This is a genomic window from Kitasatospora cheerisanensis KCTC 2395 (assembly GCF_000696185.1).
Classification (GTDB): Bacteria; Actinomycetota; Actinomycetes; order Streptomycetales; family Streptomycetaceae; genus Kitasatospora; species Kitasatospora cheerisanensis.
Window position 1 is genome coordinate 6,207,515 of record NZ_KK853997.1, and the last position, 56,904, is coordinate 6,264,418.

At 75.2% G+C, this 56,904-nt stretch carries 48 protein-coding genes and 5 pseudogenes; 32 read left to right on the forward strand and 21 right to left on the reverse strand.

Annotated elements, in window-relative coordinates:
* The 3 genes from KCH_RS27920 to KCH_RS27930 form a co-directional block, all read right to left on the reverse strand.
* On the reverse strand, positions 1-2,489 hold a 2,489-nt coding region (locus KCH_RS27920), incomplete at its 3' end, for an alkaline phosphatase family protein (RefSeq protein ID WP_035874127.1).
* Positions 2,490-2,494: 5 nt separating this feature from the next.
* Entirely contained in the window at positions 2,495-3,853 is a 1,359-nt protein-coding gene (locus KCH_RS27925) for an ABC transporter permease (RefSeq protein ID WP_035867527.1), read from the reverse strand.
* A complete protein-coding gene (locus KCH_RS27930; RefSeq protein ID WP_035867530.1) occupies positions 3,850-4,779 on the reverse strand; it encodes an ABC transporter ATP-binding protein in 930 nt (309 codons plus the stop codon). The genes KCH_RS27925 and KCH_RS27930 overlap by 4 nt, the downstream gene beginning before the upstream one ends.
* 299 nt (positions 4,780-5,078) lie before the next feature.
* Here KCH_RS27930 and KCH_RS45055 point away from each other — a divergent pair.
* A pseudogene (locus tag KCH_RS45055) lies at positions 5,079-5,369 on the forward strand (alcohol dehydrogenase catalytic domain-containing protein); the annotation flags it as partial.
* Positions 5,370-5,573: 204 nt separating this feature from the next.
* On the opposite strand, the gene KCH_RS45060 reads toward KCH_RS45055, so the two are convergent.
* The 7 genes and pseudogenes from KCH_RS45060 to KCH_RS27970 all read right to left on the reverse strand — a co-directional run bounded on the left by KCH_RS45060 (position 5,574) and on the right by KCH_RS27970 (position 14,023).
* Positions 5,574-6,704: an alpha,alpha-trehalose-phosphate synthase (UDP-forming) gene (locus KCH_RS45060; protein ID WP_051653517.1), complete on the reverse strand. Its 1,131-nt coding sequence runs from the start codon at positions 6,702-6,704 to the stop codon at positions 5,574-5,576.
* Positions 6,705-6,823: 119 nt separating this feature from the next.
* Positions 6,824-7,641: pseudogene (locus KCH_RS45065) on the reverse strand (HAD-IIB family hydrolase).
* Between the two features lie 40 nt (positions 7,642-7,681).
* Complete coding sequence (locus KCH_RS27940; RefSeq protein ID WP_035867533.1) at positions 7,682-8,629, reverse strand: carbohydrate kinase family protein; 948 nt, start codon at positions 8,627-8,629, stop codon at positions 7,682-7,684.
* A 33-nt stretch (positions 8,630-8,662) separates the two neighbouring features.
* The gene (gene thpR, locus KCH_RS27945) at positions 8,663-9,244 is read right to left on the reverse strand and encodes an RNA 2',3'-cyclic phosphodiesterase (protein WP_035867535.1); all 582 of its coding nucleotides are present in this window, start codon (positions 9,242-9,244) and stop codon (positions 8,663-8,665) included.
* 360 nt (positions 9,245-9,604) lie between these two features.
* Positions 9,605-11,131: a hypothetical protein gene (locus KCH_RS27950; RefSeq protein WP_035867537.1), complete on the reverse strand. Its 1,527-nt coding sequence runs from the start codon at positions 11,129-11,131 to the stop codon at positions 9,605-9,607.
* 253 nt (positions 11,132-11,384) lie between these two features.
* The gene (locus KCH_RS27960) at positions 11,385-12,026 is read right to left on the reverse strand and encodes a hypothetical protein (RefSeq protein WP_157032210.1); all 642 of its coding nucleotides are present in this window, start codon (positions 12,024-12,026) and stop codon (positions 11,385-11,387) included.
* Between the two features lie 1,280 nt (positions 12,027-13,306).
* Positions 13,307-14,023 (reverse strand): Crp/Fnr family transcriptional regulator, encoded by a 717-nt coding sequence (locus tag KCH_RS27970; protein ID WP_244305463.1) that lies wholly within the window; start codon positions 14,021-14,023, stop codon positions 13,307-13,309.
* Positions 14,024-14,226: 203 nt separating this feature from the next.
* Here KCH_RS27970 and KCH_RS27975 point away from each other — a divergent pair, with 203 nt between their 5' ends.
* From KCH_RS27975 to KCH_RS28005, 7 genes are all read left to right on the forward strand, one after another.
* The gene (locus KCH_RS27975; protein WP_035867548.1) at positions 14,227-14,973 is read left to right on the forward strand and encodes a hypothetical protein; all 747 of its coding nucleotides are present in this window, start codon (positions 14,227-14,229) and stop codon (positions 14,971-14,973) included.
* Between the two features lie 15 nt (positions 14,974-14,988).
* Positions 14,989-15,408 carry a hypothetical protein gene (locus KCH_RS27980; protein ID WP_051653520.1) on the forward strand — a complete coding sequence of 140 codons (420 nt, stop codon included), beginning with the start codon at positions 14,989-14,991 and terminating at the stop codon, positions 15,406-15,408.
* A 512-nt stretch (positions 15,409-15,920) separates the two neighbouring features.
* A complete protein-coding gene (locus KCH_RS27985) occupies positions 15,921-16,652 on the forward strand; it encodes an SDR family NAD(P)-dependent oxidoreductase (protein WP_035867550.1) in 732 nt (243 codons plus the stop codon).
* A 262-nt stretch (positions 16,653-16,914) separates the two neighbouring features.
* Positions 16,915-18,054 carry a UDP-N-acetylglucosamine 2-epimerase gene (locus KCH_RS27990; protein WP_051653522.1) on the forward strand — a complete coding sequence of 380 codons (1,140 nt, stop codon included), beginning with the start codon at positions 16,915-16,917 and terminating at the stop codon, positions 18,052-18,054.
* A 58-nt stretch (positions 18,055-18,112) separates the two neighbouring features.
* Positions 18,113-19,234, forward strand: coding sequence for a DegT/DnrJ/EryC1/StrS family aminotransferase (locus KCH_RS27995; protein WP_051653523.1), 1,122 nt, complete (start codon positions 18,113-18,115; stop codon positions 19,232-19,234).
* Positions 19,231-20,352: a Gfo/Idh/MocA family protein gene (locus KCH_RS28000; RefSeq protein ID WP_208865988.1), complete on the forward strand. Its 1,122-nt coding sequence runs from the start codon at positions 19,231-19,233 to the stop codon at positions 20,350-20,352. Before KCH_RS27995 ends, KCH_RS28000 begins: the two co-directional genes overlap by 4 nt.
* 139 nt (positions 20,353-20,491) lie before the next feature.
* Positions 20,492-22,207: a sialidase family protein gene (locus tag KCH_RS28005; RefSeq protein WP_157032211.1), complete on the forward strand. Its 1,716-nt coding sequence runs from the start codon at positions 20,492-20,494 to the stop codon at positions 22,205-22,207.
* A 273-nt stretch (positions 22,208-22,480) separates the two neighbouring features.
* Here the strand turns inward: KCH_RS28005 and KCH_RS28010 are convergent, their stop codons facing one another.
* Positions 22,481-23,215 (reverse strand): FadR/GntR family transcriptional regulator, encoded by a 735-nt coding sequence (locus KCH_RS28010; RefSeq protein ID WP_084223961.1) that lies wholly within the window; start codon positions 23,213-23,215, stop codon positions 22,481-22,483.
* 54 nt (positions 23,216-23,269) lie between these two features.
* Here KCH_RS28010 and KCH_RS28015 point away from each other — a divergent pair, with 54 nt between their 5' ends.
* The 4 genes from KCH_RS28015 to KCH_RS28030 all read left to right on the forward strand — a co-directional run bounded on the left by KCH_RS28015 (position 23,270) and on the right by KCH_RS28030 (position 28,570).
* Positions 23,270-24,046 carry a gamma-glutamyl-gamma-aminobutyrate hydrolase family protein gene (locus KCH_RS28015; RefSeq protein ID WP_035867557.1) on the forward strand — a complete coding sequence of 259 codons (777 nt, stop codon included), beginning with the start codon at positions 23,270-23,272 and terminating at the stop codon, positions 24,044-24,046.
* Positions 24,043-25,476, forward strand: a complete 1,434-nt coding sequence (locus KCH_RS28020; RefSeq protein WP_084223962.1) for an amino acid permease — start codon at positions 24,043-24,045, stop codon at positions 25,474-25,476. The genes KCH_RS28015 and KCH_RS28020 overlap by 4 nt, the downstream gene beginning before the upstream one ends.
* Before the next feature lie 227 nt (positions 25,477-25,703).
* On the forward strand, positions 25,704-27,236 hold the full coding sequence (locus KCH_RS28025; RefSeq protein WP_051653525.1) for a flavin monoamine oxidase family protein: 1,533 nt from the start codon (positions 25,704-25,706) through the stop codon (positions 27,234-27,236).
* A complete protein-coding gene (locus KCH_RS28030) occupies positions 27,236-28,570 on the forward strand; it encodes a glutamate-cysteine ligase family protein (protein WP_051653526.1) in 1,335 nt (444 codons plus the stop codon). Before KCH_RS28025 ends, KCH_RS28030 begins: the two co-directional genes overlap by 1 nt.
* 12 nt (positions 28,571-28,582) lie before the next feature.
* On the opposite strand, the gene KCH_RS28035 is transcribed toward KCH_RS28030, so the two are convergent.
* Positions 28,583-29,488 carry a RimK family alpha-L-glutamate ligase gene (locus KCH_RS28035; protein ID WP_051653527.1) on the reverse strand — a complete coding sequence of 302 codons (906 nt, stop codon included), beginning with the start codon at positions 29,486-29,488 and terminating at the stop codon, positions 28,583-28,585.
* Positions 29,489-29,727: 239 nt separating this feature from the next.
* On the opposite strand from KCH_RS28035, the gene KCH_RS47380 reads away from it, so the two are divergent.
* The 4 genes from KCH_RS47380 to KCH_RS28050 all read left to right on the forward strand — a co-directional run bounded on the left by KCH_RS47380 (position 29,728) and on the right by KCH_RS28050 (position 32,761).
* Positions 29,728-29,985, forward strand: a complete 258-nt coding sequence (locus KCH_RS47380; RefSeq protein ID WP_425268835.1) for an alpha/beta hydrolase family protein — start codon at positions 29,728-29,730, stop codon at positions 29,983-29,985.
* Entirely contained in the window at positions 29,982-30,299 is a 318-nt protein-coding gene (locus KCH_RS47385) for a lipase family protein (protein WP_425268836.1), read from the forward strand. Before KCH_RS47380 ends, KCH_RS47385 begins: the two co-directional genes overlap by 4 nt.
* 224 nt (positions 30,300-30,523) lie before the next feature.
* Positions 30,524-31,660: a DUF3103 family protein gene (locus KCH_RS28045; RefSeq protein WP_035867559.1), complete on the forward strand. Its 1,137-nt coding sequence runs from the start codon at positions 30,524-30,526 to the stop codon at positions 31,658-31,660.
* A 144-nt stretch (positions 31,661-31,804) separates the two neighbouring features.
* A complete protein-coding gene (locus KCH_RS28050) occupies positions 31,805-32,761 on the forward strand; it encodes an AraC-like ligand-binding domain-containing protein (protein WP_035867560.1) in 957 nt (318 codons plus the stop codon).
* 10 nt (positions 32,762-32,771) lie between these two features.
* Here the strand turns inward: KCH_RS28050 and KCH_RS28055 are convergent, their stop codons facing one another.
* A complete protein-coding gene (locus KCH_RS28055) occupies positions 32,772-33,215 on the reverse strand; it encodes an SsgA family sporulation/cell division regulator (RefSeq protein ID WP_051653528.1) in 444 nt (147 codons plus the stop codon).
* Positions 33,216-33,624: 409 nt separating this feature from the next.
* Here KCH_RS28055 and KCH_RS28060 point away from each other — a divergent pair, with 409 nt between their 5' ends.
* The 4 genes from KCH_RS28060 (at position 33,625) to KCH_RS28075 (ending at position 37,573) form a co-directional block, all read left to right on the forward strand.
* The gene (locus KCH_RS28060) at positions 33,625-34,884 is read left to right on the forward strand and encodes a PucR family transcriptional regulator (protein WP_035867561.1); all 1,260 of its coding nucleotides are present in this window, start codon (positions 33,625-33,627) and stop codon (positions 34,882-34,884) included.
* 178 nt (positions 34,885-35,062) lie between these two features.
* Complete coding sequence (locus KCH_RS28065; RefSeq protein ID WP_035867562.1) at positions 35,063-35,893, forward strand: alpha/beta fold hydrolase; 831 nt, start codon at positions 35,063-35,065, stop codon at positions 35,891-35,893.
* An 89-nt stretch (positions 35,894-35,982) separates the two neighbouring features.
* Positions 35,983-36,825, forward strand: a complete 843-nt coding sequence (locus KCH_RS28070) for a helix-turn-helix domain-containing protein (RefSeq protein WP_051653529.1) — start codon at positions 35,983-35,985, stop codon at positions 36,823-36,825.
* A 31-nt stretch (positions 36,826-36,856) separates the two neighbouring features.
* Positions 36,857-37,573, forward strand: a complete 717-nt coding sequence (locus KCH_RS28075) for an alpha/beta fold hydrolase (RefSeq protein WP_035867564.1) — start codon at positions 36,857-36,859, stop codon at positions 37,571-37,573.
* A gap of 78 nt (positions 37,574-37,651) precedes the next feature.
* Here KCH_RS28075 and KCH_RS28080 read toward each other — a convergent pair whose 3' ends face one another.
* Positions 37,652-38,488: an alpha/beta fold hydrolase gene (locus KCH_RS28080; RefSeq protein ID WP_035867565.1), complete on the reverse strand. Its 837-nt coding sequence runs from the start codon at positions 38,486-38,488 to the stop codon at positions 37,652-37,654.
* 226 nt (positions 38,489-38,714) lie between these two features.
* Here KCH_RS28080 and KCH_RS28085 point away from each other — a divergent pair, with 226 nt between their 5' ends.
* Positions 38,715-39,263: a Dps family protein gene (locus KCH_RS28085; RefSeq protein WP_035867566.1), complete on the forward strand. Its 549-nt coding sequence runs from the start codon at positions 38,715-38,717 to the stop codon at positions 39,261-39,263.
* A gap of 59 nt (positions 39,264-39,322) precedes the next feature.
* Here KCH_RS28085 and KCH_RS28090 read toward each other — a convergent pair whose 3' ends face one another.
* From KCH_RS28090 to KCH_RS28100, 3 genes are all read right to left on the reverse strand, one after another.
* Positions 39,323-40,033, reverse strand: a complete 711-nt coding sequence (locus KCH_RS28090) for a GPR1/FUN34/YaaH family transporter (RefSeq protein WP_035867569.1) — start codon at positions 40,031-40,033, stop codon at positions 39,323-39,325.
* 128 nt (positions 40,034-40,161) lie between these two features.
* Positions 40,162-40,644, reverse strand: a complete 483-nt coding sequence (locus KCH_RS28095) for a DoxX family protein (protein ID WP_035867571.1) — start codon at positions 40,642-40,644, stop codon at positions 40,162-40,164.
* Positions 40,645-40,649: 5 nt separating this feature from the next.
* Positions 40,650-41,312, reverse strand: a complete 663-nt coding sequence (locus KCH_RS28100; RefSeq protein ID WP_035867574.1) for a hydrolase — start codon at positions 41,310-41,312, stop codon at positions 40,650-40,652.
* Between the two features lie 289 nt (positions 41,313-41,601).
* Between KCH_RS28100 and KCH_RS28105 the strand changes: the two genes are divergently transcribed.
* The 9 genes and pseudogenes from KCH_RS28105 to KCH_RS28135 all read left to right on the forward strand — a co-directional run bounded on the left by KCH_RS28105 (position 41,602) and on the right by KCH_RS28135 (position 50,948).
* Positions 41,602-42,678: an LLM class flavin-dependent oxidoreductase gene (locus KCH_RS28105; RefSeq protein ID WP_035867576.1), complete on the forward strand. Its 1,077-nt coding sequence runs from the start codon at positions 41,602-41,604 to the stop codon at positions 42,676-42,678.
* Positions 42,675-43,286 carry a CE1759 family FMN reductase gene (locus KCH_RS28110; RefSeq protein WP_051653530.1) on the forward strand — a complete coding sequence of 204 codons (612 nt, stop codon included), beginning with the start codon at positions 42,675-42,677 and terminating at the stop codon, positions 43,284-43,286. The genes KCH_RS28105 and KCH_RS28110 overlap by 4 nt, the downstream gene beginning before the upstream one ends.
* A 41-nt stretch (positions 43,287-43,327) precedes the next feature.
* The gene (locus tag KCH_RS28115) at positions 43,328-45,205 is read left to right on the forward strand and encodes an amidohydrolase (RefSeq protein ID WP_208866079.1); all 1,878 of its coding nucleotides are present in this window, start codon (positions 43,328-43,330) and stop codon (positions 45,203-45,205) included.
* A 98-nt stretch (positions 45,206-45,303) separates the two neighbouring features.
* Positions 45,304-45,977, forward strand: a pseudogene (locus KCH_RS28120) (YoaK family protein).
* A 109-nt stretch (positions 45,978-46,086) separates the two neighbouring features.
* Positions 46,087-46,506: pseudogene (locus KCH_RS45075) on the forward strand (BREX system ATP-binding domain-containing protein); the annotation flags it as partial.
* A 31-nt stretch (positions 46,507-46,537) separates the two neighbouring features.
* Positions 46,538-47,209 carry a hypothetical protein gene (locus tag KCH_RS45080; RefSeq protein ID WP_244305746.1) on the forward strand — a complete coding sequence of 224 codons (672 nt, stop codon included), beginning with the start codon at positions 46,538-46,540 and terminating at the stop codon, positions 47,207-47,209.
* On the forward strand, positions 47,209-48,804 hold the full coding sequence (locus KCH_RS45085; RefSeq protein WP_244305707.1) for a helix-turn-helix domain-containing protein: 1,596 nt from the start codon (positions 47,209-47,211) through the stop codon (positions 48,802-48,804). The genes KCH_RS45080 and KCH_RS45085 overlap by 1 nt, the downstream gene beginning before the upstream one ends.
* A gap of 127 nt (positions 48,805-48,931) precedes the next feature.
* Entirely contained in the window at positions 48,932-49,858 is a 927-nt protein-coding gene (locus KCH_RS28130; protein ID WP_051653531.1) for a helix-turn-helix domain-containing protein, read from the forward strand.
* A gap of 124 nt (positions 49,859-49,982) precedes the next feature.
* Entirely contained in the window at positions 49,983-50,948 is a 966-nt protein-coding gene (locus KCH_RS28135) for an AraC-like ligand-binding domain-containing protein (RefSeq protein ID WP_035867580.1), read from the forward strand.
* 48 nt (positions 50,949-50,996) lie between these two features.
* Here KCH_RS28135 and KCH_RS42735 read toward each other — a convergent pair whose 3' ends face one another.
* From KCH_RS42735 to KCH_RS47390, 3 genes and pseudogenes are all read right to left on the reverse strand, one after another.
* Positions 50,997-51,884, reverse strand: a complete 888-nt coding sequence (locus KCH_RS42735; RefSeq protein WP_167573921.1) for a hypothetical protein — start codon at positions 51,882-51,884, stop codon at positions 50,997-50,999.
* Entirely contained in the window at positions 51,872-53,002 is a 1,131-nt protein-coding gene (locus KCH_RS37925) for an AAA family ATPase (protein ID WP_051653533.1), read from the reverse strand. Before KCH_RS37925 ends, KCH_RS42735 begins: the two co-directional genes overlap by 13 nt.
* Before the next feature lie 82 nt (positions 53,003-53,084).
* Positions 53,085-53,519, reverse strand: a pseudogene (locus KCH_RS47390) (helix-turn-helix domain-containing protein); the annotation flags it as partial.
* Here KCH_RS47390 and KCH_RS28145 point away from each other — a divergent pair.
* Together KCH_RS28145 and KCH_RS28150 are read left to right on the forward strand one after the other, a co-directional pair.
* Positions 53,518-54,489 (forward strand): alpha/beta hydrolase, encoded by a 972-nt coding sequence (locus KCH_RS28145; protein ID WP_035867583.1) that lies wholly within the window; start codon positions 53,518-53,520, stop codon positions 54,487-54,489. The pseudogene KCH_RS47390 and the gene KCH_RS28145 sit on opposite strands and share 2 nt — an antisense overlap.
* 28 nt (positions 54,490-54,517) lie before the next feature.
* The gene (locus KCH_RS28150; RefSeq protein WP_035867586.1) at positions 54,518-55,234 is read left to right on the forward strand and encodes an alpha/beta fold hydrolase; all 717 of its coding nucleotides are present in this window, start codon (positions 54,518-54,520) and stop codon (positions 55,232-55,234) included.
* 28 nt (positions 55,235-55,262) lie between these two features.
* On the opposite strand, the gene KCH_RS28155 is transcribed toward KCH_RS28150, so the two are convergent.
* Entirely contained in the window at positions 55,263-56,849 is a 1,587-nt protein-coding gene (locus KCH_RS28155) for an MFS transporter (protein WP_035867587.1), read from the reverse strand.
* Positions 56,850-56,904 lie beyond the last annotated feature (55 nt).

Sequence of the window (56,904 nt, forward strand, 5' to 3'; positions counted from 1 at the left end):
AGGCCGCAGGACGGGGCGGTGGCCAGGCCGTTGGTCAGCGAGGTGCGGTTCGGCAGGGCGGTGAACGGCGTGAAGTCGGGGGTGGCGGTGAACGCCGAGGCCATCGGGGTGGCCGCGGTGTCCTTCTGGTTCATCGGCTTGATCCCGAGGATCTGCTCGATGGTGCGGATCATGTTGATCTGCGAGTAGTACCGGCTGTCGACGGCGCCGCGCTGCGCGTACGGGCTGATGATCTGGATCGGGGCGCGGTGGCCGTCCACGTGGTCCAGGCCGGCCTGCGAGTCGTCCTCGACCACGAAGATCGCGGAGTCCTGCCAGTACGGGCTGTGGCTGATCTCGTCGACGATCTGCCCGACCGCCAGGTCGTTGTCGGCGACCTGGGCGGCCGCGTTGGCGGGGCCGCCGGTGTGGTCGCTGGACAGCCACAGCATGTTGAGGTTGGCGGGGCCGTTCCGCTCGAAGTCCTGCTTCCAGATCTGCGCCCGGTAGACGTCCGGCACGCTGGTGTCGAACTTCGGGAAGGCCGGCACCGACACGCTGTTCAGCGAGGGGATCGGCGAGGAGGAGACCAGTTGGTACGCGGAGCCGCTGCCGGTGGCCTGCATGGTCTTGGTGTCGCAGTACAGGTTCTGCCAGGTCGCGCCGGCCGGCTTGGTGAGGAACTGGTGGAACTCGCCGAAGTCCCGCACGGTCTGCCCGGACGCCTGGGCGCCGCTCCACAGGGTGCCGCTGGCCTGGTGGCCGAGCGCGTCGTCCTCGGTGTCGTAGCTGCGGACGTACTCGCCGGCCGAGGACTCGGTGTACTCCGGATTGTCGGCCTGCATCAGCCAGTTGTGGCCCTCGGCGGAGTTGGTGCCGATGTCGTACGTGTTGTCGTACAGGCCGAACTGCCGGGCCAGCGCGTGCTGGTTGGGCGTCACGTTCTCGCCGAACTGGGCCAGCGCCGGGTTGCCGTTGCCCTGCGGCAGGTCGCCGAAGACCTGGTCGTAGGTGCGGTTCTCCTTGACGATCAGGAAGACGTGCTTGATCGTCGACGGGTCGCCGATCCTGTTCGGGACGGGCACGGCCTTGTTCTTCTTGCCGGTGGCGGCCTTGGCGGCGTTGTTGGTCCAGTTGTTCTGCGCGAACACCTTGCCGGTCTGCTGCCGGATCACCTTGTCGCCGGGCAGGGTGAAGCGCACCACGCTGGAGGTGGTGTCGTGGGTGGCGTGGCCGGCCGCGGAGGTCGGGCGGAGCGCGTCGATGCCGCGGGTGTTGGAGACCAGGACCTGGTCGCCGGAGGAGGAGATCTCCGCCGGGAAGTAGTCGGTGGGCAGCAGGCCGACGTAGCTCGCCGGCTCCTGCGGGCCCGCGTACCGGTAGACGGCGATCGCGTTGGCCCGGCCGAGGGTGACCAGCAGGCGGCCGTCGTCGGTGAGGGTCACCGCGTTGGGCTCGTAGCCGATCGACGCCTCGGACCACGGCTGGGTGGCGATGGTCTGGACGACCCGGTCCTTGGCGGTGTCGATCACCGAGACGCTGTTGGTGGCGGTGTTGGTGACGAACACCGCGCCGTTCTTGGCGTACACGGCGGTCGGGTGCAGGCCGACGTCGATGGTGGCGGGCGCGGCGGCCGGGTTCGCCGGGTCGATCACGCTGACCGTGCCGGTGGTGGTGGCGCCGGTCTCCGGGTCGGCCGGCACCTGGGTGCCGTACGAGTTGATGGTGCTCTCGCCGGGCTTCGCCGGGCGGCCGCCCTCGTTGCTGACGTACAGCTTGCCGCCGGCCTGGGCCAGGCCGCGCGGGGCGTTGCCGACCGCCCAGCTCTGCCGGACCGTCCCGGCGGCGGTGTCGATCGCCACCACGCGGTTCTGGCCGTTGACCGCCGCGTAGGCGGTCGCGCCGTCGGCGGAGAAGACCAGGCCGGCCACCAGCGCCTGCTGCGAGCCGATCTTGGCGATCTTGACGGTCTTCGGGTTGGCGACGCTGCCGTCCGGGTTCACGTCGAACCGGGTCCAGCCGTCGGGCTGGCCGAGCCACAGCTGCCGGCCGTCGGGGGAGTACGTCGGGCCTTCCTGGCCCACGCTGTTGCTGCCGATCTTCGGGACGGAGGCGGCGGCGGTGCCGACGACCTGCTGCACCTTCCAGTTCTTCACGTCCACGATCGCCAGCGCCGCGCCGCCGTCGGTGATCGAGGCCGCCAGGTGGGTGCCGTCCGGGCTGACCACGGAGGACATGATCTTGCCCTTGTCGATCACCAGCCGCTCGCCGTACGGGGCGATGTACTGGTTGCTGGAGACCAGTTCGCCCCGGTCGTAGACCTGGCCGACCAGGTTGGTGCCGAACGGGTCGGTCTGCGCGAAGCCGACGCCCGCGCCGGCCGCCAGGACGACCGCGGTGGCGGCGGCGGTGACCAGGGTCCGGCGTCGGCTCCGGCGGCGTGCCGTGCCCGCGCCGGGAAGTCCGGCGACACCCTGCCCGTCACCGACACGACGACGTGTGACCTGCATGCTGCTCATCCCTTCGATGGGTCCGGAAGCAGCCCGACGTTGCCGTCGAACTGCCAGAGCGGGTTCGGCGCGTCGCCGGTGGGGGTGCGCACCAGGAAGTAGCCGTTGACCTCCTTCGGCCCGTCGCCGTCGGCGACGAACCGCCCGTCGGGGGCGACGTCGAGCTGGTACACGGCCGTCCCGGTGGCGTCGACGCCGGGCAGGTGCCAGGTCACGACGCAGCGCCAGTCGTTGCCCGGACCCTCCGGCTCGACGCTGCTGCTGCCCTTGTCGCAGGCGGCGGTGGCCCGCAGCTGCTCCTCGGTGACGTCCGGACGGTTCAGCTCGGCGGTCTGGAGCCGGTACAGGTGGGCGAAGGCCGTGGCGACCGAGCGCTGCACCTTGTCCTGCCCGATGCCGGAGCCCGCGCCCCCGGCCGCCGGGGCGAGCACCCCGACCGTGACGGCGAGCAGCGCGGCGAGCGGCAGCACCCCGAGGGCGACCGCGCGGCGGCCCGAGCCGTCGTGCGCCGGGTTGGTGAAGTCGCGCCGCAGGAACAGCAGTCGGGCCAGCAGCGTGGTGGCCGCCGCCCACGCCAGCGCGACCGCGACGCCGATCAGCAGCGGGCCGAGCTGCGCCGGGCCGGTGAACAGGCCGTTCCAGGAGAGGAACGCGTAGCCGGGCAGGGCGAGCCGGACGCCGACCGGCAGCGGCATCATCTGCGCCAGCTGCATGACCAGCGCGACCAGCGCGGGCAGCAGCAGCCCCATCGGGTTGCGGCCCAGCGCGACCGACCCGAGCAGGCCGATCCCGGCCAGCGCCAGGGTCGGCGCGAGCGCGCACAGCCAGGCCAGCAGCACCCGCAGCGCGGCGTCGCCCGGGGCGAGCAGCCGGCCGTCCAGGCCCACCAGCGGGTGGTTGCCGACCGCCAGCAGCCCGCCGACCGCGCCGGACACCGCCAGCCCCGCCACCAGCAGCAGCAGGACGGTCAGTCCGGCCAGCGCCTTCGCGGCGAAGATCCGCCGGGGCGAGCGGGCCGCGACCAGCAGGTGCCGCCAGGTGCCGAGCCGGTCCTCGGCGGCGAACACGTCGCCGGCGACCACCGAGGTCAGCAGCGGCAGCGCCCAGCTGCCCGCGAAGCCGAGCGTCACCAGCGGACCGGCCCACCCGGTGGCGTGCATCCAGCGGCCGAACAGGGTGTCGGTGGGCAGCGTGCTCTGCCGGCCCACCGCGGCCACGAACAGCGCCGGGCCCAGCCAGCAGGCGAGCAGCAGCAGCCGGATCCGCCACTGCGAGACCAGCTTGACCAGCTCGAAGCGGTAGACCCGGCGCACCGACACCGGGCGGGCGGCCGGGGCGGCGGCGACGGCGGTCGCGGTGGTCATCGGACGTCCTCCTGCGGCTGGTCGGTGAGCGCGAGGAAGGCGGCTTCGAGCGGCGACACCACGGGCGCGAGCTCGCGCACCGCGACGCCCGCCCCGACCAGGCGCACCACCAGCTCGTCCAGCGCGGGCACCGGCGCGCGGACCACCAGCCGTTCGGCGCCGTCGTCGGCGATCCGCACCCCGGGGGTGCCGGCGGCGACCCGGCGGGCCGCGGCCGGGTCGGAGGTGACGATCCGGTAGTCGAGTTCGCGGTTCTCGGCGGCCAGCTTGCCCAGCGGGCCGGAGAAGACGACCCGCCCGGTGGCGAGGATGGTGACCTCGGAGCAGAGCGCCTCCAGGTCGTCCATCCGGTGGCTGGACAGGACGACGGCGGTGCCCTCGGCCGCGAGGCGGTTCAGCACGCCGTGCACGTGCCGCTTGCCGGCCGGGTCCAGCCCGTTGGACGGCTCGTCGAGGACGAGCAGCCGGGGCCGGGTGAGCAGCGCGGCGGCCAGGCCGAGGCGCTGGCGCATGCCGAGAGAGAAGCCGTTCGCCCGGTCGTCGGCGACGTCGGTCAGCCCGACCTGGTCGAGCACCTCGTCGATCCCGGCGGTGCCGGCGCCCGGGCCGCGGAGCGCGGCCAGCGCGGCCAGGTTCTGCCGGGCCGTCAGCGACGGGTACAGGCCGGGGCCGTCCACGAAGCCGGCCACCCCGTCCGGGGCGGCGAGCGCCCGGCCGACCGGGGTGCGCAGGATCTCCAGGCTGCCGCGGTCGGCGACGGCCAGACCCAGCAGCAGCCCGAGCAGGGTCGTCTTGCCCGCGCCGTTCGGTCCCACCAGGCCGTGGATCCCGCCCTGCGCCACCTCCAGGTCGACGCCGTCGAGTGCGACGACGTCACCGAAGCACTTGGTGATCCCGCTGGCCCGGACCGCGAGGAGTGTGTCCATGAGTACCTTCCGCCGAAACCGAGGGAGACCCTAGGCAGTTGACACGACGCGGTCAGGGACCGTGCCCTGAACGTTCGTGGAACGGAAGGCAATGATCGGATGCGAAGTTGACGGCCCGTCACCGAAAGCACTCGATGGGGTCGGAGATCCGCCGACCCGCCCCCGGCGGCCCCGAACGGTGCAAGCTGCGCCCGGACACGGCACGCCGCCCCGGCCGCCGGGCCGGGCGGACGCATACTGGCGGGCGAGCGGCCCGCGGGCCGCCGTCGGACCGTCACCTTCCCCAGGAGCGCCGAGCATTGGGCAGCCACCGCCTCGCGCAGGCCACTGCCCCGGACAGCCCGCTGGAGCTCGTCGAGCGGCCGGTGCCCGCGCCGGGGCCGGGGCAGGTGAGGATCGCCGTCGAGGCGTGCGGGGTGTGCCACAGCGACGCGATGTTCGTCGGCGGCGCGCTCCCCGGCGTCTCGTTCCCGGTCGTCCCCGGGTACGAGATCGCCGGCCGGATCGCGGAAACCGGCGAGGGCGCGGAGGCCTTCGGGTGGCAGGTCGGCGACCGGGTCACGGTCGGCTGGTTCGGCGGCAGTTGTGGCACCCCGGTCGCCGACAGCCCGGGCCGCCCTCCCGCTGACGCGCCAGGCCAGGGTGCGCAGCGCGACGACGGGGGAGAGCGGGCCGCCCGCGGGGGACCGCCGTCCTGCGCCGCACGGCGCTCGCCACGCTCTACGGCGGAGCCGTTCCCGGCTGACCGGCGGCCCGTGCGGAGCGGGCCGCTCGGCGTACGGCCGGTGGACCGCTCAACTGCCGTGCGGGGCGCGGCGGATGGCCTCCACGATGCGGGTGGCCCAGTCGACCGGGCGGTCGTGGCCGAGGAGGGTGGAGAGGCGGTCCAGCCGGGCGCGGCGTTCGGCGGGCGTGGTGGCGAGGGCCTCGGCGAGGCGGGCGGTGAGGTCGGCGGGGGAGTGCGGGTCGGTGAGCAGGGCCGCAGGGCCGAACTGCTCGGCGGCGCCGGTGTGGCGGGAGAGGACGAGGACGCCGGGCGGGCGGGTGCCGGCGGCGCGGGCGGCGACGAACTCCTTGGCGGTCAGGTTCATCCCGTCCTGGAGCGAGGTCACCCAGAACACGTCGGCCGCCAGGTACTGCTCCACCACCTCGGGGAGGGCGAGGCTGACCGGCCGGTACTCGACGGGCTGCCAACTGCCGGCGCTCCAACGGGCGTTCACCTCGGCGATGCGCCGTTCGAGCAGGGCGCGGGTGGCGTCGTGGGCGGTGATGCCCGGCTCGGGCGGCGGGCAGACCAGCCGGAAGACGAGCTGCCCGCGCAGCTCGGGGCGGGTGGTGAGCAGCCGGTCCAGGGCGTCGACCTTCTGGACCGGCGCCTTGGCCCAGTCGAGGCGTTCGACGGATAGCACCAGCTGCCCGACTGCCGGGCGGGGCGCGGGAGTTCGGGTGCGGGCCAGGGCCTCGACCGCCGGCCGGTCGATGCCGAGCGGGTGGACGCCGACGCGCGGCCGGGCGGGCAGGCCGGCCAGCGCCCGCCGGAAGCGGTCGGCGAAGGCGGCGGTGTGGAAGCCCGCCCAGTCGAGGCGGGCCAGCGAGGCGCGCAGCTCGGCGGCGACCGGCAGGGTGGCGAAGACCTCCGGGGCGGGGAACGGCGTGTGGTGGAACAGTCCGATGCGCAGGTCGGGACGGCCGGCGCGGAGCAGCCCGGGGACGAGCCACAGGTTGTAGTCGTGCAGCCAGACCGTTCCGCCGGGCGCGGCCCGTTCGGCGAGGTGCTCGGCGAAGCGCGCGTTCACGGAACGGTAGGCGGCCCAGGCGGCCGGGTCGAAGGCCGCGCGGTCCGGCTCGGACATCAGGACCGGCCACAGGGTCTCCTTGCAGGCCCGGTGGAAGTAGCCGCTCCACTCGGCGGCGCCGAGCGGCACGTCGTGCCGGTGCGCCCCGGCGGCGGAGCGGTCGTCGCCCGGCCGGTCGTCGCCAGGCCGGTCGTCGCCGGGGCGGGCGGCGACCCAGAGGCCCGGCAGGCCGTCGTGGAAGGCGCTGGTCAGGGTCGGCAGGATGCCGTTCGGGCTGGCCGGCGGCCGGGCCGGGGCGGGCGGTGGTAGGCCACCACGAGGGCGTGCCGCCGCCGCGGGGTGCGGCCGCCGCGGCCCACCCAGCCCAGGGAGCGGAGCGCCGCCAGGATGCCCGCCGCGCCCGGCCGGTCCGGCCGGTGCACCAGCGGGTCGTCCCCGACCGCCGCGCCGAGTGCGGGTTCGGCGCCGCCGACGATCACGCCGTGGGCGCCGAGCCGGAACAGCGACAGGTCGTTGAGCGAGTCGCCGGCCACCAGCACCGTGTCCATCGGCCAGTTGAGCTTCTCGGCCAGTGCCCGCACCGCCGCGCCTTTGGAGGCGCCGGCCGGCAGGACGTCGAAGTAGCGGTCCCCCGAGTACACCCAGGCCAGGCCCGCCCCGGCCACGGCCGCGGTGAGTTCGCCGGTGAGACCGGCCGGCTCCAGGTAGTACGAGCAGCGGCCGTCCTGTGGCACGCCGCGCTGGTACTCCAGGGCCGGGAAGCGGTCGAGTGCGGCCCGCACCCGCTCCGATCCGGGCCAGCCGGCGCGCAGTTGGCCCTGCAGCGGCTCCACGGCGGAGAAGTCGGAGCCGTCGAGCAGGGTGGCGCCGACGTCGGCGACGATCCAGCGCGGGCGGGGACGAGGGGGTCGCGCAGCACCTCCCGGACCGAGGCCGGTCCGCGGCCGGTGGCGAAGACCACCGTCACCTCGGGGTGCCGGTCCAGTGCCTCCCGCAGCCGGAGCCGGCCGCCGGAGTCGCCGCCGAGCAAGGTGCCGTCCAGATCCGTGACCAGAACCCTCGACATCCGACGGACGCTAACACGCTCCCTCGGCGTGGTGAAGAGTTCACCCCGAGTCCGGCCGTGCGCAAGGGAGTTGTTCCAGCCAGCCGGCGAGCTCCGCGGCGCGCGGGGCCGCGCTGGAGCCGGGGCCGGTGACCGCGGCGGAGCCGCAGGCGGCGGCGAGGGCCAGGCAGCCGGGCAGGTCGCGGCCGGCCAGCAGGCCGTGGACCAGGCCCGCGTTGAAGCAGTCGCCCGCCGCCGTGGTGTCCACGACCGGCACCGGCACGGCCGGGACGTCGTACCGCTCGCCGCCTCGGACCGCGAGGGCGCCCCGCGCGCCGCGCGTCACCACCAAGGTCGGTACCAACGCGGCGAGTTCGGCGACCGCCCGGTCCAGGTCGGCGGCGCCCGTCAGCCGCAGCGCCTCGGCGGCGTTCGGCGTGAAGACGTCCAATTCGGCGAGGAGTCGACGCACCGCCGGGTCCGCGACCGAGGCCGGGACGTCGTGGCCGTCCATCAGCACCAGCGTGCCGAGCCGGCGGGCCAGCCGGACGTCCGCCAAGGTCTGCTCGTCCCAACGCAGTTGAGGGAGCATCAGGACGCGCGGGCGGTGGCGGCGCAGCAGCGGGGCGAGCGGCCGGGCCGGCGCCTCGTCCTGGTAGCTGACCATGGCGCGGTCCTCGTCCGGTCCGGACAGGGCGACGGTCACGCTCCGCACCGGGAACGGGTGGTGGCGGAACGCCCGCTCGTCCAGGTCCTCCGCCCGGGCGGCCGCCAGCACCTCGGCGCTGAACAGGTCCGCCCCGAGGTCGACGCTCCACAGGACCTGTCGCCCGAGCCGGCGCAGTGCCATCGCGGGGGTGTACGCGCCGCCCGGCACCAGGGCGAAGCCGCGGGCGAACACCTCGCCGCCCGGCTCGGCCGGGCGGGGCAGCCCGTGGAACACCAGGTCCGCGAAGTAGGGCCCCGCGACCAGGACTTCGCACCCGTACTCGGTGCCGCTCGTCTCCATCCGGGGAGCATACGGCGGCCCGGGCGCCCGTGGTCAGGAGTCGGCGAGCGGCCAGGACTCGATGTCGCGGTAGTGGATCGGGCCCGGGCCGCGGCCGATGTTGCTGCCGACCAGGTGGAGGCGCTCGGTGCGCCAGCTGCGGCCGGTGAAGCCGGCGAGCGCGGCGGCGCACTCCGGGACGCCGTCCGGGTCGTCGCGGCGGGCGCGGGCCAGGGTCAGGTGCGGGTGCAGCGGGCGGTCCCGGAACCCGATGCCGTGCGAACGGATCAACTCCCGGACGTCGTCGGCCAGCCGGTGCAGTCCTTCGAGGTCCCCGGCGATGCCGCTCCACAGCAGGCGCCCGTCGAAGTGGCCGCCGCCGTGCAGGGCGAGCCGCAGGGCGGGATGGGAGGCGGCCGCCCCGGCCAGCGTGGACCGGAGCAACGGGACGGTGGTGACGGGCAGTTCACCGAGGAAGGCCAGGGTGATGTGCCAGTCCTCGATCCGGTTCCAGCGCAGCCGCGGGTAGCCCGCGTAGGCGGGTCGCAGGGCGCGGGCCAGCTCGTCCTTGGCGTCGTCGGGCGGGGCCAGCGCCACGAAGACGCGCACGGTCGAGGGCTCGGGGTGATCGTCCACGAGGGATTTCTAGCACCCCGGCGCCCTCGACAGCGACGCAGGTCAGGGCCGGTCGGGGTCCGCTTCCCGGTGGATGTGCAGGTCGCCCTCCATGACGGTGTACAGGGCGGCGTGCCCGGACGCGGTGTTGTGCTGGGTGCGCCCGGCCGCGGCCTCCGGGTCGGCCGGGCGGTGGCGGGGGCAGGGGCGGTGGTCTCGACGTGGTTGCCGCGGCCGACGACGACGGGCCCGTGGGCGTCGCCGCCGATGCGGACGGTGTGGCGGTCGCCGGATTCGGTGGCCATGGGGTTCTCCTCGACGGGGGCTGACGGGCGGCGGGCTGACGGGCGGCGGGCTGACGGGTGACGGGCTGACGGGTGGTCAGTGGGCTGCGGAGCGTTCCTGGCGGACGGTGGCGAGGAGCTGGTCGACCTCGGAGGCGGTGAGCACCAGGGCGACGATGGTGATGTCCTCGGCGCGGTCCCAGTAGGTGTTGCTGCCGACGGCGTTCGCCCGGCTCTGGCTCTCCGCGGCCACCTGCTGGTACACGGCGGCGCTCGACGGGTCGTCACAGGTGAGGGTGCCGGTGATGCCGCTGCCGGTGACCGGCAGCGGCTGCGGCCCGCTGGAGCAACTGCCCGCCGGGCGGCCGTCGATGCTGAGCTTGCCGACCGTCAGCTGGACGTTGACCTGCGAGAGCTTCCGGACCACCGTGTCGCCCTGGAGGATCTTCGCGGTGACGGTCTCCCTGACGTGGCAACCGGCGGCGTCGCAGTTCACCCCGCTGTCGCCGCTCTTGTCGAAGTCCAGCGAGCCGTAGCGCGCCGTCCTGAGGTCCTTGGCGTACTTCTCCAGGCCGTCGTACATCGCGCCGACCTCGGCCGGCGCGACCGTCGACAGGTCGACCGAAGAGGTCTCCCACAGCGGGGAGTTGGCCTCCATGGCGCGCGACAGCTGCCCGTCCTTGGGGAGGTGGAAGTTCATCGCGCTCGGCGGCTCCCAGCGCAGGAAGCGGTACGGCGCGTCCCGGGAGACGTACAGGTAGCCGGAGGTGGTGTCGGCCCGCAGCGCCGGGACGCCGTTGACGTCGGTGGTCTCCGGGGCCTTCGCGGACGGCAGCCGCGGCCGGTCGGCGAGGGCCGCCGAGAAGCGCTTGGCCAGGTCGGCCGGCGTCTCGTACAGCGACATCTCCTGCGTCAGGCGGCTGCCGCCGTCGGCGGTCCGGTCGCCGAGGCCGTCGTACGTCCACAGGCGAAGGTCGAGGTCCGAGGCGTGCCAGCGCGAGTAGTCCTTGCCGCCGATGCTCAGCAGGTCCTGGGAGTTGGTGTCGGACTCCATGGTGCGGCCGGTGAGGTGGCTGGTGCCGTACTTCTCGCCGTGCGGGGTGACCGTGACGTCGTTGAGGTACTCCTCGACGTTCCAGTCGCCCTGGTACCGGACGCCCGGCGCGGCGGCCAGCGCCTGCACCGCCTGGTCGAACGGCTCCCGCAGCGCCTTCCCGCCGCCGACCGCCGTGCCGTTGCTGCCGTCCTTGCCTCCGCCGCCTCCGCCGCCGGACGAGACCGACCAGGTGACCGCGCCCGCCCCGGCGAGCAGCACGGCCAGCGTGATCAGCAGCGCCTTGCCGCCCAGCAGGCCGGCGGTGGCGGTCGCCCCGACTCCCGCGCCCGCGGCGCCCGCGGCGGACGTCCCGGCGGCGGCGTGCCCGGCCGCGGCGTGGCCAGCCTGGGCGGTGGCGTGGCCGGTGGTCGCGTGGCCGGCCTGTGCCGTTGTCGCGTGCTGCGCCGCCGGTGCGGCGGCGTGCGGTGCGGCGGCGTGCGGTGCGGCGGCGTGCGGTGCGGCGGCGTGCGGTGCGGCCGCGGCGGGCTGCGCCGGTGCGGGCGACAGGTTGGCCATGTGGGAGGTCACCGGGTCGACGTGCGCGGCGCCGGGCGTGGCGGCTCCGTGCGTCGCGGCCCCGGGCGTGGCGGCCCCGGGCGTGGCGGCGCCGTGGGCCGGTGCCGCGCCGGGCAGGCCCGGGGCGGGGCCTGGGCGGGGAGGAGCGGCCCGGGTGCGGCGTGCTGGGCGTTGAGCGCGGCCGTCGCGCCGTGCAGGTCGCCGATCGCCTTCCACAGCAGGACGGCCTCGCCGAGCAGCACGGCGGCGATCACCCGACGGCCCGTCAGCAGGCTGCGGACGCCCTCCTCGTGGACGAAGAAGGTCTGGGCCGGCCGGTCGCCGGCTTGCCGGGCGGCCTCCCAGCCGCGGCCGAGGATCCGGCCCCAGGCGTCGGGGCGCAGCGCGCGGGCGAGTGCCGGGGCGGCGGCCCGGCCAGGTCCACCGCGAGCTCGGCCCGGCCGGCCGTCTCGGCGAGTGCGGCGGCGCGGTCCAACGCCCGGCTGTGACGTGCGACTTCGGCCGGGTCGGTGTCCGGCCGGGCGACCCACGCGGTGAGCTGCGCGCAGAGCCGCTCGAACGGGAACGGGGAGGTCCGGCCGAGGGCGGCGACGGCGACGTCCGGCGGGCAGCGGTAGCCGTGCTGCTCGGAGCGGAGCAGGCCGACCTCGGTGAGCCGCTCGCACACGGCCGCGGCGTCGGGCACTTCGACGATCGCGCCGATCCGGTCCGGGGCGAGTTCCGCGCCGTCCAGGGTGGCGAGCAGGCGCAGCACCCCGGCGGCCGGGGCGTCGAGTCCGTGGAGCAGCAGCGGGACGATCTCGGCGACCTCGCCGGCCCGGGGCAGGGCGCCGTCGGCGGGGAGCGCAGCCGGGCGAGGGCGGCGGCGCGGACCAGGTGCAGCGGGCGGCCCTGGGCGGCCTGCCACAGCGCGGTCGCCGCGGCCGGTTCGTCCTGGGCGAGCGGGCGGTGCAATTCGCGGGCGAGCAGGTCCAGGCCGGAGGTCCGGTCCAGTCCGGCGAGTTCGACCAGCGCGCCGTCCTCGGGGAGCAGCGACGCCCGGTGGGAGGCCAGCACGAAGGTCGCCTCCGGAGCGAGCGCGGCGAGCGCGAGGGCCTGACCGCGGGTCAGGTCGGCGTTGTCGAGGTACACGGTGACCCGCACCCCGGCCAGCAGGCGCCGCAGTTCGGGCTCGGACGGGGCGTAGCCGACGGCGTCGTAGCAGGCCTCGAAGATCTCCTGCGCCAGGTCGGCGACCTCGCGGCCCAGGGCGTCGAGGTAGACCCTTCCGTCGGGCGCGGCGGTCGGCCGGTGCGCGGCGTGGCGGAGCAGGGTACTGGTGCCGGTCCCGGGCGGGCCGTACAGCTGCACCAGTCCGCCGGCGCCGATCGCCCGTTCCAGCTCGGCGAGTTCGGCGGCGCGGCCGAGCGGGGCGGGCCCGCGGCGGGGGAGCAGCGCGACCTGTTCGCGGCGGACCGGGTGCGGCCGGCTGCCGGGCACCAGGAGGGTCACCGAGGAGCCGTGCCGGGCGTCCACCACCAGGCTGTGGTCGCCGACCACCACCGGTCGGAGGGCGTCGCCTTCGAGGTCGAGGCGGCGGTCGTGGCCGACGGCGGGCCCGGCCGGCCTGCTCCGCCGGCGGCGTCCGTCGTGCTCCTGGTGTCGGACTCGCCCGGTTCTTCCATCGCGCAGTCTCTCCCGGCCGTGGATCGCGACCGTTTCCTCGTGGGCGGGCCGCGAGGGCGGCCGGCCGGTACGAAAGGTGCGGGGCCCGCCGGGCTGCGGGCGCGCGGCAGGTTACGGAACTGCTTGCGGCGTCCCGGTATTGGTCAGGCTAGTGCGGCCGGGGCGACGAGACCCCGTCGAACGACGGTTTCCGCCAGGGCTGTTCACTGCACCTCCCCGAGTGCCGCCGCCGGGCCGGGTGGGCGGTGCGGGGTTCGGGGAAGGCGGGCTGTTCGGGGTGTGTCGTGTTCTCCATTCGGGCGGTGCGTGACCGCTAACGGCGGTTTCGGCCATGGCTGATCGCCGCACCTTCCCGAGTGCCGCCGCTGGGCCGGGTGGGCGGTGCGGGGTTCGGGGAAGGCGGGCTGTTCGGGGTGTGTCGTGTTCTCGACCCGGGTGGTGGTCGCGAACGGCGTTTTCCGCCATGGCTGTTCACTGCATCTTCCCGAGTGCCGCCGGCGGGCCGGGTGGGCGGTGCCGGGTTCAGGGGAAGGCAAGCCCTTCGAGGAGTGCCATGTTCTCGACCCGGACGGTGCGGTACCCGGTGGTGACTGCCCCGGCCTCGCGCAGTCGGCGCAGCGCCTTGTGCACGGTGGGCTCGGCCGCGCCGGACAGCGTCGCCAGCTCCGGCTGGGTGATCGGCCAGTGGATCACCGCGCCCGCGCCGGCGCGTTCCCCGTAGGTGACGGCGATCTGGTGGATCACCCGGGCCAGCCTGGTCGCCGTGTCGCAGCCGGCGAAGTCGATCCGGCGGTCGTTGGCGACCCGCAGCTTGGTCACGATGGATTCGTTGACGGCCTGCGCGATCCGCGGCTCGCGCCGCAGGCAGTCGAGGAACTCCGCGCGGCCCACCACCCGGGCGGTGACCTGCCCGCAGGTGGTGACCGTCGCCGACCGCGGCCGGCCGTCCAGCGCGGCGAACTCGCCGACCAGGTCGCCGCCCATCCGGACGGCCAGCAGGGCGTCCCGGTGGTCGTGGGTGCGGCCGGTCGCCTTGACCACGCCCGCCAGCAGCACCAGCAGGAAGTCCGTCCGGTCCGACTCCCGCAGCAGCACCCGGTCTGCCGGGTAGCGGACTTCGGTGCCGAGCGCCAGCAGCCGGTCCCGCTCGGCCGGCGGCAGCCCGCCGAGCAGACTCGCCGCGGGCCACGTCCGGGCGCCCCCGCCGCCGCCCCGGCGGTCACGGTCGCTGGCTGCCACCACTCTCCTGCCCCGTGCTGCTCCGGGCGCGACCGCCCCGTGGGCCGCGCCGGTGGGACCAGTATGCGTCCGGCGGTGTCCGGGCCCGGCCCGAAATCCCGTATTCCGACGGGGTGTCGGGCCGGTCGGTCCGGCACGATGGGAACGGGGGCGGCGTGGTCCGCGGGGACGGGCAAGCGGCGACAGATCATCAGGAGGTCCGGATGGAATGGGAGTTGGGGTACCGGGCGGTGCTCGCGGTGGACATCGAGCGCTCCGCCGGGCGCGGCGACCCGGCGCTGCTGGCGATCCGTGAGGCGCTGCGCGCGATGTTGCGCGAGGCCGTCGAGCGGAGCCGGATCGACTGGGAGGCCTGCCGGGTCGACGACCTGGGCGACGGGCTGCGGGTCACCGCCCCGCCCGGGGTGCGGAAGACGGCACTGGTCCACCCGCTGTTCGACGAACTCGCGGCCCGGCTGCGCGCGCACAACCGGCTGGCCGGGCCGCTCACCTCGATCCGGGTCCGGACGGCCCTGCATGCCGGCGACGTCCGGCTCGGCCCGGACGGGGAGACCGCCGGCCGCCCGCTGGAGGTGCTGGCCCGGCTGCTCGACGCGCCCGCGGTCCGCTCCGCGCTGGCCGAGGCGCCGGAGAGCGTCGCGGTGCTGGCCCTCTCGGAGCACTTCCACGAGGAGACGGTGCAGCCCGGCCACCCCGGGATCGAACCCGAGGACTACCGCCGCGTGGCGGTCCGCAACAAGGAGTTCACCTCCTCGGCGTGGATCCGGACGGCCGCACCGGCCGCACAGGACGCCCCTGGCACCGACCCGGCCACCGCCACCGCCACTGCCGCCGCGCCCGCCGTCGCGCCGCCCGCCGGGCCGTCGCGGATGACGAACCGGGCGACCGGACACGGCGTCGTCTACGCCGTCCAGAACGGCGTCCAGCACATCACCACCACCCGACCCTGAAGGAGAAGCCGCTCCATGGACCAAGAACTCGTCACCCTCGCGGAGTCCGGCGCCGCGGTGCTGGTCGGCGCGATGGCCACCGACCTGTGGCGATCCGTCAAGGACGGCACGCTCGCGGTCTTCCGCCGGCTCGGCCCGGACCGGCGGCGCGCCGTCGCGGAGCAGCTCGACCGCAACGCCGAACTGGTCCGCGGCGCGGACCGCCCCGAGGACGCCCGGCAGGCCCTGTTCGCCTTCTGGGCCCTGGAGTTGGCGGCCCTGCTGCACCAGGACCCGGACACCGCCCCGGACCTCGCCCGCCTGGTCGCCGCCCACCGGGGCGAACAGCAGCGCCTCTCCTACAGCCAGCACAACACCGCCCACGACCGCGGCGCCGTCTACGCCGTCCAGCACGGCGACCAGCGCGTGGTCCGGGCCGCCGACGAACAGCCCTGAGCCGACAGGGCTGCTGACGCCCCGTCCGAGCGACCCTCCGGAGCACCTGCCGTGCACGGCACCGCACGACGCGCCCCGGTCCTCGCCACCGGCCGACCCCAAGGCATCGGCTCCCCGCCCGCCGAGGCCGAGCGGGCGCTTCGGAGCACCTGGATCGAGGACCTCGACGCGGCGGGCCGGCCGCGGCGGCGGGACGACGCCCTGGTCGAGCTGTTCTTCGACGGCCCGGCTCGGCCCGGTCCGAACAGTGGCGGAAGGAGGAGGGCGCCGAGTGCCTCGCCCGGAGCGAGGTGGCGGCCGCCCTCGCACAGCTTCCCGTCGCTCCCGGCTCGGCCGTCGGGCACCAGGGCGGTGACGTCGAGTACCGGGCGCGGGCCGTGCAGGTCCCGGTGCTCGTCATCGACAGCGGCGAGCAGCGCGACGCCCCGCCGGGTCCCACACTCGCGGCGCACCGTGCGGCACCATCGGGCCATGGGCTGACGCTCCGTCAGCTGGTCGGAGGAGGAGCAGCGATGACAGGGTGCACGGCGCTGGTGCTCGGGTCGTCCCGGGGGATCGGGGCGGCGACGGCGCGGGCGCTGGGCGCGCAGGGGCACCGGGTGGTGCTGCACGGCCGGGCGCCGGGCGAGGAACTCGCGGCGCTGGGGCGCGAACTCGCGGCGCCGACCGTCGCGTTCGACCTGGCGGACGAGGCGGCGGCGCGCCGGGGTGTGGCGGACGCCGCGGCCGCGCACGGCCTGCCCCGGGTGGTGGTGTACAGCGCGGGCGTGAACCGGGTGGTGCCGTTCGAGGACGCGTCCGGGCAGGACCTCGCGGGCGCGTTCGGCGTGAACGTGGGCGGTGCGGTGTGGGTGCTCCAGCACCTGCTGCCGAAGATGGCCGCGCAGGGCGGCGGCGCGGTGGTGCTGGTGTCCTCGATCCGCGGCGTGGACGCGACGGCCAGCGACCGGACGGCCCTCTACTCGATGGCCAAGGCGGCGCTGGGCAACCTGACCGTCTCGCTGGCCAAGCGCTACGCGCCGACCGTGCGGGTCAACGCGGTCGCCCCGGGGTTCACCCGCACCGACATGGTGGCGACCTGGGACGAGGGCGCGTGGCGGCAGGCCCGCAGCAACCTGCTGGGCCGGCCGGCCGAGCCCCGGGAGATCGCGTCCGCCGTGGCGTTCCTGGCTTCGGACGCCGCGGCGCACATCACCGGCCAGACCCTGGTGGTCGACGGGGGCTACGGCCTGTCCGGCAAGTAGGCGCGGCCCGAAGTCCCCCGGACGAGTGAGCGGCCCCGTTCCGCGCGCTTGCGGCCGGGCCGCCCGGGGCAGGGCCGCGGGGCAGGTGCCGCACGGGGCCGGACGGCCCGCACCGGCCGCGGCGACGCCGCGCCGGGTCGTCACAACGGCCCCGGGCCGGTCGGCGCAATCACCGGAGCCCGGCCGGAGCGGGGCCGACCTACGCTCCTGGGTGGCGCGGCAGATCGCTGTGCGACACCGGCGCGGGAAGGTCGTGAGACGCATGGACACCGGAGCGACAGTCACCGTGTACCTGGGCGCCCGCCCCAACACGCCCAAGGTCTGGACGCTGCAGCGGGCGGTCGGCAAGCTGCGCACGCCGGGCCCGGCCTGGTCGTACGTGCACACCGGCCAGCACTACGACCCCCGCCTGGGAGCGGGGCTCTGCGAGGAACTGGAGCTGCGGGTGGACCGGTGGCTGCGCTGCGGCGAGGCCGCCACCGACGCCGAGCAGCTCGGCCGGCTCTGCACGCTCGTCGAGCAGGACCTCGACCGGCACCCGGCGGGAGCGGTGGTGGTGGTCGGCGACGTCAACACCACGGTCGCCGCCGCACTGGTCGCGGCCCGCCGGGGCACCCCGGTGATCCACCTGGAGGCGGGGCTGCGCTCGCCCGACCGCACCCCCGAGGAGGCGAACCGCCGCATCGTCACCGCCTGCGCCGACCACCACCTGGCGACCACCGCGGAGGCCGTGGCCGCGCTGCGCGCGGAGGGCGTGCCCGACGCGCAGGTGCACTGGGTCGGCAACCCGATGGCCGAGTGCCACCTCGCCCACGACGACCCCGCCGCGGACGCCGCCGTGCTCGACCGGCTCGGCCTCACCGCGGGCCGGTACGTGCTGGCGACGCTGCACAAGCCGGCCGCGCTCAGCCACCCCAAACCGGTGCTGGACGTGCTGCGCGACCTGGCCGCGGCGGGCCTGCCGCCCGTCCTGCCGCTGCACCCGCGGGCCGCGGCGCACCTGGTCGACCGCGGCCTGCTCGACCCGGGCCTCGCCGAGCGGGTGCTGCCGCCGCAGCCGTACCGGGCGTTCGGCGCGCTGCTGCGCCACTGCGCGTTCGTGGTGACCGACTCCGACGGCGTCCAGGAGGAGGCCGCCGCCGCCCGGGTCAGTTGCCTGGCGACCGTGCCCGGCAGCGCCCGGGAGGTCACCCGGGACTGCGGCAGCACCCACTTCGCCGACACCTGGCTGGAGTTGCCGACCCGCCGGATCGTCGAGCTGGCCGCCACCCGGCCCGCCCGCCGGCCCGCGCGCTGGGACTCCCGGGTCAGCGACCGGATCGCCGCCGCCCTCGACGACATCCTGCCCGCGCTGCCGCAGCGCGGCGTCCACCCCCGCGCGGAGCGCCTCGCGTACCGCTGACACCCCGGCGGAGCGACTGGCGCACCGCTGGCACCCCCTCAGGACGGAGGGCCGACCCATGAGCAGAACCCTGCACGTCCCCTTCACCGGGCACGACCGCGAATTCGCCGACATCGGACCGGAGTTGATGGCGGCCGTCGAGCAGGTCCTGCGCTCCGGGCAGGTGATGAACGGGGAATCCGTGCCGCGCCTGGAACGGTCACTGGCGGAACTCAGCGGCCGCAGCCACGCGCGGGTGGTCAACTCCGGCACCGACGCGGTGTACTTCGCCCTGGTGGCGGCCGGCGTCGGACCGGGCGACGAGGTGATCGTCGGCGACATCTCCTTCGTCGCCACCCTGCACGCGATCCTCCGGACCGGGGCGACGGCGGTGTTCGTCGACATCGACGAGGACGGCGCCGTCGACCTCGGCCTGGCCGCCGAGGCCGTCGGGCCGCGGACCAGGGCGCTGGTGGTGGTCCAGCTGTACGGGCGGATGGCCGCGCCCGGCCCGGCCGAGGAGTTCGCCCGGCAGCACGGCCTGGTGCTGGTCGAGGACGCGGCGCAGTCGCTGGGCGCCGAGGTGGCAGGCCGGCGCTCCGGCACGGTCGGCACGGCCAGCAGCCACAGCTTCGACGCGATGAAGGTCATCCCGGCGCCCGGGACGGGCGGGGTGGTCCTCACCGACGACCCGGCCGTGGCCGAGAGCGTCGAGCAGCTCAGGCGCTGGGGCTTCTCGCGGGCCGGCGCCGTCGTGCGGCTGGGCCACAACTCGCAGATGTCCTCGCTGACCGCCGCCGTGCTGGAGGTGAAACTCGCCCAGGAGGAACGGTGGTTGAAGCAGCGCCGGGCGACCGCCGCGACCTACTCGGCGGCGTTCGCCGGCTCCCGCTGCGTCCTCCCGGAGCACGGCGAGTTCCGGGAGAACGTGTTCCACAAGTACGTGCTGCGCACGCCCCGGCGGGACGCCGTGGCGGACGCCCTGCGCGAGGCCGGCGTGGAGACGCTGGTGCACTACCCGTACGCGCTGCACGAACTGCCGTTCGTCGCGCAGCACCCGCACCGGGTGGTCAGCCGCGGCCGCGCGAAGAAGCTCGCCGCCGAGGTGGTCTCGCTGCCGATCCACCCCTACCTGACCGACGAAGAGATCGACCACGTCGTGACGGCCACCCGCGCAGCGCTGGCGGCGGACGCGCGATGACACGGGCGGAGGACACCATGGGCACCAACGGCACCAACGGGAACGTCGTCTACCAGTTCGAGTACGAGCAGCGGATCCGCAGCGCCTTCATCGGGGCGGGCGGCCACTCGTACCGGAACATCTACCCGGCGTTCCAGTACGCCCCGGTCGACCTGCGGGCGGTCTGCGACCTCGACGGCGAGCGGGCGGCCACGTACGCGCGGATGTTCGGCGCCGGGCGCGCCTACACCGACCACCGGGAGATGCTCGAACGGGAGCGGCCGACGGCGGTGTTCGTCGTGACCTCGTACGACCCGGACGGGCACCTGCAGGCGGTCGACCTGGCGCTGGACTGCCTGGCGGCCGGGGCACACGTGTGGATGGAGAAGCCCACCGCCACCTCCAGCGAGGAGGTGGCGCGGCTCCAGGAGGCGGCCCGGGACGCCGGGAAGGTCGTGGTGACGGGCATGAAGACGATGTTCGCGCCGGCCATGACCAGGGTGAAGGAGCTGGTCTCCGCGCCGGAGTTCGGCGGACCCTCGTCGATCTCGGTCCGCTACCCGCTGTCGATGCCGGCGTTCGAGCGGCGCGGCAGCCTGGTGGAGATGAACTGGTTCCTGGACTGCATCTTCCATCCGGCCGCGGTGCTGCTGCACCTGATGGGCCCGCTGGACCGGATCAGCCACGAGTGGGAGGAGCGGACCGGCGCCAGCGTCACCGTGATGCGCTTCGAGTCGGGCGCGATCGGCACCCTGCACCTGACCGCTGGGGAGTCCCCGAGCAGCCCGTCGAGCCGGGTGGAGGTGATCGGCGACAACGCCAACATCGTTGTGGAGAACGGCAATTCGGTCACCTACTACCGTCCGACGCCGCCCCGCGCCTACGGCCGCACCGGCTCGTTCCTGGTGCCGACGGAGAGCGCGCCGCTGCACTGGGAGCCCGAGTACACCTACGGGCAGCTCTACGGCAAGAACATCTTCTACCTGGGCTACGTCGACGAGATCGGGTACTTCTGCGACTGCGTCACCAACGGGACGTCACCCGAACTCGGTTCGCTGGACCAGGCGTTCCACATCCTCCAGCTCTTCGAGGCCTACCGCCGCGCCGAGCCGGGGACGTGGACGACCGTCAAGGTGTAGCGCCGCCCGGGCCCCGCCACCGTCCGTGGCGGGGCCCGGACCTGGGGGTGGGTCAGCGCGGTACTGCCAGTCGCTGTTGACGGAGTGTTTAGTCGCGCTTGGCACGCTCGATACCGCAACGACAACCAGGGGGGTCGAGTTGTCCACACATTCCTTCTTTCCCGGGGCCGGCCGGGCGGCGGCGGTGCTGCTGACCGGGGTGGCCGCCGTGGCGTCCGTGCTGGTGGTGCCGGGGCGGGCGCAGGCGTCGCCGTTCTGCGACCAGCCGGATCCGCCGCCGATCTGCTTCGAGGACCCGGAACCGCCGGAGCCGGACCGGGCCGCGCAGGGCTGGTTCGACGCGATGTACGGGGCCAACGGCCGTGTGGTGGTGTCGGGTTGGGCGACCGACCCGGACACGGCCGGCGCGGTGACGGTCCGGGTCCGCCGCAACGGCGCGCCGGTGCAGCAGATCACCGCGAACGCCTACCGGTCGGACGTCGGCTACCACGGCTTCTCGCAGGCGCTGGCGTCCGTCCCGGCGGGCCCGCAGACGATCTGCCTGGCGGCCGTGAACGTCTACGGCGGTTTGCCGCGCCGGGCCGCCGAGACCGACCTCGGGTGCCGCACCTTCACCGGCGGCCTGCAGACGGTCGGCACGGACCCGTACACCAACGCCGACACCCAGCACTCGGCGGCCGTCGAGTCGGACACCTTCGCCTGGGGCAGCACCGTGGTCGGCGCCTACCAGGTGGGCCGGGGCTACAGCAGCGGCTCCACCAACACCGGCTTCACGGTCTCCCGGGACGCCGGCCTGACCTGGACCTCCGGCGTGCTCCCGGGCCTGACCGTCGCGGCCGGCGGCAGCCACGAGCGGGCCAGCGACCCGGTGGTGGCGTACAGCGCCAAGCACGGCGCGTGGATCGTCGGCAGCCTGGTCATCGACGCCGGCGACGGCAAGGGCATCATGGTCAACCGCTCCACCGACGGCGCCGCCACCTGGTCCGCCCCGACCTGGGCGATCGGCAACGACGGCACCGCGTGGGACAAGGAGTGGATCGCCTGCGACAACTGGACGTCCAGCCCGTACTGGGGCACCTGCTACCTGACCGTCACCAAGCTCGACGGCTACGCGGTCGAGCTGGCCAGGTCCACCGACGGCGGCCTGAGCTGGTCGCTCCTCAACGGCCCCCGGCCGGCCGCCAACGGGGCCTACCCGGTGGTCCGGCCCGACGGCACCGTGGTCGTCCTGTACGGCCTCACCGGCCGGGTCGGCTCGTTCACCCTCACCGGCGGCGGCACCGGCTGGACCACCCCGGTGACGGTCAACAACGGCAGCCAGTACGACGTTCCGGGCCTGCGCGACGTCTCCACCGTCTCCGCGGACGTGGACGGTACCGGCCGCATCAACGCCGTCTGGCACGGCTGCCGGGCGGCGACCGGCTGCGCCTGGAACAACCTCGTCCAGGCCAGCTCGACGGACGGGCAGAACTGGACGGTGTCGGAGATCGACACCTGCGCGGACACCGCACTGTGCGCGGCCGCCAACCAGTTCGCCCCGTCGATCACCGCCGACCCGCAGAACCCGGGGCGCTTCGCGATCGTCTTCAACGAGCTGTGGAACGGCGCCGTCTCGGTGCGGTACACCTCCTCCGCCGACGGCGGCCGGACCTGGCGGAAGCCGCCGTCCTCGCTGGTCGAGGGCATGCCGCTGACCCGGATGCCGGACACCGGCCAGGGCCGGATGCTCGGCGAGTACCTGGGCATCTCGGCGGCCAACGGCAGCGTGGTGACGCTCTTCCCGGTCGCCGCCGCACCGGCCGACGGCAAGGCGTTCGCGCAGACCATGTCCACCTACACGCCGCTCGCCTTCTGACACCGGCCCCGCGCCGCCCGCCCGGTCAGTCCGGGCGGCCGGCGCGGACCGTCGTGCCGGGGGCGCGGCGCCGGGGCGAGCCGGCGGAGGATCCCGGCGGAGCAGCACCCGAGCGCGTCCGACCGGAACCGGAGCGGCCGGGTCGGGAGACAGCGTCCGGGGCAGTCGCCACCGGTGGGCGGCGCACCGCCCGTCCTGGCGGCGCTGTCGGCGCCCGAGCGGGCCTGCTCGGCGTCGAGACGGGGGCATGTCGCCCGTGGGCCCGGCGGGAGTTCATGCCCCGGCGGGCTCCTGGACGAAGGGCAGGCACAGGTCCGCGGTGGCCTCGGCGTGGACGGCGAACTGTGCGCGGGCCCGGACCGGGTCGCGGTCCTCGATCGCCGAGGCGAGCGCGCGGTGCCGCTGGTCGGGCGTGCTGCGGGACCCGGTGCCGCCGGGGTGTCCGGCGAGCAGCCGGGTCAGCTCGTGCTGGATGCCCTGCTCGGCCTCCAACAGCCGCCGGGAGCCGGAGAGTTCGGCGATGTGCAGGTGGAGGCCGGCGTCCGCGGTGCGGTAGGCCTCCGGGTCGGCGAGCGCGGCGTCGGCGGCCAGTTCGAGTTCCCGCATCCGGGCCAGTCCGGCGTCCGAGGCCAGCCGGGCGGCCCGCGCGGAGGCCTCGCCGGACACCGCGATCCGCCAGGCCGTCAACTCCTCGATCTCGGCCCGGGTGTACGGGTGGAGGGCGGTCAGCTCGCCGATCCGGGTGAGGATGTCGGGGACCACGAAGGTGCCGGCGCCGCGGCCGCGGCGGGTCTCGATCAGGCCGTCCTCGCGCAGCACCGCCATCGAGTGGCGGACGGTCATCACGGCGACCCCGAACAGCTCGGCGAGGGTCTTCTCCGGGGGCAGCCGGTCGCCGGCCACCAGGATCCGCGCGCCGATCAGCTCACTGAGCCGCCGGGCGATGGCTTCGGCCGCGCCGGCGGCACGCACCGGCTCGACGTGTTGAGTCCACCCCTTGCCATCCATGAAATCTATCTTCTAGATTTCGCATCTCATCCGCAAGCGGTTCCTGGAGAGTTTATGAGCGTCACCGACCATTCGGCACCCCTGATCGGGATACCCGTCCGACTCAGCGACGGCGACGCTCCCGGCGCCGACGTCCGGATCGGCGAGGCGAACCGGATCTTCGAGGAGGTCGTGGGCCTGGTCCGGGCCGCCGGCGCCGAGCCCGTGCTGCTGGAGCCGGACGCCGACGGCAACCCGCAGGCCGAGCGGCTGGCCGCCTGCGCCGGCTTCGTGGTGCCCGGCGGCGGCGACGTCGACCCGGCCCGGTACGGTGAGGACACGAACCACCCCTCGCTGTACGACGTCAACCCGGTGCAGGACCGGCTCGACGAGGCCGTGCTCCGGTATGCCCTCGACCACGGCCGCCCGATGCTCGGCATCTGCCGCGGCATGCAGATGCTCAACATCCTGCGCGGCGGCACGCTGCACGTGGACATGGCGCCGACCGACGTCCCGCACAACCCGGAGCCCGGCATCGAGTGGGCCACCCACGAGGTGGCGCTGGCCACGGGCAGCGCGGTGGCCGAGGCCTTCGGCCGCGACCGGATCGCGGTGGCCTCCGGTCACCACCAGGCCGTGGACCGGGTCGGCGAGGGCCTGGTGGTCACCGCCCGCGCCGACGACGGCTGCGTGGAGGCCGTCGAACTGGCGGGCGAGCCGGACGCGGCCTGGACGGTCGGCGTCCAGTGGCACCCCGAGGCGCTGGAGCCGGTGGCGGAACTGCGCCTGCCGCTGTTCCGCGCCCTGCTGAACCAGGTGGACGTACGACAGGGAGCGGGGCTGCGGTCGTGAGCGATGCAAGAGGAACCGCCGAGCTGCTGGAGGACGGCGCCCAGGCGCCCGCGGCGGCCGGCACGGCCGGCGGGGCGCAGTTGAGCCGGAGCCTGCTGAGCCGCCACATGACCATGATCAGCATCGGCGGCGCGGTCGGCGCCGGGCTGTTCGTCGGGTCGGGCGTGAGCATCCAGCAGGCCGGCCCGGGCGTCCTGGTCGCCTACGCGCTGACCGCCGCCATCGTCGTCGTGGTGATGCGGATGCTCGCCGAGATGTCGGTGACCCGCCCCGACACCGGCGCGTTCGCCGTGTACGGCCGGCTGGCGTTCGGCCGCTGGGCCGGGTTCGCCAGCGGCTGGATCTACTGGGTCGGCTGGCCGCTCGGCATGTGCATCGAGTCGATCGCCGCCGGGAAGATCGTGCACGGCTGGCTGCCGGCGCTGCCGGTCTGGCTGATCGCCGTGCTGATGCTCGCGGTGGTGACCGCCGTCAACCTCGGCTCCGTGCGCGCCTACGGCGAGATGGAGTTCTGGGTGGTCTGGGTGAAGGTCGCCGTGATCGCCCTGTTCATCGGCGTCGGCCTGGTCGCCGTGGCCGGTCTGCTGCCCGGCACGCCCGCGCCCGGCACCGAGAACCTGCTCGGCCGGGGCGGCTTCCTCCCGATGGGCTTCAGCGGGGTCGTCATCGCCACCTCCGGCGCGATGTTCTCCTTCTCCGGCACCGAGATCGTGACGATCGCCGCCGGCGAGGCCGAGGACGCCGCCGCCGCGATCCGCAAGAGCACCCGCACCATCCTGTGGCGGGTCACCGTGTTCTACCTCGGCTCGCTGTCCGTCGTGGTGCTGCTGCTCCCGTGGAACAGCGCCGCCGTCGGCGACAGCCCGTTCGCCGCCACCCTCGACCACCTCGGCATGCCGGGCGCGTCCACCGTGCTGAACATTGTGCTGTTCGCGGCGATGCTCTCCACCATGAACTCGCAGGTGTACGCCAGCTCCCGGATGCTGTTCGCGCTGGCCCGCGACCGCGACGCGCCCTCGCTGTTCGCCCGGATCTCCCGGCGCGGCGCCCCGTACACCGCGATCCTGTTCACCTCCGCGCTGGCCGTGCTGTGCCTGGTGCTCCAGGTGACCCACCCGACGGAGGCGTTCAGCCGGCTCGTCGACATCACCGGCGACACCGTCTACGTCACCTGGATCGGCATCGCCGCCGCGCACCTGGTGCTCGGCCGGCAGGACCGCGGCGACGGCCGCCGCCCCGCCGACGGCACCGCCGTCTGGCTGTTCCCCGGCCTCACCTGGGCCGTGCTGCTGGCCCTGCTCGGCCTGTACGCCGTGATGATCGTGCTCGCCGACTCGCGCGTCGACGCCCTGCTGGCGCTGGCCCTCACCGTGGCCGTGTCGCTCGCCGGCCTGTGGCTGCAGCGCCGGCAGCAGGCCCCGCCGGCCTGAGCGCACCGCGCGCCGGCGCCACGAAAACCCGCGGGCCCGCCCGCCCGGACCGTCCGGGGCGGGCGGGCCCGGCCGCTGTCCGGGCCCGGATCCCCGGACGGTTCCCGTGCGGATGCGAACGAAGCGGCCCGGTGGGACGGTGTCCCAGAGGCGTGGTCACGCCGGGTCACCGCATGGGCGCAAGCGGTGTCCGGGAGCCGCGCGGTTCGCGCACCGAAGGGGTTCCGATGTTCGATGCCAGTTTTGCGTTCCCGCGGGCCCTGCTGGAGCCGGTGGCCGGCCCGGGCGGCCGGGTGGTCGTGATCGGCGCGGGCCTCGCGGGGCTGGTGTGCGCGTACGAGCTGCAGCGGCGCGGCTTCGACGTGGTGGTGTACGAGCGCGGCAGCCGGCCGGGCGGACGGATCCGCACCCACCGGTTCTGGGACGGCACGCACGCCGACTTCGGCGCGATGCGGATCCCCGCCAACCACCACTGCGTGCTGCACTACGTCGACCGGTTCCGGCTGGCCACCCGCCCGTTCGTCAACGCCAACCCGCAGGCCTACTACCACCTGCGCGGCAACCGGGTCCGGGTCCGCGAGGTCTCCGCGCTGTTCCCCGCGTTCGCGCTCCGGCCCGACGAGTGCCACCCGCCGTCCGCGCTGCTGGACCGGATCCTCGCCCCCGTCTGGCAGGCCCTCACCGTCGAGCAGCAGCGCCGCGCCCTGGACGGCCGGTGGGACGACCCGGCGCTGGAGCGGGCCGCCTCGGTGTCGCTCTGGCAGTTCGTCCACGAGCACCTCTCGCAGGACGCCTGGGACCTGTTCGGCCACGCCAGCGGCCTCGCCCACTACGAGCAGTCCTCGCTGCTGGAGGTGCTGGTCGACTACTTCGGGCTGTTCCACCGCGGCCAGGTCGAACTCGCCGACGGCATGGACGCCCTGGTGCACGCCTTCGTCCGGGCGCTGCGCCCCGGCACCCTGCGGCTGTCCACCCGGATCGACGAGCTCGCCGTCGGCAGCGACGGCGTCCGGGTGGCCGGCCGGCGGATCGGCGCGCGGCTCGACGACACCGCGGACTTCGTGGTCTGCTGCATCCCCGCCCCGGCCCTCGACCAGATCACCGTCACCCCCGGCCTGCCGCACGCCCAGCGCCACGCGGTGCGCGGCATCAGCTACGCGTCCAGCGCCAAGACCGTGCTGCACGTCACCCACCGGCGCTGGGAGAGCGAGGACGGCATCTTCGGCGGCGGCAGCTTCACCGACCTGCCGATCCAGCAGTGCTGGTACCCGTCCGACAACGCGGTGCGCACCGACGGCGGCGTCAACGGCTCCGGCACGCCCCGCTGGGAGGCCCGCGACCCGCTGCGCTCGGCCGAGCCCGCCGCGCTGCTCGGCGCGTACCTGTGGGGCGCCAACGCGCGGCGGTTCGCCGCGCTCGACCAGGCCGACCGGGAGGCCCTGGTGCTGGAGTGCCTGGAGCGGCTGCACCCCGGCATCACCGGCGACGTCGACGACATCGTGCACTGCAACTGGGACGTGCAGACCGGCATGGGCGGCGGCGCGTTCGCCCACCTCACCCCCGGCGAGCACACCCGGTACCTGTCGGTGCTCGGCGCGCCGCACCCGGTGCAGCGGCCCCGGGTGTTCTTCGCCGGCGAGCACCTGTCCGGCGCGCACGCCTGGTGCCAGGGCGCGGCGCAGTCCGCGCTGCGGGTGGTCGGCGACCTGCTCGACCTCGCCCGGGAAGCCCGCCCGGCCGCCCCGGTGAGCGCCCCGTGATGGACCGCGCCGAACTGCTGGCCGCGCTGACGCCCGGCCCGGACCGCACCGAGCAGGTCGGGGTGGAGGTCGAGTGCGGCCTGCTCGACCCCGCCACCGGCATCGGCGCCCGCTACTCGGGCCCGCGCGGGGTGCGCGCCGTGCTGGAGGCCGTGCTGCGGCACTGGGGCGGCGAACCCGAGACGGACGCCGGCCGGCTGACCGGCGTCCGGCTGCCCGACGGCAGCACCGTCACGCTGGAGCACGGCGGCCAGATCGAGTACTCCTCCACGCCCGGGCCGGGCCTCGGCAAGACCATGGACGAGGTCCGGGCCGCGCTGGCCCGGCTCGCCGACCTGGCCGCCGGGTTCGGCCTCGCGCTCGTCCCCGGCGGCAACCTGCCGTTCGGGCGGCTCGCCGACGTCGAGTGGGTGCCGATGTCCCGCGGCGCCATCATGCGCCAGTACTTCGCCGACCTCGGCCCCGACGGGGCCCGCGCCCCGCACGTGATGGCGCTGTCGCTGTCCACCCAGGTCACCCTGGACTTCCTCGGCCCCGAGGACCTCACCCGGAAGCTGCGGATGCAGACCGCCGCCGCCCCCGTGGTCTCCGCGCTGCTGGTCAACTCGCCACTGCACGAGGGCCGCCCGTGCGGCCTGCTGTCGCACCGCTCCTGGGCCTGGCTGCGGATGGACCCGCGCCGGGCCGGCCTGCTGCCGCCCGCGCTGCGGCCCGACGTCGGCGCCGAGGACGTCGTCGACTGGGCGCTCGGCATTCCGCTCATCCACTACCGCACGGCGGACGGCCGCTACCACCGCGCCCCCGAGGGCAGCTTCGCCGACCTGCTCCGGCACGGCCTCGCCGACGGCTCCCCGCCCACCCCGGCGCACTGGGCCTCCCACCTGTCCCAGCTGTGGACCGACACCCGGGTCCGCCGGACGCTGGAGCTGCGCGGCGCCGACGGCCCGCCGCACCCGCACCTGGCCGCGCTGCCCGCGCTCTGGACCGGCCTCACCTACCACCGCGCCTCCTGCGACGCCGCCTGGGAACTGACCGGTGGGCACACCGCCGCCGAGCACCGTGCCGCCCGCGCCGAACTCCCGGTCCGGGGCCTGGACACCCGGCTCGGCGGCACCCCCGTCCGCCCGCTCGCCGCCGAACTGCTGCGCCTCGCCCGGGCCGGCCTGGACGCCCGGGTGGCCGCCGGCCTGGAGCCGCCGCACGTGCCCGGCCACCTCGACCCGCTGGACGAGATCGTCGCCACCGGCCGCACCTTCGCCGAACAGGGCCTGGCCCGCTGGGACGGCGAACTGCGCCGCGACCCGGCCCGCTGGGTCGCCGCGCACCGGATCTGACGGGCCGTCGCCCTACCCGAGCCGGGCCGCGCAGGCGGCCACCAGGGCCGGCACCACCTCCGGCATCGCCGGGCCCCAGGAGACGTTGGCGTTCACCTCGCAGACGGTGAAGGTGCCGTCCTCCTCGAACAGCAGGTCCACGCCGCAGACCACCAGGCCGATCTCCTTGGCGGCCCGCACCGCGAGCTGCTCGGCCGCCGGGTAGCGGCCCGGACAGGGCACGTTGGTGCCGCCGGCCGCCACGTTCGACTTCAACCGGCCGTTGGCGGAGGTGCGCACCCCGGCCGTCACCACCCGGCCGTCGACCACGATCACCCGCAGGTCCCGCCCGTGCGAGTGCCGGACGTAGCGCTGGAACAGGAACGGCACGTCGGGGCGCAGGCAGCCCTGGATGTCGGCGACGGTCTCGGCGTCCGGCGCCAGGAAGACCCGGCGGCCGCCGCTGCCGCGCACCGCCTTCACCACGCAGGGCTCGGGGACGCCGGCGGCGACCGCCAGGTCCGGGCGGGTGTCGGTGTAGGTGCGGGTGTCGGGGACGGGCAGGCCGGCCTCGGCGAGGCGCTGCAGCTGCCAGAACTTGTTGACGCAGGTCAGGATCGCGTCGACCGGGTTGAGCAGTTCGGTGCCGAGCGCCTGGAGGTGGCGCAGCAGGGTGACCTCGCGGTCGATGCTCAGCGAGGTGGTGGCGTGCCGGACCAGGGCCACCTTGGGCGGCCGGACCGGACGGCCCGTCAGGTCGTGCAGGGTCAGCCGGCCGTCGCTGATGCCCAGCAGCAGCCGGTCGGTGGGCACGGCCAGGAACCGTTCGCCGAACGCGTCGGCGAACGCCGCGCCCAGCCGGTGGGACACCGGGGTGTCGCGGGCGTAGGGGCCGAGCAGCAGCCACAGGTCGGCATCGGTGCGGGGCGCCGGCTCCACCAACGGTCTCCTCGGGCTGGGCGATTGCGGGGCGGCCACCATCATCCGTGCCGGGCCCGGCCCGGTACAGGCACCGCGCCGCCCCGGCGGAGGTCCGCGCGCGCCCCGAGGGCGCGCGCCGGTGTCGGAGTGCGCGGCCCGCGCCCCCCAGCGCCCCCGTGTCCCGCGCCCGGTTGACGGGCCGCCGGTCCGGTCGCGGCACACGATGGCCCCCCGCCCAGAGGAAGGAGCCACCTGCCGTGGCCGTCCCCACCACGCTCGACCACGCCGTGAAGACCTACAGCCTCCCGCAGGCGTACTGGCTGGCGAAGGCCGCCGACCTGGCCTACAAGGACGAGGCCACGATCGAACAGCAGGCCCACGACTGGGGCTTCCCGACGGTCCGTCACCACCACACCGCCTTCACCCCGCCGTTCCCGCTCCAGGACACCCAGGCCTACACGGCGGCCAGCGACCGGATGATCATCACGGCGTTCCGCGGCACCGAGGGGTGGTGACCTTCGGCCAGCCCCGGACCTGCGACCGGCTGCTCGCCGCCGCCTACAACAAGGGCTTCAAGGACCGCACCCACCGCTTCGTCAACAACAACGACGTCGTCCCGCAGCTGCCGCCGGAGCCGGCCTTCACGCACGTGGACGCGGTGCGCCACATCGACTCCTCGGGCCGGATCCGGGAGAGCGTCGGGATGCTCGGCGGGCTGGCCGACCGGGCGAAGGGGCTGACCGCCGACGCGTTCGCGCCGGCCAGTGACGGCATCCGCGACCACCTGATGCGGAACTACCTCGCGGCGATCGAGAAGAACCTGGCCTGACGCCGCGTCAATGACCCTTCCTTTGCCGGGAGAAGACGAAATGGAGGGAATTTTCGGGCAGTTCATGACAGGCCGGGCGGGCGGATCGTGCGGGGTCTATTCGCGTAGACGCCTGATGCCCCACCATGGAGCCGCTCCTGAACCAACACGCCGGACCCGCCCCGGGTTCGGCGCCCGATGGCCTGCCCGGAACCGGGCGGCCACCCCAGGTGGAGGCTCCCCACATGTTCTCCCTGCACTCCGCGCGGCTGCGCACGGTGCTGACCGGTCTCGCGCTGACCGGTCTCGCCGTGACCACCGCCCAGGGCTTCGCGTCCGCGGCGCCCGCCCCCGTCCACGAGCGCGGCGCGGCCCGCGCCTCGGTGGTCGACACGATCGAGGACGGCGCCGCTCGCTCGCTCGCCCTCTCGCTCGCCGACCGGGCCTGGCAGCGCCAGGTCTCCGGAGCCCTCGCCCAGGGCAAGGCGGTCGGCCTGCGGGGCCTCACCGCCGGGTCCGCGACCCGGGGCGCCAACGGCCTCGGCGCGCACATCGCGCAGGCGGACCGCCAGGTCGCCGACGCCAAGGGCCTCGGCGCGGACGCCGGTTCGCTGCTCCAGGTCCGGCTGGTCGGCGCGGCCGCCGAGGGCGTGGAGCCGCTGGTGGCCTCCTCGCCGTCGGACGACAACGCCACCGTCGTGGTCGCCTACGACAGCGCCGGCAAGGCCTACGAGCTGGCCGCCGACCACGCCCCCGACCGGCCGGTCTACCTGGTCGACGTCGACACCGACAAGGCCACCGAGGCCGGCCTGAAGGTGCTGCGCGACGAGCTGGCCGCGGCCGGCCTGCAGGCCCCGGCGGCAGCCCCGGTCAACACCGCGGCCGCCGCGACCGGCTACTGGACCACCCGCGTCACCGCCGTCACCGTCTCCGACGTCAAGGAGCCCTGGTTCAAGGGCGCCGCGGAGATCTTCGACCTGGTCACCGGCTTCGGCCTGGACGGCAAGGTCCGGGTCGACACCGTGACCATGCCGTACCTGGACGACGAGAACAAGACGTACTACCCGAACCAGATCCTGGTGAACTGGTCGCTGTACAAGTACAACCTGGCCGACGTCGTGATGATGGAGGACGACGGCGACACCAACTACTCGGCGCTGGCCAAGGCCATCGCGGCGGTGCTGCTGACCATCACCGACCAGGGCGCGTACATCCCGCTGGCGAACGCGGTCATCGACGCGATGCCCGCCTCCTGGTGGACCGACGACCCGGACTACGTCGACTCCTGGTACACCCTGGCCACCACCACGACCGGCACCCGCACCGGCGCCGCCGGCAACGGGAAGATGACCTTCGACCGGTACTACGTGTCCGCGCTCTGACGGACCCGTACCGCGCACCGGGCGCCGGCGGGGGCGAGTGCCCCGCCGGCGCCCGGCACCCCGGGTGGGGGACGGCGCTCCCGGGATGGTGTGATTTACGCCGGAAATCCGAACGGCCGGGGGTCGAGCAGAGAGGGGTGCGCCGTGTCCGTCGCGCTCAGCACCGCGCCGCTGTCCGCCACCGACCGGGCGGAGAGCTGGCACGAGGCGGTGACCCACGCCTTCGTGCCGATGGCGGTGGAGTTCCTGGAGGAGCGGCCCTCCCCGGGGACCATCGTCAGCCACCGGCTCGGACCGATGCTGATCTCCACCGTGCAGGCCGGGCCGCAGATGGTCACCCGCGGCCGGCGCATGATCGCCCGCGACGACTCCGCCTCGCTGATCCTGACGCTCCAGCAGCACGGCACCGCCGTCAAGGAGCAGGACGGGCGGGAGACGCCGATCCGGCCCGGCGAGTTCTCCTTCACCGACGCCTCCCGGATCTTCCGCAAGCGGATCGGCGAGGACTTCGCCTTCACCTCCTTCCACTTCCCGCGCGCCGAACTGGACGTCCAGGAACGGGACCTGCGGGCGCTCACCGCGACCGCGTTCCGGTCCGACGAGGGCAGCGCCGCCCTGGTCTCGACCTACCTGGCGGGCGTGGCGCGCGAGGCGGCCGCCTTGGACGAGGCGGTCGGGCGGCGGGCCGCCGCGACGGCGCTCGACCTGCTGGCGCTGCTGATCGACGACCGCTGCGGGCGCGGCCGGCCGCAGGGCCCGCAGAACGCCGCCTCGCTGGAGCGGATCAAGGACCACATCCGGCGGCGGCTCCGCGACCCCGAGCTGACGCCGTCCGGCATCGCGGAGGCCAACTTCGTCTCGGTCCGCTTCCTGCACAAGCTGTTCCAGCAGGAGGGGACCACCGTCGGCGGGTGGATCCGCGCCCAGCGCCTGGAGCGGTGCAGCCGCGACCTGCGCGGGCCGCTGGGCCGGCAGCTCGGGGTGGCCGGGATCGCCCGGAGCTGGGGCTTCGTCAACTCCAGCCACTTCAGCCGGGCGTTCCGCGAGGCGTACGGCATGACGCCGCGCGACTGGCAGGTGCAGGGCCGCGCCGGGGAGTGACCCCGCGGGGTCAGCCGGTCAGGCTGTGCAGTTCGCCGTCCCAGTCGACCAGGCCGCTCTCGTGGCCGCGCGGGACGAGCACGAAGGCCTCCCGGCGCAGCCAGCGGCGCACCTGACGGGCCGGCAGGTCCAGCAGCACGCTGCCGTCGCCGCCCTGCAGGTGGATCCGCAGCGAACTGCGGCCGTGGCACGGGCAGGGCGGCCAGATGCGGACGTCGCCGAGGCCGGCGGGCCGCTGCAGGCCCTCCCACAGCAGCTCGCGGGAGAACAGCCAGACCCCCGCCTCCGACGCCTGGCCGAGGAACTCCAGGGCGACGGCGAACGGGTCGTCGGCGCAGTAGCCGAGCCGCACCGGGATGTCGACGTGCTCGGTCTCGCCGAGGACGATCCGGGCGTCGAGGTCGAGAGCGGTGCTGGCGGCCTGCGGGTCGGACAGCGGGTGCGGGGCGGACATGGCTTCTCCATGGAGTGGGGGGACGGCCCGGGGGCCTTGGCCTCCGGGGTGCACGGGCACGGGCCGACACGGCGGTGCGGTGCGCTCGCCTCGGGCCCTGGGAGCTGCCGGCGGACAGGGGAGGCGGAATCTCCCCGCAGGTTACGCGGCGCCCGCCGGGGGCGATGTTCCGGCGGTGCACCGCGATCTGACGTTCCGTGCACCGTTCGCCCGCCCGCGGGCCGGCCGCCGGCCACCCGCCCCGCCGGCCGGACCGCGCCTGCCGCGCTCAACCCCCTTTGCTGTTACAGGAGTTGGGGTGGTGCGACGGAGTCGTTCGGGCCCGGACGGGTGGCGTTTTCCTCGATCTGTCGAAGGTTTGGCGACCGCGTTTCGCTTCTTGTATGAATGCGCCGGGAGGCGGTTGAACATGACGAGGTTGATCCAGCGCGCACGTCCGGGCGGCGAGGCGCTCCAGGCGTTGGTGGACGGGCTGGCGGAGGAGCTCGGCCGCTCCGTCGTCCTGGACGACCCGCTGGTGCGGATGATCTGCACCAGCCGGCACTTCGGCGACGAGGACGGCGTGCGGGTGCGCACCCTGCTCCAGGGCATCGCCGACGACGAGACCATCCGCTACGTGCTGTCGCAGGGCGTCGCCCAGTGGACCCGCCCCGCGGTGCTGCCCGGCCGGGACGACCTGGGCCTGCGGCCGCGCTACTGCGTGCCGATCCGCGAACGCGGCTACCTGCTGGGCATCCTGATGGTCGTCTCGGCCGGCGACCCGCTGACGGACGCCCAGACCGCCGCCATCGACCGGACCGCCCGCGCGCTCGCCGCCGAGATGTACGCCGACCGGCTGGCCTCCGACGTCGCCGAGGAGGACAGCCGCCGGCTGGTCGGCCAACTGGTCGGCTCCGACTCGGCGTTGCGCTGCGAGGCGCACCAGCGGCTGGTCGACGACGGGCTGCTCCCGGCGACCGGCCACGTGGTGGCGACGGCGGTCGCCGTCACCGGGCAGCGCGGCGGCTCCGGCCAGGCCGCGGTGGCGCTGCGCGCCGCACTCGACCCGTTCCGGCAGACCCGGGCGGCGCTCGGCCTGCTCGCCGTCGAACAGGACCGGGCGGTGCTGGTGCAGGTCTTCGACCGCGAACCGGCCGAGGACGACCTGGAGTTGCAGTCCCGCACGGTGGCCCGCTCGCTGACCACCTTCCTGGACCCGGAGGCCACCGCGCTGATCGGCGCGGGCGGGCGCCGCACCGAACTCGCCGAGGCGTGGATCTCCTACGACCAGGCCCGGGTGGCGCTGCGCGCGGCCCGCCGGCTGCCCGCGCTGACCGGCGTCGCCGACTGGGAACGGCTCGGCGAGTACGCCGTGCTGCTGCAACTGCCGGACAGCGCACTGAACGAGACGCTGGTGCCGAAGCCGCTGCGGCGGCTGCTGGAGGCCGGCCCGGGCGCCAAGCTGGAGGAGACGCTGCGCTGCTTCCTGGAGAACGCCGGCTCGGTGCCCCGGACCGCGGAGGCCCTGGAGGTCCACCGCACCTCGCTGTACTACCGCCTGCGACAGATCCAGGAGATCACGGGCCTGGACCTGGACAACGGCGCGCACCGGCTGGTGCTGCACACGGGGCTGCGGGTGACCGACCTGCTGCCGGACCGGTCCCGGCCGGCCCTTGCTACAGAGCGATGACGCACCGCTGCTACAGAGGGAGGAAGCTCCGCCGGGCAATTCCTGCGCCGGTCGGTGGCCGAGCGCTTGCGGGTCCGGCGAGAATCGTCACCGCGAGCTGCCGCTCGTCCGCCGGCGACCTGCCGGACCTGGACGTTCTTCCGCCACAGCCGACCCGAACGGACCGGATACCAGCGCGATGCACGAAATGATCACCGACGACGGGGTGCGCCTGACCTACCGCGACAGCGGCGGCGACGGCGTCCCCCTGGTCATGCTCCACGGCTGGGGGCAGACCGCGGCGATGTTCCGCCACCAGGTCGAGGCACTGGCCCCGGGCCGGCGCGTCGTCACGGTGGACTTCCGCGGCCACGGCCGCTCGGAGAAGCCGCGGCACGGCTACCGGATCGCCCGGCTGGCCCGCGACGTCCTCGAACTGGCCGACCACCTCGGCCTGGAGAGCTTCGACGCGCTCGGCTGGTCGATGGGCGCCTCGGTGTGGTGGAGCTTCGTCGACCAGTACGGCACCGGCCGGCTCCGCCGCCTGGTGCTGGTCGACCAGCCCGCCGCCGTCGCCGCCGTGCCGTGGACGACCGGGGCCGAACAGCGCCAGTGCGGCGCCATCTTCGACGTCGCGGGCCTGCTGGAGCTGGGCGCCGCGCTGGCCGGGCCGGACGGCGAGCGGGTCCGCGAAGACTTCGTCCGCTCGATGTTCGGCGGCGACCCCGACCCCGGCGTGCTGGCCTTCGTGCTCGACGAGATCCGCGCCACCCCGGCGTACGCGGGCGTCCCGCTGCTGTTCGACCACTGCGCCCAGGACTGGCGCGACGTGCTCGACCGGATCGACGTGCCGACCCTGGTGATCGGTTGCGAGGGCAGCCACGTCGACCCCGACTCGCAGCGGTTCGTGGCGGAGCGGATCCCCGGCGCCCGCCTGCACGTGTTCCCGGCGGACGTGGCGCGCTCGCACTTCCCGTTCCTGGAGAACCCCGGCGCGTTCAACGCCGTCGTGGAGAAGTTCCTCTCCTGAGCGCCGCGCCGCCCCGGCGCCCGCCCCCCAGTCTTCGCACAGCCCTCAACCGGTCGGAGCCTCCCGTGAACCCGTCGGGTCCCTCGCCCATGCCCGAAAACACCTGCTCGCTGCTCGACCAGAGCAGCTACGACGGCGTCATCGACGTCCTCGCCCCGCCGCCCGGCAGCGCCCCCGACGACTGCCTGTACCTCGCCCTGCCCGTCCGCGGCACCGCCTCGGTGCGGCGGGGCGGCGCCAGCACCGTGCTGGCGCCCGGCGACCTGCTGATCGGCACCACCCCGCACCCGGCGGGCCTGCTGCGGGACGCCGAGTGCCGGATGATCAGGTTCCGCGTCCCGTGCTTCTTCCTGGGCGTCCGGCAGGCCGACGTGCGGCGGGCCGGCGGCCTGCTGGCCCGCGGCGGCGAGGGCGTCGGCGCGCTCGCCTCGCAGTTCCTGAGCACCCTGGCCGGCCAGGCGCGGGCCCACCGGGCCCGCCCCGGCAACCACTTGGCGCGCAGCGTCTCCGACATCGTGGCGATCCTGGTCACCGAACTGCTGGAGCGGGAGGCCCCCGAGTACCCGACCGGCTCCGCCGAGATCCTGGCCCGGCTGCGCGCGCACATCGAGGAGAACCTCGCCGACCCGGACCTGTCGCCGGAGTCGATCGCCCGCTCGCAGCACATCTCGGTGCGCTACCTGCACAAGCTGTTCCAGCAGGACGGCACCACCGTCGGCCAGTGGGTCCGGCAGCGCCGACTGGACGCCTGCCGCCGCGAGTTGGAGCGGCCCACCCGCCGGCAGGTCAGCGTGTCCGCGGTCGCGCACCGCTGGGGCTTCGTCAGCCACTCGCACTTCAGCCGGGCCTTCCGCGAGACGTACGGCGTCTCGCCGCGGCAGTGGCAGGCGTACGCCGCGGCCCGTGCCGACGGCGACCGCCCCGCCTCCTGAACCGCCGGGCCCCACCATCCGAAAGGCCGTCATGTCCTCCACCCGGCCCACCGTCGTGCTCGTCCACGACGGCTGCTCCGACACCACCACCTGGTTCGGCGTGGTCGCCGAACTCCACCGGCGCGGGCTGACCGTGCTGGCCGCCGCCAACCCGCTGCGCGGGCTCGACCACGACGCCCGCTACCTGTCCTCGCTGGTCGCGGGCATCGACGGGCCGGTGGTGCTGGTCGGCCACTCCTACGGCGGGGCGGTGATCACCGAGGCCGGGACCGCGCCGAACGTGGTCGCGCTGGTCTACGTCGCCGCCTACCTGCCGGACGTGGGGGAGAGCCACGACGCGCTGACCGCCCGCTTCGCGCCCGCGCCGGCCCGGGCGCGGCTGCGGCGCACCGCCGTCGACACGCCCGGCACCGGGCCGGCCACCGAGCTGACGGTGCCCCGGGAGGCGTTCCGGCCGCTGGTCGCCGCCGACCTGGACGCGGAGGTGGCGCACGTCCTCGCCGCGCTCCAACGGCCGGTGGTGGAGAGGGTGTTCACCGACACCCCGACCGTCGCGGCGTGGCGCGGGAAGCCCTCGTGGGCGCTGGTGGCGGGCGCGGACCGGGCGCTGCCGCCGGACGTCCAGCGCTTCACCGCGGAGCGGGCCGGGGCCCGGGTGGTGGAGCTGGCCGAGGCCTCGCACGCGGTGGCGGTCTCGCAGCCGACGGCGGTCGCGGAGCTGATCCGCGATGCGGCGCTGGGCCGCTGACGGCCCGCCGGACATGGTTCGCGCCCGGCGTCCGCAGGTGCGGGACGCCGGGCGCGGGTCTGTCGCGGCCGGGCCGGACTACTTGGCGAGGAAGGCCAGCAGGGCGGCGTTCACCTCCTCGGCGTGGGTCCACAGCAGGCCGTGCGGCGCGCCCTCGATCTCCACGTAGTCGGCGGCGGGCAGCGCGCGGTGGAACGGCCGGGCGGTGTTCTCGACCGGCAGGATGCGGTCACCGGTGCCGTGCAGGATCAGCGCCGGCACGTCGATCTTCGGCAGGTCGGCGCGGAAGTCGGTGTACCAGGTGGACGGCGCGGCCGAGGCCGCGTACGCGCCGCCGCCGGCCGCGACGTTCCAGCTGTTGCGGACGGCCTCCTCGCTGATCCGGGTGCCGAGGTTCTCGTCCAGGTTGTAGAAGTTCTCGAAGAACTCGGTGTAATAGGCGTAGCGGTCGGCCTTCACGGCGGCGACCACGCCGTCGAAGAACTCCTTCGGGGCGACGCCCTCCGGGTTGTCCTCGGTCTGCAGCAGGTACGGCTCCAGCGAGGCCAGGAAGGCGACCTTCGCGACCCGGCCCGAACCGTAGGCGGACACGTAGCGGGCGACCTCGCCGGTGCCCATCGAGAAGCCGACCAGGACGGCGTCGCGGACGTCCAGGGTCTCCAGCACGGTGTTCAGGTCGGCGGCGAAGGTGTCGTAGTCGTAGCCGGCGGTCGGCTGCGAGGACTGCCCGAAGCCGCGGCGGTCGTAGGTGATGACCCGGTAGCCGGCGTCGAGCAGCGCGGCGGCCTGACGCTCCCAGGAGTGCCCGTTCAGCGGGAACCCGTGGATCAGGACGACCGGCTGCCCGGTGCCGTGGTCCTCGTAGTAGACGTCGACGCTGGTGCTGTTCTCCTGGCCAACGGTGATGTACGGCATGGCAGTTGCTCCTGTTCGGAGTGGTCGGTGCGGACGGGTTCCACGCTAGGAGCGGCCGGGGCGGGCGGCTCGTCCCGGAGAGCACACCCCTTCGTCCGAGAGCGTCGTGACGACCCGTCGACCGCCGTGCGCCCAGCGGCCGCAGCCGGTGCGCGGAGGGGACAGCCGGCGGGTGCGCGGGTTCCTACGCTGGGCCGGTCCTGATCCACACCCCCTCGGGAGAACCATGTCCAGCCAGCCTCGCCTGCACCAGCGCGGGCCCGCCGCCCAGGAGTTCGGCACCGTCACGCAGCTGCCGATCGCGCTGTCGCACGACGCCCGCCGGTACTCGGCGCAGCGCCTCAACCGCGTCCTCGCGGACACCCAGTTCCTGTACGGGCTCTACAAGAAGTACCACTGGGGCATGCGCGGCCCGACGGCCTACCAGCTGCACCTGCTGTTCGACAAGCACGCCCAGGAGCAGCTGGAGCTGGTCGACGCGCTCGCCGAGCGGGTGCAGATGCTCGGCGGCGTCGCGGTCGGCGACCTGCGGCACGCGGCCGAGATCACCGGCGTGCCGCGCCCGCCGGACGGCATCGACGACGTCCGCTCCATGCTGTCGCGGCTGCTGGACGCGCACGAGCGCATCCTCACCGACGTCCGGGACGCCGCCGCGCGCACCGCGGAGCTCGGCGACGACGGCACCCAGGACCTGCTGGTGTCGCAGATCGTCCGCACCGGCGAGGCCCAGGTGTGGTTCCTGGCCGAGCACCTGGTGGACACGCCGGAGCTGTAACGGCGCCCACGCGAAGGAGGGCCGTCCCCCCGGGGGGACGGCCCTCCTTCGCGTGCGGCTCAGAGCGTGCGGCGCACGCCCGCCTGGTGCTCCAGCGCGCCGAACTGCTCCGCCAGCTGGGCGTGCATGGCGTGCTCGGCGGGGCCGCTGCGGCCGATCGGCAGCACGTCACGGCCGCGCAGCTCCTCGACCATCAGCGCGTACGCCGCGTACGCCGCCACCAGGGCGAGCAGCAGGCCGAGCGCGCCGGCGGTGCGGCCCAGCCACTCGACGCCGGTGACGCCGGCCAGGCCCGCCACCAGGTAGCGCGGGGTGGCGACCAGCAGGACCAGCCAGAGGGCCTTCTTCGGCCGGGCCACCGAGGCCATCAGGGCGGCGAAGACGGTGAAGGTCAGGTTCAGCACGCCCAGCACCTTCGCGCCGCCGGGCGCGTCCGTCGCGGTGACCAGGCCGAAGGACAGCCAGGCCCCGGCGAAGCCCGCCATCAGGGTCGCCGCGACCACGTCGCGGGCGCCGAACGCCAGGATGCCGACCAGCAGTTGGAGGGCGAAGGCGGAGAACACGGTGAGCGCCACGGCCTGCCGGTACGCGCCGTCGATCAGGCCGAGCTGGAGGCTGCTGGTCAGCGCGGAGGAGATCGCCACCGCGAAGAAGCCGAGCGGCATCGGCGAGGCGATCGGCCGCAGGCTGATCCGGGTCATGGTGTGCAGCCCGGGAGTGGCCGGGACGTCCTGCGCCCGGGGGTCTTCGATGGTCGTCGCTGCCGTCATGCGTCTGTTCCTTCGTGCGGAGGGGGAGTTCACGGGGAGGGGGAGTTCACGGGGAGGGGGAAACGGGCTCGGGCCCCCGGGCGATCGCTCGCTCAGGGGCCCGAGCCCGTACTGCGGTGCTGCTGCCCTCACTTGCGGTGGAGGGCGAACCGGGTGGCCAGACCGCCACCGACACCGGCGACCAGCGCCGGCGCGAGGCACCACAGGGGCCAGTCGGCCAGGCCGAGCGCGCCGTCCACCGACCACCGGCCCGGACCGGTCGCGGTGAGTGCGGCGGCTATGGTGATCAGGACGAACGGGAACTCGTACCCGTCGTGCTGGACCCACAGGCCGTGCGGCCACTTGACCGTCAGGGCGACGGTCATGACGCCCATGACGCCCGCGCCCGCCAGCGGGGTGAGCAGGCCGGCGGCGAGCATCAGCCCGGCGCCGATCTGGGTGCCGCCGGCGGCCAGGGCGGTCAGCATCCCGCCCCGGAAGCCGTCACCCCGGAACTCGGCGGTACCGCCTGCCAGCCCGCCGCCGCCCAGGTGGTGGCTGACCTTCTGGACGCCGTGCCCGGCGATCAGCAGGCCGGTGACCAGGCGGAGCAGGAGAAGACCGGTGTTCATCGCGGTCAGCCCGCGGCGTGCGGGTTGATCATCGACTGGGCGTAGAACACGCCCATGCCGTAGGCGCCGCCGTGCTCCTTGACCAGGTCGGTGACGGCGACGTAGGTCTCCGAGCGGGCCCAGTCGCGCTGGAGCTCCAGCAGGACCTGCACCCAGGTGACGGGCACGGCGCCGGCGGCGGTCATCCGCTGCAGGGCGTGCTCGTGGGCCAGCGGGCTGACACCGCCGGAGGCGTCCGCGACGACGTACACCTCGTAGCCCTGGCCGAGCGCGGAGAGCGCCGGCAGGACCAGGCAGACCTCGGTCCACAGGCCCGACAGGATGATCTTCTTGCGGCCGGTGGCCTTGACGGCCGCGACCAGCGCCTCGTCCTCCCAGGCGTTCATGCTGGTGCGGTCGATGACCTCGTGGTCGGGGAAGACCGCCTTCAGCTGCGGCAGGATCGGGCCGGAGAAGGACTCGGCGGCGACGGTCGACAGGACCACCGGCACGTCGAAGATCTTCGCGGCCTTGGCCAGGCCCACGGTCGAGTTGATGATCGAGGTGCGGTCGCCGGAGCCGGTGCCGAAGAACATCTGCGGCTGGTGGTCGACGAACAGCATCATCGAGTTCTCGGGGGTCAGCAGGTCCGGGCTCGGGGCGGCCTTGACGTTGGCGAAGTCGACCATGACGGGTCCTTCTCTCGTGGGAATACGGGGATGTGAGGGGGCGTCAGGCACTCGTCCGGTGCGTTCCGGGGTTGCCGACGACCACCAAGCTAAGCCCCGCCCGGGGCCCGTTCCTGCCCGCTGCGCGCCCGGCGCTGTTCCCACAACGCACACCGCGGGCGGCTGCAACTGCTGTGCACTCCAAGGCAATTGGCCATGCGCTGGGGAGGCCCTCGACGGCCCGCGCGCTGCCTACGGTCGCAGGGCGGCCCGGCCGGGTCGTGCACAGTCAGCGGAAAGGCGGCACCCCGTGCAGTTCGGGATATTCAGCGTCGGCGACGTGACGGTCGATCCGACCACCGGGCGGGCGCCCACCGAGGGGGAGCGGATCAAGGCGATCCTGGCGATCGCCCTCAAGGCCGAGGAGGTCGGCCTCGACGTGTTCGCCACCGGCGAGCACCACAACCCGCCGTTCGTGCCGTCCTCCCCGACCACCATGCTCGGCTGGATCGCGGCGAAGACCGAGCGGATCGTGCTGTCCACCGCGACCACGCTGATCACCACCAACGACCCGGTGAAGATCGCCGAGGACTACGCGATGCTCCAGCACGTCGCGGACGGCCGGGTCGACCTGATGATGGGCCGCGGCAACACCGGCCCCGTGTACCCGTGGTTCGGCCAGGACATCCGCCAGGGCATCCCGCTCGCCACCGAGAACTACGCGCTGCTGCGCCGGCTCTGGCGCGAGGACGTGGTCGACTGGGAGGGCCGCTTCCGCACCCCCTTGCAGGGCTTCACCTCCACCCCGCGCCCGCTGGACGACACCCCGCCGTTCGTCTGGCACGGCTCGATCCGCAGCCCCGAGATCGCCGAGCAGGCCGCGTACTACGGCGACGGCTTCTTCCACAACAACATCTTCTGGCCGCAGGAACACACCCGCCGGATGGTCGAGCTGTACCGCACCCGGTTCGCCCACCACGGGCACGGCAGCCCCGAGCAGGCCATCGTCGGACTCGGCGGCCAGGTGTTCATGCGCAAGAACTCCCAGGACGCCGTACGGGAGTTCCGCCCCTACTTCGACAACGCCCCGGTCTACGGCCACGGGCCGTCGCTGGAGGAGTTCACCTCGCAGACGCCGCTGACCGTCGGCAGCCCGCAGGAGGTCATCGAGCGCACCCTCGGCTTCCGGGACGTGGTCGGCGACTACCAGCGGCAGCTGTTCCTGATGGACCACGCCGGACTGCCGCTGAAGACCGTCCTCGAACAGCTCGACATCCTCGGCGAGGAGGTCGTCCCGGTGCTGCGCGAGGAGTTCGCCAAGAACCGCCCCGCCGGCGTGCCGGACGCGCCGACCCACGCCTCGCTGAAGGCGGTGGCCGCCAAGTGAGCGCGCTCACCCTGGCCGTGGTCTCCGGCGGGCTCTCCGTCCCGTCCTCCACCCGGCTGCTTGCCGACCGGCTCGCCGGGTCCGCGACCGCCGCGCTCGCCGCCGCCGGACGCGAAGCCACCGTCCGGCTGCACGAGTTGCGGCCGCTGGCCACGCCGATCTCGAACCACCTGGTGACCGGCTGGCCCTCGCCCGCGCTGGCCACCGCGCTGGACGAGGTGAGCACCGCCGACGCCCTGATCGCCGTCTCGCCGATCTTCTCGGCCTCCTACAGCGGCCTGTTCAAGTCCTTCTTCGACCTGCTCGACCCCGGCGCGCTCGCCGGCAAGCCGGTGCTGATCGGCGCGACCGGCGGCACCGCCCGGCACTCGCTCGCCCTCGAGCACGCGCTGCGCCCGCTGTTCGCCTACCAGCGCGCCCTGGCCGCCCCCACCGCCGTGTTCGCGGCCTCCGAGGACTGGGGCGGCACCGGCGACTCCCGCACCGACACCCTGCCCGCCCGGATCGACCGGGCCGGGCAGGAACTCGCCGCGCTCGTCCTGGCGGCGGCCGCCACCGCCGCGCCCGGGCCGGCCGGCCCGACCGCGCCCGCGCTCGGCTTCCACTGACCTCACCCGAACCCGCCCGAAGGGGACCAGCCTTGTCCACCATGCCCGTCGCCGGAGTCCGCCCCGGCACCCCCGAACAGCCCGCCGACCTGGTCGTCCGCAACGCCAAGGTGTTCACCAACGACCCGCGCCGCCCGCAGGCCACCGCCGTCGCCGTCCGCGACGGCGTGATCCGGGCCGTCGGCGAGGACGCCGACATCGTCCCGCTGGTCGGCCCGGACACCCGGGTCGTCGACGCGCTCGGCCGCCGCGTCGTCCCCGGCCTCAACGACGCCCACCTGCACGTGATCCGCGGCGGCCTCAACTACGTGATGGAGCTGCGCTGGGACGGCGTCCGCTCGCTCCGCCGGGCCCTCGCGATGCTCCGCGAGCAGGCCGAGCGGACCCCGCCCGGCCAGTGGGTGCGGGTGGTCGGCGGCTGGTCCGCCGACCAGTTCGCCGAGCGCCGCCTGCCCACCCTCGCCGAGCTGAACGCCGCCGCCCCCGACACCCCCGTCTTCGTGCTGCACCTGTACCAGTCGGCGCTGCTCAACAAGGCCGCGCTGCGCGCCGCCGGCTTCACCCGGGACAGCGCCGACCCGGCGGGCGGCCAGATCGTCCGCGGCCACGACGGCGAGCCCACCGGCCTGCTGATCGCCGCCCCCGGCGCGCTGCTGCTGTACTCCACCCTCGCCAAGGCCCCGATGCTGGACGAGGCCGACAAGGTCGACTCCACCCGGCACTTCCTGCGCGAGCTGAACCGCTTCGGCCTGACCTCCGCGATCGACGCCGCCGGCGGCTTCCAGAGCTTCCCGGAGAACTACGGCACCGTCATGGAACTCGCCCGCCGCGGCGAGCTGACGCTCCGCATCGCCTACCACCTGTTCCCGCAGACCGCCGGACAGGAACTCGACGACCTCAAGCGCTGGATCGACACCGTCCGCCCCGGCGAGGGCGACGAGTGGCTGCGCCTCAACGGCGCCGGCGAGAACCTCACCTGGGCCGCCGCCGACTTCGAGAACTTCACCGAACCGCGCCCGCAACTCGGCCCGTACGAGAGCGAGTTCGAGAAGGCCGTGCGGATGCTGATGGAGCACGGCTGGGGCTTCCGGCTGCATGCCACCTACGACGAGACGATCCGCCGCGACCTCGCCGTGTTCGAGAAGCTCGCCGCCGAGGGCCTGTTCCCGCAGGGCAACCGCTGGCTGTTCGACCACGCCGAGACCGTCAGCACCGACAGCCTGGACCGGATCGCCGCGCTCGGCGGCGCCGTCTCCGTGCAGAACCGGCTCTCCTTCCAGGGCGAGGCCTTCGTCAACCGCTACGGCGCGCCCGCCGCCGCCGAGGCCCCGCCGCTGCGCGCCATGCTCGACCGCGGCCTGACCGTGGCCGGCGGCACCGACGCCACCCGGGTGTCCTCCTACAACCCGTGGGTCGCCCTGCACTGGCTGGTCTCCGGCCGCGCCGTCAGCGGCCGCCGGCTCGCCGCCGAGCACAACCGGCTCGACCGCGCCCAGGCACTGGAGGTGTTCACCCTCGGCGGCGCCCGCCTCACCGGCGAGGAGGAGGTCAAGGGCCGCCTCACCGTGGGCAGTTACGCCGACCTGGCGGTGCTCAGCGCCGACTACTTCACCGTCGAGGAGGACGACATTGCGCACATCGAGTCCGTGCTCACCGTGGTCGGCGGCCGGATCGTGCACGCCGTCGCCGAACACGAGGGCCTGGCCGCCGAACTGCCCGCGATCAGCCCCGCCTGGAGCCCCGTCGCCCGCTTCGGCGGCTACCAGGCCACCCCCGCGCCCGGCCTGGCCGGCGCCCGGCAGGCCGACCGGGTGCGGGAGGCCGCCGCCGCCTCCGAGGAGCAGTTCGCCTGGCGCCTCGCCCGCGGCCGCGCCGTCCCCGGGCAGCACGACGCCCCGCAGGACCCCTGCTTCTTCTGACCCCGCGTCACCACCGCGTCACCACCGGGGCGCCGCCGCCCGCACCGCGGCGGCGCCCCGTCCGTCCCACCCCGCCCGCCCCATCTCCAGGAGGCACCGTGCCCGCCCCCGGCACCCCGGCCCCGCCGCCCGGGCCGCAGATCACCGACCGCCACCCGCTGGCCCTGGCCCTGTTCGGGCTCACCCTGGCCAGCGGACTGATCGACGCCGTCAGCTACCTCGGCCTCGGCCACGTCTTCACCGCCAACATGACCGGCAACGTGGTCGTCATCGCGTTCGCACTGGCCGGCGCGCCCGGCTTCTCCGTCGCCGGCTCGGTCACCTCGCTCGGCGCGTTCCTGGCCGGCGCGGCCGTGGCCGGCCGCTACACCACCGGAGGCGCGGCCGGCTGCGCACCGCGCTCGCCCTGGAGGCCGTCCTGCACACCGCGGCCGCCGCCGTGGTGTTCGCCTGGAGCGCCGACGGGCCCGCCCGGTACGCGGTGATCACCCTCGGCGCACTGGCGATGGGCATCCGCAACGCCACCGTCCGCGGCCTCGGCGTCCCCGACCTCACCACCACCGTGCTCACCCTCACCCTGACCGGCCTGGCCGCCGACTCCCGGCTGGCCGGCGGCGCCGCACCCCGGCAGCGGCGGCGGATCCTGGCCGTCGCCACCATGCTGGCCGGCGCCCTGCCGGGCGCCGTCCTGGTGCTGCACGGACAGCTCGCCTGGGCGCTGCTCGCCGGCGCCGCGCTGGCCGCCGCCACCGCCCTGCTCCACCGGGAGTGAGCCGCAGGTCAGGGCCGCAATTCCGGTCCGCGGCGGCGGGGGATAACCTGGGCGGCCGGGACCCGGGCGGGCCGGCGCCCGAGGGAGCACTCCCGGAGAACGAGGAACGGTGGACGGCGGGCGGACACCCGGCCTGGTCGGGCGGCAGCGCGAGACCGAACTGCTGACCGCGGCGCTGGTCCAGGCCGAGGACGGCGGCAGCGGCTCCACCGTGCTGCTCCGCGGCGAGGCCGGCGTCGGCAAGAGCACCCTGCTGGACTGGGTCGAGCACCGGGCCCGCGAACGCGGGTTCACCGTGCTGCGCGCCGTCGGCGCCGAGGCCGAGACCGACTTCGCGTTCGGCGCCCTGCACCAGGTGTTCTGGCCGCTGCTGCAACGCTCCGAGGCGCTGACGGCGCATCAGCGCGAAGCGCTGGAGAGCGCGTTCGGCGTCCGCTCCGGCACCCCCAGCGGCTTCGCCGTCGGCGCCGCCGCCCTGGCCTGCTCGCCGAGGCCGCCGGCGCCGCCCCGTCCTGCTGCTCCTCGACGACCTGCACTGGCTCGACTCGTCCAGCGCCACGGTGTTCGCGTTCCTGCACCGCCGCTCCACCCGGCTGCCGGTGGTGATGGTCACCGCCAGCCGGCCCGGCGGGCGGTCCGCGCAGATCTGGTCGGCCGAGGCCGTCGACGTCGGCGCACTGCCGCAGGCCGACGCCGCCGCGCTGCTCGACAGCTGCCGGCCCGAACTCGCCGCCACCACCCGGGACCGGGTGCTCGCCGAGGCGGCCGGCAACCCGCTCGCCCTGGTCGAACTGCCCGGGCAGCTCGCCGCCGCCCAGCAGCGCGGCCTCGCCCCGCTGCCCGAACGGCTGCCGCTCGGCCGCACCCTGGAACGGGTCTTCGCCGAACGCCTCGGCGAACTCCCGCCCGACGTCGGCCGGCTGCTGCTGCTCGCCGCGCTCGCCACCGGCCCCGAGTTCAGCCGCGGCGGCTGGCTGCGGGTCGGCGGCGAGGCCCTCGGCGAGGCCCTGACCCGGCTCGACGCGGACGGCGTCGCCCGGCTCGACGAATCCGGGCAGCTGGTGTTCCGTCACCCGCTGGCCCGCACCGCCGTGGTGTCCGCCGCCTCCGACGCCGACCGCCGGCGCGCCCACCGCGACCTCGCCGAGGCCCTCGCCCGGACGACCCGCGCCGGCTCGCCCACGAGGCCGCCGCCGCGCTGCTGCCCGACGACGCCCTCGCCCACCGCCTGATGGAGGCCGGCCAGGACCTCGCCGCCCGCGGCGGCGACGCCGAGGGCGCCCTGCTGCTGGAACGCGCCGCCGTCCTCAGCACCGACTCCTGCGACCGCGCCCGCCGGCTCACCTGGGCCGCCGTGATGGCCGCCCGCGGCGGACAGCTCCGGCACGCCGCCGCACTCGTCGACGAGCTGACGGCCTGCCAGGTACCGGAGGACATCGCCCCGCTGCTCGCCTACGCCGTGGTGTACGCCGACCAGAGCCACCACGTCGACTTCGAGTCCTCCGCCGCGCTGCTGCCCGGCGCCCTCGACGCGCTCGCCGCACCCGGCGCCGACACCTTCGGCGGCCTGGTCGAACAGGCCTTCTTCAAGCTGCTGCTGGCCGCCGCCTACACCGACGACCCGTGGGCCTGGCGGGCCCTGCACGGGCACCGCGACCAGGTCTCCGAGGCCGGCCGGCTCTGCCTCCAGGCCTGGACCGACCCCCGCCCCGGCACCGCCGACGCGCTGCTCGCCCTGGCCCGCGACCTGCCGGCCGATCAGGAGGCGGGCGTGGCCTGGCTGCTGCTCTGGACGGCCTCCGCGCTCGACTCCGCCGAGGGCGAGGTCTGGCAGCGCCCCGCCGGGCAGCACGGCTACGCCACCCAGGGCTCGGTCGCCAAGGCCAAGGCCCACCAGGACTTCCTGCTCGGCCGCTGGGACCAGGCACAGGTCTGCCTGCGCGAGGCCGAGATCGCCGAGGAACTCGGCTACCGCACCAACGCCCTGCTCTTCCGGCTGGCCCACGCCCACTTCCTGGCCGGCCGCGGCGACGAGGCCGGGCTGCGCGAGGCCGACGAGGCGATCCGGCCGACCGCCGCCCGGGCCCGGATGCGGTACACCCTCGACCGGCTGACCCACCTGCGCGCCCTGGCCGCGCTCGCCCACCGCCGCCACGACGAGGCGTACGCGCACCTGCGCGAACTCGCCCCGCCCGGGCAGCCGGTGGGCGGCCCGCCGTGGCGGCACGCGCTGGTCTTCGACCTGGTCGCCGCCGCCGTGCTGACCGGCCGCCGCGGCGAGGCGCAGGCCCGGCTCGACGCGGCCCGGGCCGCCGGCTCCGCCGCGATCTCCGACCGGCACGCCTTCCTGGTCGCCGCCGCGGCCGCCCTGGCCGCCGACGACGAGCACGCCGAGGACGCCTACCGGACGGCGCTCGCCGTTCCCGGCGCCGAGCAGTGGACCTTCGACCTGGCGCGGCTGCAACTCGCCCACGGCTCCTGGCTGCGCCGCCGCCACCGGCCCGGCGCCCGGACGGTGCTGCGCGCCGCGCACCACGTGTTCGACCGGCTGCAGGCGCGGCCCTGGGCGCGGTGGTGCGAGGAGGAACTCCGGGCCGCCGGCGACCCGGTGGCCGCACCCGCGGCCGGGCCGTCCACCGAGCCGACCGAACTGACCGGGCAGGAGCTGCGGATCGCCCGGCTGGCCGCCACCGGCCTCACCAACAAGGAGATCGGGCGGCGGCTGCAACTGTCGCCGCGCACCGTCGGCGCGCACCTCTACAAGATCTTCCCGAAGCTCGGCATCACCTCCCGGGCCGCCCTGGCCCACGCCCTCGACCAGCTCTGACCCGCCCGCCGGGCCCGGCCCGACCGTGCCGTCCGCGCACCGCCGCAACACGGCAGTCAAATGACCTAACCCGCCGCCGGGTCCGCGGCGCAGTCTCGTACCAGGACCTCGGTGGAAAGGCGGTCGGATGAGCGGGTGGATGGCGAACGGGTGCGTGCCCGGTGCGGTGTGGCCGTGGCCGCCCGCCGCGACGGACCCGGCGCACGCCGGGGCGTCGCCCGGCGAACGGGCGGTGCTGTCCCGGCTCGGCCACCTGCGGGTCGCCACGCTGGAGACCGCGGTGCCGCTGCCGCCCCGCCTCGCGGGCCGGTTCGCCTGGGCCCGGCAGGAGCCGATGGTCGGCATCGGCCTCCAGTTGACCGGCGAGTGCATGATCACCCAGGACGGGCAGCAGACGATGCTCGGCGAGGGCGAGTTCGTGCTGTACGACACCGCCCGGGCGTACGTCATCGAGTACCCGAAGCCGTCCCGCGCGCACCTGTTCCACCTGCCGCGCCGGCTGCTCGCCGTGCCGGACGGCGAACTGCGGCGGGTCACGGGCACACCGGTGACCTCGGCCGACGGGTTCGGGTCGGTGCTGCTGCCGTTCCTGCGGACCCTGGCCGACTCGGCGGCGTCGTACCAGACCCCGGTGGCCGACCGGCTGGCCGGCAGCGTCGCCGACCTGGTCGGCACGATGATCACCCAACTGGGCACGGCCCGGGCGGCGGAGGACGCCGACACCCCGAACGGCCGGCTGCTGCGACAGGTCCGCGCGTACATCGAACGCCGGCTCGGCGACCCGGAGCTGTCGCCGGAGACCGTCGCCCGGGCCCACCACATCTCGGTGCGCTACCTGCACCGCCTGTTCGAGGGCGAGGGGGTGACGGTGAGCCGGCTCATCCTCCGCTCCCGGCTGGACGCCTGCGCCCGGGAACTCGCCCGGCCCGGCCTGTCGGTGGCCGAGATCGCGCACCGCTGGGGGTTCGGCAGCCCGGCGCACTTCAGCCGGGCGTTCCGCACCGCCTACGGCGTCCCGCCGCGGGAGTGGCGGGCCCGGCGCACCGCCGGCTGACCTTCCGGAGGAGATTTCCTCCTGTGGTTCTTCCTGGTCGGGGCCGGCCCGGGGCGGTGGGATGGGGTGACAGCCGCGGGACACCGCCCGCGGCGGTGCCCGACCGCCACCCGGAGGAGCGCAGTTGCCCGTCGTCCTCGACACCGCCGCCGTACCGCGGGCCGACCGCGCCGAGTTCTGGCACGAGGCGGTCTCCCGCACCTTCATCCCGCTGGACGTGCGCCTCCGCGAGGAGGCGCCCGGCCCGGCCGCCATCACCAGCGACCGGATGGGCGAGCTCCAGGTCTCGCTGGTGCAGGCCGGTCCGCAGCGGGTGGTCCGCAGCGCGGCGCTGATCGCCCGCGGCGGCGAGGACCACCTCACCCTGGCCCTCCAGCACCGGGGCACCGCCCGGCTGGCCCAGGACGGCCACCGCGTCCTGCTGCGGCCCGGCGCCTTCGCGATCTCGGACGCCGGACGGCCGTTCGCCAAGGAGCTGGACGAGCCGTTCGCGTTCACCGCGTTCCACTGGCCGCGCACGGCGGGCGGCCTCACCGAGGACGACCTGCGGGTGCTCACCGCGACCGCCTTCGACCCGGACGCCGGCACCGCCCGGCTGGTGGCCTGCTACCTGGAGCGGCTCGGCCGGGCCGCCGGCCAGTTGGAGCCGGCCGCCGCCCGGCTGGCCGCCACCGCGCTGGACCTGCTCGTCACCCTCGCCCACGAGCGGCGCGGCCGCCCCGGCCCGGACGGGCCCGGGCCGGCCCTGGCCACGCTGGCCCGGGTGAAGGACCACATCCTGAACCACCTCGGCGACCCCGGCCTCACCCCCGAACGGATCGCCGCCGCCCACCACATGTCGGTGCGTCACCTGCACAAGCTGTTCCGGTACGAGGGCGTCACGGTGATGCGCTGGATCCAGCAGCGGCGGCTGGAGGGCTGCCGCCGGGCGCTGGCCCGCCCCGGCGGCGACCGGACCACCGTGGCGGCGGTGGCGAACCGCTGGGGGTTCGTCAGCGCCAGCCACTTCAGCCGCTCCTTCCGGGCCGCCTACGGCGTCTCGCCGCGCGAGTGGCAGGCCGCGCCCGTCCGCACGGCGGTGCCGGGCTGACGGGCTGTCGGCCGCTGCGCCACGACGGGACGGTCGGGCCGTCGGCTGCTACTCGAACACCGTCGGCGGAGCCGGCGAATCGGCGGCCAGCGCCGCCCGGGCCTCCGCGACCAGTTCGTCGGCGACACGGCCCGCGAACGCCAGGACGGCGCGGTACTCGGCCTCGGCCTCGGCCCGGCGGCCGAGGTGGGTCAGGGCGTGGCCCAGGTGGAGGTGGACCTTGGCGGCGGGCCGGTGGTGCCCGTGCGTCTCCAGTGCGCCGCGGATCGGGAGCAGGACGTCGACGGCCTCCGCCCAGCGGCCGAGGTTCAGGGGGACCAGCGAGACGTGGTAGGTGGCGATCAGCGCGGTCAGGACGCGGGTGGTCTCCGGGATCCGCGCGGCGTTGCGCGGGTCGCCGAGGACGTCCATCACCTCGCGGTGGGTGGCCATCGCGTCGTCGACCCGGCCGGCCCGGCGCAGCAGGTGGATGCTGACGTTGCAGGCCGGCAGGTAGCCGTTGATCTCGTCGGCCGCGATGAACAGGTCCAGCGCCTTGCGGCAGTGCTCGGCGGCCGACGCGGCGTCACCGTCGGCGTCCCGCAGCACGCTGAACCGCAGGTGGGCCCGGGCCTGCTGGACCTCCGCGCCGGTGGCGCGGGCGAGTTCGAGGGCGGCGCCGGCCGCCTCGGCCGCCGCCGGGAGGTCCGACTCGCAGACCCAGTGCGCCCAGGACAGGTCGTTCAGGTGGGCGGTCCGCGCGGCGGTGTCGCCGAGCGCGGCCGCGGCGCGGGCGGCGGCGTCGAACAGCTCCACCCAGTGGCCGGCCGTCACCCAGTGGTCGGACACCGGGCTCATCGCCGCCCCCACCGCCCCCACCTCGGCGTGCTCGCCCAGCGCGGCGGCCTCGCGGAACGCGGCCAGCCAGTTGGCGTGTTCGGCCTTCAGCCAGTGCATCGCCTGCTCCCGGCCGCCCGGCCCGAGCAGCGGGTCGCCGGCCGGCGCCGCCTCGTGGTCGGGCGCGTGGCGGCGGCCCGCCAGCACGGCCGCGGCCAGCAGTCCGCCGCGCAGCCGGGCCCGGTGGGCGGCCCGGCCGGCTCGCCGTCCTCCTCGCGGAGCCGGGAGCGGGCGTACAGGCGCAGCAGGTCGTGCAGGCGGTAGCGGTCCTCGCGGCGGGTGGTCAGCAGGCCCGCCTCCAGGAGTTCCTCCAGCAGGTCCTCGGCGTCGAGCAGCGGGAGGCGGGCCAGCAGGGCGGCCAGTGGGGCGCTGAAGTCGGGCCCGGGGATCAGCGACAGCAGGCGGAACATCCGGGCGGTCTCCGGGGCGAGCCGCGAGTAGGACAGCGAGAAGGCCGAGTTGACCCGCAGGTCGCCGGCGCTCAGCGAGTCCAGCCGGCGGTCCTCGTCGGCGAGCCGGGACGCCAGCCGGCCGAGGCTCCAACTGGTGCGGGTGGCCGCCCAGTTGGCGGCGACCCGGAGGGCGAGCGGGAGGTGCCCGCAGAGCTCGGTGATCTGCTCGACGGCCGCCGGCTCGGCGTCCACCCGGGCCGCGCCGACCACGGCGCGCAGCAGCGCGGCGGACTCCTCCGGGGCGAGCGCGGTCAGCTCCACCCGGTGCACGCCCTCCAGGCCGGCCAGGGTGTGCCGGCTGGTCACCACCACCAGCAGCCGGCCCGCCACCGGCAGCAGCGGCCGGACCTGGGCCTCGTCGGCGGCGTTGTCCAGCACCAGCACGCCGCGCCGGCCGGCCGCCGCCTCGCGGTAACGGGCCAGCCGCTCCTGCGGGTTCAGCCGGACCAGGTCCAGTTCGCCCGCTCCCCAGCCGGCCAGCAGCCGGCCGGCCGCCTCCTGCGGGGTCAGTGGGCGGGCGTCCAGTCCTTGCAGGTCGAGCAGGAACGGAGGGTCCGCCGGTTCGCCGGCCAACTGCTCGGCCAGCCGCACCGCCAGGGTGGTCTTGCCGCTGCCGGGGGTGCCGAACACCACCGCCACCGGCGGGGCCGCGGCCGGTCCGGCGGGCGGGTGGGCGAGCCCGCGCAGCAGGGCCAGTTCGGGCCGCCGGCCGACGAAGTCCCGCACGCCCCGGGGCAGCAGGGGCCCGACGGCCGGGGCGGGCCGGCGCCTCGCGGCCGGCCCGGGCCTGCGCGAGCAGTGCGGCGCGGGCCGGCTCGTCGAGGCCGAGGCCCTGGGCGATCGCGGTGAGGGTGCCGCGCTGCGGGCGGCGGCTGCGGCCGCGCTCCAGGTCGCCGATGGCCCGGTCGGAGACCCCGGAGGCCTCGGCGAGCTCCTCGATGGTCAGGCCGCGCGCCCGGCGCAGTTCCCGGAGGGTCCGCCCGAAGCCGGTCCCGCTGCTGTCGTCCATCCCGCTGTTCCGTCCGTTCGCCCCCCGGCAGAGTCCGTCACCCCCCTTCCTACTGGGTGCGGGCGTCGAACCGGAAGCCGGTTCCGGTCGGTGGACGGCGGTCCGGGCCGCCCGCGGGCAAGGGGTGCGCGGACCGGCCGGGCGGAGTGCGCTGCGGGGAAAGGCGGGGCGGGCGCGGCTTCCTAGCCTGGGGCCTCGCCGTCCCCACCGTCTCCGAGAGGCTTCCTCCACCATGTCCGATTCGCACACCGCCGCCGGCCCGCTGCTGGAGCCGGAGGCGCGGGCCTTCGCCGACGCCACCGCCGACCCGCCGTACCTGTTCGACCTGGGCCCGGCCGCCGGCCGGGAGGCCGTCGACCAGGTGCAGTCCGGGGAGACCGCCCTCCCGGCGATCGACGAGGAGTGGATCGAGGTGGCCGGGGGTCCGGCCGGACCGGTCCGGGCCCGCATCGTCCGGCCCGCCGGCGCCACCGGCACGCTGCCCGTCGTGCTGTACATCCACGGCGCGGGCTGGGTGTTCGGCAACGCGCACACCCACGACCGGCTGGTCCGCGAACTCGCCGTCGGCGCGGGCGCGGCCGTGGTGTTCCCCGAGTACGACCTGTCGCCCGAGGCGCGCTACCCCGTGGCCGTCGAGCAGAACTACGCCGTCGCCCGCTGGGTGGTGACGGAGGGTCGGACCAAGGGCCTGGACGCCGCCCGGCTCGCCGTCGCCGGCGACTCCGTCGGCGGCAACATGGCCGCCGCGCTCACCCTGATGGCCAAGGCCCGCGGCGACGTGGCTCTCGTCCAGCAGGTGCTGTTCTACCCCGTCACCGACGCGGCCTTCGACACCGACTCCTACCGGGAGTTCGCCACCGGCTACTTCCTGCGCCGCGACGCCATGCAGTGGTTCTGGGACCAGTACACCACCGACCCCGCGCAGCGCGCCGAGATCACCGCCTCCCCGCTGCGCGCCACCGTCGAGCAGCTCACCGGCCTGCCGCCGGCACTGGTCGTCACCGGTGAGGCCGACGTGCTGCGCGACGAGGGCGAGGCCTACGCGGTGAAGCTCCGCCGGGCCGGCGTCCCCGTCACCGCGGTGCGCTTCCTCGGCACCATCCACGACTTCGTGATGCTGAACGCGCTGCGCCCCTCGCAGTCCGCTCAGGGCGCCGTCGCGCTCGCCGTCCAGACCCTCCGCCAGGCCCTGCACCAGGCCTGAACCCGCACACCGGACACAGGAGTCGACAATGACCGACAAGCCCACCGTCGTGCTGGTGCACGGCGCCTTCGCGGACGCCTCCAGCTTCGCCCGCCTGATCCCCGAACTGCTCGCCGACGGCCTGCGCGTGGTCGCCCCGGCCGGGCCCAACCGCAGCCTGACCGGCGACGCGGCCTACCTCGCCTCCGTGGTCCGGCAGATCCCCGGCCCCGTGGTGCTGGTCGGGCACTCCTACGGCGGCGCGGTGATCACCGTCGCCGGGGCCGAGGAGAACGTCAAGGCGCTGGTGTACCTGGCGGGTTACGCACTGGAGGAGGGCGAGAGCCTGGGCGAGCTGCAGGGCCGGTTCCCGGCCTCCGAGCTGGCCGAGGCGCTGGTGTACACGCCGTTCCCGCTGGACGGCGGCGGCGAGGGCACCGACGTCTCCGTGCAGGTCGACCGCCTGCCGGAGATCTTCGCCGCCGACGTCGACCCGGCCCTCGCCGAGGTCCTCGCCGTCACCCAGCGCCCGCTGGCCGCCGCCGCGTTCGGCGAGGCCGCGCCGACCGCCGCGTGGCGGACCAAGCCGTCCTGGGGCGTCGTCGCCACCGCCGACCGCACCATCAACCCGGAGGTCGAGCGCTTCGGCTACCGCCGCGCCGGGATGACCGTGGTCGAACTCGACACCTCGCACCTGATGATGCTCTCGCAGCCCGCCCGGGTCGCCGAGGTGATCCGCGAGGCCGTCCGCGCCGTCCGGGCCTGACCCGGCCCCGCCCGGACCGCGGGGACCGTCACCCCGCGGACCGGGCGGCCACCGCGTGCGTCACCACCGGCTCCCCGTCCGTCAACGCCCGGGCGGTGCGCTCGAAGGCGTGGTCGACGCCCGTCCAGCGCTCGTGGTGCTGCGCCCGGTGCTCCGCCCAGGACGCCACCGTGAACACCTCCACGAACCGGCCCGGCCGGGCCGCGTCCCGGTACAGGCCCCAACCGACCGCGCCGGTGCGCCGCCTGGACGCCTCCACCTCGTCCATCGCCGCCACGAACGCGCCCGCGTCGCCGTCCGCCACCCGGTACTCGACGGTGACCAGCACCGGACCGTCGGCCGCGGCCGGCTCGACCGTCAGCCGCGGCTCCGGCCAGCTGTCCGACAGCGACGGGTCCGCCCGGCCGTCCGGCAGCGGCAGCCGGCGCAGCGACAGCACACCCGGCAGCAGCAGCCCGGCCGGCACCGCCAGCGCCACGAACAGCCCGGCGTACTGCGCCAGTTGACCCCACACCAGGGCGCCCAGCGCGTTGCCGCCCTGGAACACCAGCAGGTAGAAGGCGACCGCGCGGGCCCGCACCCAGTTCGGCAGCCCCAGTTGCAGCGCGGCGTTCAGCGTGGACAGGCCCCAGATCCAGGCCGCGCCCGCGAACGCCAGGGCCGCGCCCGTCACCCAGGCGCTCCCGGTCAGCGCCGTCACCAGCAGCGCGCCCGCCGTCAGCAGGCCCGCCAGCGCCAGCACGCCGTCGCCGCGCAGCCGGGCGCTCAGCCGCGGCAGCGTCCCCGCGCCCGCCACCGCACCCACCCCGACGGCGCCCAGCAGCAGGCCGTACCCGGACGAGCCCAGCCCCAGCCGCTGCACCGCCACCACCGGCAGCAGCGCCCACAGCGCCGCCGCACCCGGCACGAACAGCGCGCAGCGCAGCAGGATCCGCCGCACCTCCGGCGCGCGGCGGACGTACCGCCCGCCGGCCCGCAGCGCCGCCAGCACCTGCTCGCGCTCCCGCTCCCGGACCGGTGACGACTCGTCGGGGAAGCGGCGCAGCAGGACCAGCAGAATGCCCACGAAGGACAGCGCGTTGAGCGCGAACGTCCAGCCCACGCCGGCGGCGGCGACCAGCAGTCCGCCCAGCGCGGGGCCGACCGCGCGGGCCACGTTCATGTTCACCGCGCCCAGCGCCGAGGCCTGCCGCAACTGCTCGCGCGGCACCAGGCTCGGCTGCACGGCCTGCCAGGCCGGGCCGTTCAGCGCCGTCAGACAGCCCAGCAGGAAGGTCAGCAGCAGCAACAGCCACGGCCCGAGCACCCCGAGCAGCGCCAGCACCGCGAGCACGGTGGCGACCGCCGCCATCGCCGCCTGCATCACCAGCAGCAGCCGCCGCCGGTCCACCAGGTCCGCGAGCGCCCCGGCCGGCAGCGCCAGCAGCAGCACCGGCAGCCCGGCCGCGACCTGCACCAGCGACACCAGCCCCGCCCCGTGCCCGACCAGCAGCCACTGCGCGCCGACGGTCTGCATCCAGCCGCCCACGTTCGACACGAACTGGGCCACCCACAGCGCCCGGAACACCTTCTCGCCGAGCGGCGCCCAGGCGGACCCCGTCGTGCTGCCTCTCATCGTTCTCTCCGCCTCTCTCCGTCGAGCCGCCGAGGCTAGTGCGGAGTCCGCGGGC

Bases quoted from the DNA above. Each gene is read 5' to 3' on its own strand.
- KCH_RS27925 (WP_035867527.1), bottom strand. From the start codon at position 3,853: ATGACCACCGCGACCGCCGTCGCCGCCGCCCCGGCCGCCCGCCCGGTG.
- KCH_RS27930 (WP_035867530.1), bottom strand. From the start codon at position 4,779: ATGGACACACTCCTCGCGGTCCGGGCCAGCGGGATCACCAAGTGCTTC.
- KCH_RS27940 (WP_035867533.1), bottom strand. From the start codon at position 8,629: ATGGAGACGAGCGGCACCGAGTACGGGTGCGAAGTCCTGGTCGCGGGG.
- KCH_RS27975 (WP_035867548.1), top strand. From the start codon at position 14,227: ATGGAATGGGAGTTGGGGTACCGGGCGGTGCTCGCGGTGGACATCGAG.
- KCH_RS27980 (WP_051653520.1), top strand. From the start codon at position 14,989: ATGGACCAAGAACTCGTCACCCTCGCGGAGTCCGGCGCCGCGGTGCTG.
- KCH_RS27985 (WP_035867550.1), top strand. From the start codon at position 15,921: ATGACAGGGTGCACGGCGCTGGTGCTCGGGTCGTCCCGGGGGATCGGG.
- KCH_RS27990 (WP_051653522.1), top strand. From the start codon at position 16,915: ATGGACACCGGAGCGACAGTCACCGTGTACCTGGGCGCCCGCCCCAAC.
- KCH_RS27995 (WP_051653523.1), top strand. From the start codon at position 18,113: ATGAGCAGAACCCTGCACGTCCCCTTCACCGGGCACGACCGCGAATTC.
- KCH_RS28000 (WP_208865988.1), top strand. From the start codon at position 19,231: ATGACACGGGCGGAGGACACCATGGGCACCAACGGCACCAACGGGAAC.
- KCH_RS28010 (WP_084223961.1), bottom strand. From the start codon at position 23,215: ATGGATGGCAAGGGGTGGACTCAACACGTCGAGCCGGTGCGTGCCGCC.
- KCH_RS28015 (WP_035867557.1), top strand. From the start codon at position 23,270: ATGAGCGTCACCGACCATTCGGCACCCCTGATCGGGATACCCGTCCGA.
- KCH_RS28025 (WP_051653525.1), top strand. From the start codon at position 25,704: ATGTTCGATGCCAGTTTTGCGTTCCCGCGGGCCCTGCTGGAGCCGGTG.
- KCH_RS28030 (WP_051653526.1), top strand. From the start codon at position 27,236: ATGGACCGCGCCGAACTGCTGGCCGCGCTGACGCCCGGCCCGGACCGC.
- KCH_RS28045 (WP_035867559.1), top strand. From the start codon at position 30,524: ATGTTCTCCCTGCACTCCGCGCGGCTGCGCACGGTGCTGACCGGTCTC.
- KCH_RS28055 (WP_051653528.1), bottom strand. From the start codon at position 33,215: ATGTCCGCCCCGCACCCGCTGTCCGACCCGCAGGCCGCCAGCACCGCT.
- KCH_RS28060 (WP_035867561.1), top strand. From the start codon at position 33,625: ATGACGAGGTTGATCCAGCGCGCACGTCCGGGCGGCGAGGCGCTCCAG.
- KCH_RS28065 (WP_035867562.1), top strand. From the start codon at position 35,063: ATGCACGAAATGATCACCGACGACGGGGTGCGCCTGACCTACCGCGAC.
- KCH_RS28070 (WP_051653529.1), top strand. From the start codon at position 35,983: ATGCCCGAAAACACCTGCTCGCTGCTCGACCAGAGCAGCTACGACGGC.
- KCH_RS28075 (WP_035867564.1), top strand. From the start codon at position 36,857: ATGTCCTCCACCCGGCCCACCGTCGTGCTCGTCCACGACGGCTGCTCC.
- KCH_RS28080 (WP_035867565.1), bottom strand. From the start codon at position 38,488: ATGCCGTACATCACCGTTGGCCAGGAGAACAGCACCAGCGTCGACGTC.
- KCH_RS28085 (WP_035867566.1), top strand. From the start codon at position 38,715: ATGTCCAGCCAGCCTCGCCTGCACCAGCGCGGGCCCGCCGCCCAGGAG.
- KCH_RS28090 (WP_035867569.1), bottom strand. From the start codon at position 40,033: ATGACGGCAGCGACGACCATCGAAGACCCCCGGGCGCAGGACGTCCCG.
- KCH_RS28095 (WP_035867571.1), bottom strand. From the start codon at position 40,644: ATGAACACCGGTCTTCTCCTGCTCCGCCTGGTCACCGGCCTGCTGATC.
- KCH_RS28100 (WP_035867574.1), bottom strand. From the start codon at position 41,312: ATGGTCGACTTCGCCAACGTCAAGGCCGCCCCGAGCCCGGACCTGCTG.
- KCH_RS28115 (WP_208866079.1), top strand. From the start codon at position 43,328: ATGCCCGTCGCCGGAGTCCGCCCCGGCACCCCCGAACAGCCCGCCGAC.
- KCH_RS45085 (WP_244305707.1), top strand. From the start codon at position 47,209: ATGGAGGCCGGCCAGGACCTCGCCGCCCGCGGCGGCGACGCCGAGGGC.
- KCH_RS28130 (WP_051653531.1), top strand. From the start codon at position 48,932: ATGAGCGGGTGGATGGCGAACGGGTGCGTGCCCGGTGCGGTGTGGCCG.
- KCH_RS42735 (WP_167573921.1), bottom strand. From the start codon at position 51,884: ATGCACTGGCTGAAGGCCGAACACGCCAACTGGCTGGCCGCGTTCCGC.
- KCH_RS28145 (WP_035867583.1), top strand. From the start codon at position 53,518: ATGTCCGATTCGCACACCGCCGCCGGCCCGCTGCTGGAGCCGGAGGCG.
- KCH_RS28150 (WP_035867586.1), top strand. From the start codon at position 54,518: ATGACCGACAAGCCCACCGTCGTGCTGGTGCACGGCGCCTTCGCGGAC.
- KCH_RS28155 (WP_035867587.1), bottom strand. From the start codon at position 56,849: ATGAGAGGCAGCACGACGGGGTCCGCCTGGGCGCCGCTCGGCGAGAAG.